61 protein-coding genes and 3 tRNA genes (2 of these 64 cut by a window edge) are annotated in these 53,526 nt (G+C 64.7%); 30 read left to right on the plus strand and 34 right to left on the minus strand.

Features of this window, described 5'->3' with window-relative positions; translation table 11 throughout:
* Nucleotides 1-588, plus strand: the 3' portion of a protein-coding gene (gene argE, locus IE101_RS09215; protein WP_189633533.1) for an acetylornithine deacetylase. The gene continues 561 nt to the left of window position 1, outside the view; the window shows 588 of its 1,149 coding nt (coding positions 562-1,149); the start codon falls outside the window, past its left edge; the stop codon is at nucleotides 586-588.
* 42 nt (nucleotides 589-630) lie between these two features.
* The gene (gene mnmH, locus IE101_RS09220; protein ID WP_189633534.1) at nucleotides 631-1,671 is read left to right on the plus strand and encodes a tRNA 2-selenouridine(34) synthase MnmH; all 1,041 of its coding nucleotides are present in this window, start codon (nucleotides 631-633) and stop codon (nucleotides 1,669-1,671) included.
* On the opposite strand, the gene IE101_RS09225 is transcribed toward mnmH, so the two are convergent.
* Nucleotides 1,668-3,866 carry a selenide, water dikinase SelD gene (locus IE101_RS09225; RefSeq protein ID WP_308429867.1) on the minus strand — a complete coding sequence of 733 codons (2,199 nt, stop codon included), beginning with the start codon at nucleotides 3,864-3,866 and terminating at the stop codon, nucleotides 1,668-1,670. The two genes, mnmH and IE101_RS09225, sit on opposite strands and share 4 nt — an antisense overlap.
* A gap of 146 nt (nucleotides 3,867-4,012) precedes the next feature.
* Here IE101_RS09225 and IE101_RS09230 point away from each other — a divergent pair, with 146 nt between their 5' ends.
* From IE101_RS09230 to IE101_RS09240, 3 genes are all read left to right on the plus strand, one after another.
* On the plus strand, nucleotides 4,013-6,016 hold the full coding sequence (locus tag IE101_RS09230) for a hydantoinase/oxoprolinase N-terminal domain-containing protein (RefSeq protein WP_189633536.1): 2,004 nt from the start codon (nucleotides 4,013-4,015) through the stop codon (nucleotides 6,014-6,016).
* Between the two features lie 61 nt (nucleotides 6,017-6,077).
* A tRNA-Met gene (locus tag IE101_RS09235) sits at nucleotides 6,078-6,154 on the plus strand.
* A 173-nt stretch (nucleotides 6,155-6,327) separates the two neighbouring features.
* A complete protein-coding gene (locus tag IE101_RS09240; RefSeq protein WP_189633537.1) occupies nucleotides 6,328-7,233 on the plus strand; it encodes a LysR family transcriptional regulator in 906 nt (301 codons plus the stop codon).
* Nucleotides 7,234-7,248: 15 nt separating this feature from the next.
* Here the strand turns inward: IE101_RS09240 and IE101_RS09245 are convergent, their stop codons facing one another.
* From IE101_RS09245 to IE101_RS09255, 3 genes are read right to left on the minus strand one after another with little or no spacing between them, the layout of a single operon-like run.
* Nucleotides 7,249-8,172: an OmpA family protein gene (locus IE101_RS09245; protein WP_189633538.1), complete on the minus strand. Its 924-nt coding sequence runs from the start codon at nucleotides 8,170-8,172 to the stop codon at nucleotides 7,249-7,251.
* 3 nt (nucleotides 8,173-8,175) lie between these two features.
* Nucleotides 8,176-8,886 (minus strand): GNAT family N-acetyltransferase, encoded by a 711-nt coding sequence (locus IE101_RS09250; RefSeq protein ID WP_189633539.1) that lies wholly within the window; start codon nucleotides 8,884-8,886, stop codon nucleotides 8,176-8,178.
* Nucleotides 8,883-9,602, minus strand: a complete 720-nt coding sequence (locus IE101_RS09255) for a competence/damage-inducible protein A (RefSeq protein ID WP_189633540.1) — start codon at nucleotides 9,600-9,602, stop codon at nucleotides 8,883-8,885. Before IE101_RS09255 ends, IE101_RS09250 begins: the two co-directional genes overlap by 4 nt.
* A 133-nt stretch (nucleotides 9,603-9,735) precedes the next feature.
* Between IE101_RS09255 and map the strand changes: the two genes are divergently transcribed.
* Nucleotides 9,736-10,545 (plus strand): type I methionyl aminopeptidase, encoded by an 810-nt coding sequence (gene map / locus IE101_RS09260; RefSeq protein ID WP_189633541.1) that lies wholly within the window; start codon nucleotides 9,736-9,738, stop codon nucleotides 10,543-10,545.
* 41 nt (nucleotides 10,546-10,586) lie between these two features.
* Here map and msrB read toward each other — a convergent pair whose 3' ends face one another.
* The 4 genes from msrB to IE101_RS09280 form a co-directional block, all read right to left on the minus strand.
* Entirely contained in the window at nucleotides 10,587-11,027 is a 441-nt protein-coding gene (gene msrB / locus IE101_RS09265) for a peptide-methionine (R)-S-oxide reductase MsrB (protein WP_189633542.1), read from the minus strand.
* A 71-nt stretch (nucleotides 11,028-11,098) separates the two neighbouring features.
* Entirely contained in the window at nucleotides 11,099-11,476 is a 378-nt protein-coding gene (locus IE101_RS09270) for a hypothetical protein (protein ID WP_189633543.1), read from the minus strand.
* Nucleotides 11,477-11,483: 7 nt separating this feature from the next.
* On the minus strand, nucleotides 11,484-12,257 hold the full coding sequence (locus IE101_RS09275) for a DUF6478 family protein (protein ID WP_189633544.1): 774 nt from the start codon (nucleotides 12,255-12,257) through the stop codon (nucleotides 11,484-11,486).
* Nucleotides 12,258-12,388: 131 nt separating this feature from the next.
* A complete protein-coding gene (locus IE101_RS09280) occupies nucleotides 12,389-12,979 on the minus strand; it encodes a cation transport ATPase (RefSeq protein WP_189633545.1) in 591 nt (196 codons plus the stop codon).
* 131 nt (nucleotides 12,980-13,110) lie between these two features.
* On the opposite strand from IE101_RS09280, the gene IE101_RS09285 reads away from it, so the two are divergent.
* From IE101_RS09285 to IE101_RS09295, 3 genes are all read left to right on the plus strand, one after another.
* Nucleotides 13,111-13,560 (plus strand): heme-degrading domain-containing protein, encoded by a 450-nt coding sequence (locus IE101_RS09285; RefSeq protein ID WP_189633546.1) that lies wholly within the window; start codon nucleotides 13,111-13,113, stop codon nucleotides 13,558-13,560.
* A 102-nt stretch (nucleotides 13,561-13,662) separates the two neighbouring features.
* Nucleotides 13,663-14,562, plus strand: coding sequence for an acetyl-CoA carboxylase, carboxyltransferase subunit beta (accD, locus tag IE101_RS09290; protein ID WP_189633547.1), 900 nt, complete (start codon nucleotides 13,663-13,665; stop codon nucleotides 14,560-14,562).
* A gap of 90 nt (nucleotides 14,563-14,652) precedes the next feature.
* A complete protein-coding gene (locus tag IE101_RS09295; protein ID WP_189633548.1) occupies nucleotides 14,653-15,930 on the plus strand; it encodes a bifunctional folylpolyglutamate synthase/dihydrofolate synthase in 1,278 nt (425 codons plus the stop codon).
* A gap of 200 nt (nucleotides 15,931-16,130) precedes the next feature.
* Here IE101_RS09295 and IE101_RS09300 read toward each other — a convergent pair whose 3' ends face one another.
* From IE101_RS09300 to rsfS, 6 genes are all read right to left on the minus strand, one after another.
* On the minus strand, nucleotides 16,131-16,613 hold the full coding sequence (locus IE101_RS09300; RefSeq protein WP_189633549.1) for an RNA pyrophosphohydrolase: 483 nt from the start codon (nucleotides 16,611-16,613) through the stop codon (nucleotides 16,131-16,133).
* Between the two features lie 40 nt (nucleotides 16,614-16,653).
* On the minus strand, nucleotides 16,654-18,006 hold the full coding sequence (locus tag IE101_RS09305; protein WP_189633550.1) for a S41 family peptidase: 1,353 nt from the start codon (nucleotides 18,004-18,006) through the stop codon (nucleotides 16,654-16,656).
* Between the two features lie 19 nt (nucleotides 18,007-18,025).
* Nucleotides 18,026-19,225: a murein hydrolase activator EnvC family protein gene (locus IE101_RS09310; protein WP_189633551.1), complete on the minus strand. Its 1,200-nt coding sequence runs from the start codon at nucleotides 19,223-19,225 to the stop codon at nucleotides 18,026-18,028.
* An 8-nt stretch (nucleotides 19,226-19,233) separates the two neighbouring features.
* Nucleotides 19,234-20,760: a 2,3-bisphosphoglycerate-independent phosphoglycerate mutase gene (gene gpmI, locus IE101_RS09315; protein ID WP_189633552.1), complete on the minus strand. Its 1,527-nt coding sequence runs from the start codon at nucleotides 20,758-20,760 to the stop codon at nucleotides 19,234-19,236.
* An 84-nt stretch (nucleotides 20,761-20,844) separates the two neighbouring features.
* On the minus strand, nucleotides 20,845-21,315 hold the full coding sequence (gene rlmH, locus IE101_RS09320) for a 23S rRNA (pseudouridine(1915)-N(3))-methyltransferase RlmH (RefSeq protein WP_189633553.1): 471 nt from the start codon (nucleotides 21,313-21,315) through the stop codon (nucleotides 20,845-20,847).
* A gap of 6 nt (nucleotides 21,316-21,321) precedes the next feature.
* The gene (gene rsfS / locus IE101_RS09325) at nucleotides 21,322-21,792 is read right to left on the minus strand and encodes a ribosome silencing factor (protein WP_189633554.1); all 471 of its coding nucleotides are present in this window, start codon (nucleotides 21,790-21,792) and stop codon (nucleotides 21,322-21,324) included.
* 374 nt (nucleotides 21,793-22,166) lie between these two features.
* Between rsfS and leuC the strand changes: the two genes are divergently transcribed.
* The 7 genes from leuC to IE101_RS09360 all read left to right on the plus strand — a co-directional run bounded on the left by leuC (nucleotide 22,167) and on the right by IE101_RS09360 (nucleotide 28,935).
* Entirely contained in the window at nucleotides 22,167-23,585 is a 1,419-nt protein-coding gene (gene leuC, locus IE101_RS09330) for a 3-isopropylmalate dehydratase large subunit (protein WP_189633555.1), read from the plus strand.
* A gap of 135 nt (nucleotides 23,586-23,720) precedes the next feature.
* On the plus strand, nucleotides 23,721-24,326 hold the full coding sequence (gene leuD / locus IE101_RS09335) for a 3-isopropylmalate dehydratase small subunit (protein ID WP_189633556.1): 606 nt from the start codon (nucleotides 23,721-23,723) through the stop codon (nucleotides 24,324-24,326).
* Nucleotides 24,327-24,649: 323 nt separating this feature from the next.
* Complete coding sequence (locus tag IE101_RS09340; protein WP_373296102.1) at nucleotides 24,650-25,441, plus strand: hypothetical protein; 792 nt, start codon at nucleotides 24,650-24,652, stop codon at nucleotides 25,439-25,441.
* A 32-nt stretch (nucleotides 25,442-25,473) separates the two neighbouring features.
* A complete protein-coding gene (locus IE101_RS09345) occupies nucleotides 25,474-26,472 on the plus strand; it encodes an endonuclease/exonuclease/phosphatase family protein (RefSeq protein WP_229804074.1) in 999 nt (332 codons plus the stop codon).
* Nucleotides 26,473-26,557: 85 nt separating this feature from the next.
* A complete protein-coding gene (leuB, locus tag IE101_RS09350; RefSeq protein WP_189633558.1) occupies nucleotides 26,558-27,664 on the plus strand; it encodes a 3-isopropylmalate dehydrogenase in 1,107 nt (368 codons plus the stop codon).
* A gap of 148 nt (nucleotides 27,665-27,812) precedes the next feature.
* Entirely contained in the window at nucleotides 27,813-28,778 is a 966-nt protein-coding gene (locus tag IE101_RS09355) for a DMT family transporter (protein WP_189633559.1), read from the plus strand.
* A gap of 80 nt (nucleotides 28,779-28,858) precedes the next feature.
* Nucleotides 28,859-28,935 (plus strand) — tRNA-Pro (locus IE101_RS09360).
* A gap of 270 nt (nucleotides 28,936-29,205) precedes the next feature.
* Here IE101_RS09360 and IE101_RS09365 read toward each other — a convergent pair.
* From IE101_RS09365 to IE101_RS09395, 7 genes are read right to left on the minus strand one after another with little or no spacing between them, the layout of a single operon-like run.
* Nucleotides 29,206-29,682 (minus strand): hypothetical protein, encoded by a 477-nt coding sequence (locus IE101_RS09365; protein ID WP_189633560.1) that lies wholly within the window; start codon nucleotides 29,680-29,682, stop codon nucleotides 29,206-29,208.
* Entirely contained in the window at nucleotides 29,679-29,927 is a 249-nt protein-coding gene (locus IE101_RS09370) for a hypothetical protein (protein WP_189633561.1), read from the minus strand. Before IE101_RS09370 ends, IE101_RS09365 begins: the two co-directional genes overlap by 4 nt.
* On the minus strand, nucleotides 29,927-30,112 hold the full coding sequence (locus IE101_RS09375) for a hypothetical protein (RefSeq protein ID WP_229804075.1): 186 nt from the start codon (nucleotides 30,110-30,112) through the stop codon (nucleotides 29,927-29,929). Before IE101_RS09375 ends, IE101_RS09370 begins: the two co-directional genes overlap by 1 nt.
* On the minus strand, nucleotides 30,105-30,425 hold the full coding sequence (locus IE101_RS09380) for a hypothetical protein (protein WP_189633563.1): 321 nt from the start codon (nucleotides 30,423-30,425) through the stop codon (nucleotides 30,105-30,107). The genes IE101_RS09375 and IE101_RS09380 overlap by 8 nt, the downstream gene beginning before the upstream one ends.
* The gene (locus IE101_RS09385) at nucleotides 30,422-30,811 is read right to left on the minus strand and encodes a hypothetical protein (RefSeq protein ID WP_189633564.1); all 390 of its coding nucleotides are present in this window, start codon (nucleotides 30,809-30,811) and stop codon (nucleotides 30,422-30,424) included. The genes IE101_RS09380 and IE101_RS09385 overlap by 4 nt, the downstream gene beginning before the upstream one ends.
* On the minus strand, nucleotides 30,808-31,269 hold the full coding sequence (locus tag IE101_RS09390) for a DUF5681 domain-containing protein (RefSeq protein ID WP_189633565.1): 462 nt from the start codon (nucleotides 31,267-31,269) through the stop codon (nucleotides 30,808-30,810). Before IE101_RS09390 ends, IE101_RS09385 begins: the two co-directional genes overlap by 4 nt.
* Nucleotides 31,270-31,304: 35 nt before the next feature.
* Nucleotides 31,305-32,054, minus strand: a complete 750-nt coding sequence (locus IE101_RS09395; protein ID WP_189633566.1) for a hypothetical protein — start codon at nucleotides 32,052-32,054, stop codon at nucleotides 31,305-31,307.
* A gap of 361 nt (nucleotides 32,055-32,415) precedes the next feature.
* On the opposite strand from IE101_RS09395, the gene IE101_RS09400 reads away from it, so the two are divergent.
* Nucleotides 32,416-32,628 carry a hypothetical protein gene (locus IE101_RS09400; protein ID WP_189633567.1) on the plus strand — a complete coding sequence of 71 codons (213 nt, stop codon included), beginning with the start codon at nucleotides 32,416-32,418 and terminating at the stop codon, nucleotides 32,626-32,628.
* 236 nt (nucleotides 32,629-32,864) lie between these two features.
* Nucleotides 32,865-33,788, plus strand: a complete 924-nt coding sequence (locus IE101_RS09405) for a hypothetical protein (protein WP_189633568.1) — start codon at nucleotides 32,865-32,867, stop codon at nucleotides 33,786-33,788.
* A gap of 322 nt (nucleotides 33,789-34,110) precedes the next feature.
* Here the strand turns inward: IE101_RS09405 and IE101_RS09410 are convergent, their stop codons facing one another.
* The 5 genes from IE101_RS09410 to IE101_RS09430 form a co-directional block, all read right to left on the minus strand.
* Complete coding sequence (locus IE101_RS09410; protein ID WP_189633569.1) at nucleotides 34,111-35,520, minus strand: hypothetical protein; 1,410 nt, start codon at nucleotides 35,518-35,520, stop codon at nucleotides 34,111-34,113.
* Nucleotides 35,521-35,586: 66 nt separating this feature from the next.
* Entirely contained in the window at nucleotides 35,587-36,672 is a 1,086-nt protein-coding gene (locus IE101_RS09415) for a tyrosine-type recombinase/integrase (RefSeq protein WP_189633570.1), read from the minus strand.
* Between the two features lie 465 nt (nucleotides 36,673-37,137).
* Nucleotides 37,138-37,944, minus strand: coding sequence for a hypothetical protein (locus IE101_RS09420; protein WP_189633571.1), 807 nt, complete (start codon nucleotides 37,942-37,944; stop codon nucleotides 37,138-37,140).
* Nucleotides 37,907-38,170: a hypothetical protein gene (locus IE101_RS09425; protein WP_189633572.1), complete on the minus strand. Its 264-nt coding sequence runs from the start codon at nucleotides 38,168-38,170 to the stop codon at nucleotides 37,907-37,909. The genes IE101_RS09420 and IE101_RS09425 overlap by 38 nt, the downstream gene beginning before the upstream one ends.
* Before the next feature lie 92 nt (nucleotides 38,171-38,262).
* Nucleotides 38,263-38,337: transfer RNA gene (locus tag IE101_RS09430), tRNA-Thr, on the minus strand.
* Between the two features lie 119 nt (nucleotides 38,338-38,456).
* On the opposite strand from IE101_RS09430, the gene IE101_RS09435 reads away from it, so the two are divergent.
* The 6 genes from IE101_RS09435 (at nucleotide 38,457) to IE101_RS09460 (ending at nucleotide 42,824) form a co-directional block, all read left to right on the plus strand.
* On the plus strand, nucleotides 38,457-38,672 hold the full coding sequence (locus tag IE101_RS09435; RefSeq protein WP_189633628.1) for a hypothetical protein: 216 nt from the start codon (nucleotides 38,457-38,459) through the stop codon (nucleotides 38,670-38,672).
* A gap of 9 nt (nucleotides 38,673-38,681) precedes the next feature.
* Nucleotides 38,682-39,950, plus strand: coding sequence for a UDP-N-acetylglucosamine 1-carboxyvinyltransferase (gene murA, locus IE101_RS09440; RefSeq protein WP_189633573.1), 1,269 nt, complete (start codon nucleotides 38,682-38,684; stop codon nucleotides 39,948-39,950).
* A complete protein-coding gene (locus IE101_RS09445; RefSeq protein WP_189633574.1) occupies nucleotides 39,950-40,423 on the plus strand; it encodes a DUF2948 family protein in 474 nt (157 codons plus the stop codon). The genes murA and IE101_RS09445 overlap by 1 nt, the downstream gene beginning before the upstream one ends.
* A gap of 126 nt (nucleotides 40,424-40,549) precedes the next feature.
* Nucleotides 40,550-41,863, plus strand: coding sequence for a histidinol dehydrogenase (hisD, locus tag IE101_RS09450; RefSeq protein ID WP_189633575.1), 1,314 nt, complete (start codon nucleotides 40,550-40,552; stop codon nucleotides 41,861-41,863).
* Nucleotides 41,856-42,335: a UPF0262 family protein gene (locus tag IE101_RS09455; RefSeq protein WP_189633576.1), complete on the plus strand. Its 480-nt coding sequence runs from the start codon at nucleotides 41,856-41,858 to the stop codon at nucleotides 42,333-42,335. Before hisD ends, IE101_RS09455 begins: the two co-directional genes overlap by 8 nt.
* A gap of 3 nt (nucleotides 42,336-42,338) precedes the next feature.
* On the plus strand, nucleotides 42,339-42,824 hold the full coding sequence (locus IE101_RS09460) for an arsenate-mycothiol transferase ArsC (protein WP_268247278.1): 486 nt from the start codon (nucleotides 42,339-42,341) through the stop codon (nucleotides 42,822-42,824).
* Here the strand turns inward: IE101_RS09460 and IE101_RS09465 are convergent.
* The gene (locus IE101_RS09465) at nucleotides 42,800-43,213 is read right to left on the minus strand and encodes a winged helix-turn-helix transcriptional regulator (protein WP_189633578.1); all 414 of its coding nucleotides are present in this window, start codon (nucleotides 43,211-43,213) and stop codon (nucleotides 42,800-42,802) included. The genes IE101_RS09460 and IE101_RS09465 overlap by 25 nt on opposite strands.
* 104 nt (nucleotides 43,214-43,317) lie before the next feature.
* Between IE101_RS09465 and IE101_RS09470 the strand changes: the two genes are divergently transcribed.
* From IE101_RS09470 to IE101_RS09480, 3 genes are all read left to right on the plus strand, one after another.
* On the plus strand, nucleotides 43,318-44,163 hold the full coding sequence (locus IE101_RS09470; protein WP_189633579.1) for an SDR family oxidoreductase: 846 nt from the start codon (nucleotides 43,318-43,320) through the stop codon (nucleotides 44,161-44,163).
* Between the two features lie 97 nt (nucleotides 44,164-44,260).
* Complete coding sequence (locus IE101_RS09475) at nucleotides 44,261-44,659, plus strand: ketosteroid isomerase-related protein (protein ID WP_189633580.1); 399 nt, start codon at nucleotides 44,261-44,263, stop codon at nucleotides 44,657-44,659.
* The gene (locus tag IE101_RS09480) at nucleotides 44,656-45,240 is read left to right on the plus strand and encodes a GNAT family N-acetyltransferase (protein ID WP_189633581.1); all 585 of its coding nucleotides are present in this window, start codon (nucleotides 44,656-44,658) and stop codon (nucleotides 45,238-45,240) included. Before IE101_RS09475 ends, IE101_RS09480 begins: the two co-directional genes overlap by 4 nt.
* Here the strand turns inward: IE101_RS09480 and IE101_RS09485 are convergent.
* The 4 genes from IE101_RS09485 to IE101_RS09500 form a co-directional block, all read right to left on the minus strand.
* On the minus strand, nucleotides 45,237-46,394 hold the full coding sequence (locus IE101_RS09485; protein ID WP_189633582.1) for a BaiN/RdsA family NAD(P)/FAD-dependent oxidoreductase: 1,158 nt from the start codon (nucleotides 46,392-46,394) through the stop codon (nucleotides 45,237-45,239). The genes IE101_RS09480 and IE101_RS09485 overlap by 4 nt on opposite strands.
* Nucleotides 46,391-47,713, minus strand: a complete 1,323-nt coding sequence (locus tag IE101_RS09490) for a mechanosensitive ion channel family protein (RefSeq protein WP_189633583.1) — start codon at nucleotides 47,711-47,713, stop codon at nucleotides 46,391-46,393. Before IE101_RS09490 ends, IE101_RS09485 begins: the two co-directional genes overlap by 4 nt.
* 61 nt (nucleotides 47,714-47,774) lie before the next feature.
* Nucleotides 47,775-48,479 (minus strand): hypothetical protein, encoded by a 705-nt coding sequence (locus IE101_RS09495; protein WP_189633584.1) that lies wholly within the window; start codon nucleotides 48,477-48,479, stop codon nucleotides 47,775-47,777.
* Nucleotides 48,451-48,723, minus strand: coding sequence for a hypothetical protein (locus tag IE101_RS09500; protein WP_189633585.1), 273 nt, complete (start codon nucleotides 48,721-48,723; stop codon nucleotides 48,451-48,453). Before IE101_RS09500 ends, IE101_RS09495 begins: the two co-directional genes overlap by 29 nt.
* 186 nt (nucleotides 48,724-48,909) lie before the next feature.
* Between IE101_RS09500 and IE101_RS09505 the strand changes: the two genes are divergently transcribed.
* From IE101_RS09505 to IE101_RS09515, 3 genes are all read left to right on the plus strand, one after another.
* The gene (locus IE101_RS09505; protein WP_189633586.1) at nucleotides 48,910-49,083 is read left to right on the plus strand and encodes a hypothetical protein; all 174 of its coding nucleotides are present in this window, start codon (nucleotides 48,910-48,912) and stop codon (nucleotides 49,081-49,083) included.
* Between the two features lie 112 nt (nucleotides 49,084-49,195).
* A complete protein-coding gene (rnhB, locus tag IE101_RS09510) occupies nucleotides 49,196-49,834 on the plus strand; it encodes a ribonuclease HII (RefSeq protein WP_373296101.1) in 639 nt (212 codons plus the stop codon).
* Between the two features lie 87 nt (nucleotides 49,835-49,921).
* Entirely contained in the window at nucleotides 49,922-51,046 is a 1,125-nt protein-coding gene (locus IE101_RS09515) for a site-specific DNA-methyltransferase (protein ID WP_189633587.1), read from the plus strand.
* 128 nt (nucleotides 51,047-51,174) lie between these two features.
* Here IE101_RS09515 and IE101_RS09520 read toward each other — a convergent pair whose 3' ends face one another.
* The 3 genes in view from IE101_RS09520 to IE101_RS09530 are tightly spaced (at most 58 nt apart) and all read right to left on the minus strand, a layout consistent with a single transcriptional unit that may run on beyond the window.
* Nucleotides 51,175-52,275 (minus strand): alkane 1-monooxygenase, encoded by a 1,101-nt coding sequence (locus IE101_RS09520; RefSeq protein ID WP_189633588.1) that lies wholly within the window; start codon nucleotides 52,273-52,275, stop codon nucleotides 51,175-51,177.
* Between the two features lie 58 nt (nucleotides 52,276-52,333).
* Nucleotides 52,334-53,398, minus strand: a complete 1,065-nt coding sequence (gene mutY, locus IE101_RS09525) for an A/G-specific adenine glycosylase (RefSeq protein ID WP_189633589.1) — start codon at nucleotides 53,396-53,398, stop codon at nucleotides 52,334-52,336.
* A 10-nt stretch (nucleotides 53,399-53,408) separates the two neighbouring features.
* A protein-coding gene (locus tag IE101_RS09530; protein WP_189633590.1) for a GNAT family N-acetyltransferase crosses the window boundary here: on the minus strand, nucleotides 53,409-53,526 show its 3' portion. Its footprint extends 311 nt past the window's final position; the window shows 118 of its 429 coding nt (coding positions 312-429); its start codon lies beyond the right edge, outside the window — the gene reads right to left on this strand; the stop codon is at nucleotides 53,409-53,411.

A 53,526-nucleotide genomic window follows, 5' to 3' on the forward strand; every position in this document is an offset into this window, starting at 1 on the left:
CTGGCGCCGCTTGCGCTCAATGCCCTGCATCTGGCGGCGGATTTCGTGCAGGCGGTCCGCGATCTGCAGGCCCGCGTGGCTGCCGAAGGCCCCTTCGATGGCGATTACGATGTGGCCTATAGCACGATCCATGTGGGCAAGATGCAGGGCGGGGTGCAGGTGAACATCGTGCCCAATACCGCCGTGCTGGATTTCGAAATCCGCAGTCTGGCCGAACAGGACACCGACAGTCTGATTGCCGATCTGCGCGCCCGGGCCGAGGCGATCTGTGCCCCCCTGCGGGCCGAATTCCCCGAGGCCGAGATCCGCATCGACCGCCTGTGGGATTACCCCGGTCTTGGCACGCCTTCGGACGCGGGGGTGGTGAATTTCGTCAAAGGGCTGACCGGGGCCAATGGCACGATCAAGGTGGCCTACGGCACGGAAGGCGGGCTTTTTTCGCGGGTGGCCGGCATCCCCACGGTGATTTGCGGGCCGGGCAGCATGGCGCAGGGCCACAAGCCCGACGAATTCGTCACCGTCGAACAGATGGAACGCGGGGCCGCCATGCTCGATGCGCTGATCGCGCGCTGCGAGGCGGGGTTCTGATCGGGGTTTGAGTGTCGGGGACTTCGCGGCTAATCTCGCCTCATGGCCATTACACTCAGCTCCCTCACCCAGATCGCGGACCTCGGGTTCGACACCATCATCGACGTGCGATCCCCTGCCGAATGGGCGGAAGATCACGTCCCCGGCGCCATCAGCCTGCCGGTGCTGGACAATGACGAACGCGCGCTTGTCGGCACGATCTACAAGCAGGAAAGCCCCTTCAAGGCCCGCAAGGTCGGGGGCGCACTGGTCGCCAAGAATGCCGCGGCCCATCTGCAAGGCCCGCTGGCCGACAAAGAGGGCGGATGGAGGCCGCTGGTCTATTGCTGGCGCGGGGGGATGCGGTCGGGGTCTTTTGCCACCATCCTGAAAAGTGTGGGCTGGCGCGCGGATGTGATCGAAGGCGGTTACAAGACCTGGCGGCGGCTGGTGGTGGATCAGGTCTATCACTGCCCCATTGCCGCGCCCGTGGTGGTGCTGGATGGCAATACCGGGTCGGCCAAGACGGCGCTGCTGGCGGAACTCGCGCTTCAGGGGGTGCAAGTCATCGATCTTGAGGGGCTGGCCCGGCATCGCGGGTCGCTTTTCGGGGCCATGTCAGGCGGGCAGCCGTCGCAGAAGGCGTTTGAAGGCGGGCTGGCCATGGCACTGGCCGCGCTTGACCCCGCCCGACCTGTGGTGATCGAGGCCGAAAGCTCCAAGGTCGGGAATTGCCGCCTGCCGCCGCCGCTGTGGCAGGCGATGGTGGCCGCGCCACGGATCGAGGTTTCGGCCCCGCGTGAGGCCCGTGCCGCCTATCTGACCCGCGCCTATGGTGATCTTTGTGCAGACCCGGAGCGGCTGGTGCAGGTGGTGGGCCTGCTGCGCCCGTTGCATGCGGCCGAGGTGATCGAAGGCTGGCAGGCGCTGGCCCAAGCGGGTGATTTTGCCGCGCTGGCCGAGGATCTGATGGCCCGCCATTACGACCCCCGCTATGCCAAGCACCGCGCCCGCATGGCCCACGCGGCCACGGTGGTCGAGGCCGAGAGCCTGTGCCCCGAGGCGCTGCCCGCCATCGCCGCCCGAATCAAGGCCGCGCTTTAGGCACCATCCCTGACGGTCAGGAAGGGCGAACCCGTGGTGACCTGCCCCACGATGGCTGCCGCGTAGCCCGCCTGGTGCAGATCGGCCAGAACGTTCTGCGCCTGTTCGCCCGGCACCGCGGCCAGAAAGCCGCCCGCCGTCTGCGGATCGAACAGAAGCGCCGCCCGCGCGGTCTGAGGGGCCGAGATCCGCCCCACCACGGCCCCCCGGTTCGCGGGGGCGAGGGTCGATGCCACGCCCATCGCCGCCCAATCCTCGGCCCCCGGCAGAAGGGGCAGGGCCGCCAGATCCAGCTCAGCCGCCACGCCGGACGCCGCGCAGAGTTCCAGCAGATGCCCGGCAAGGCCAAAGCCTGTCACGTCCGTCAGGGCATGGGAAACCGGCGTCAGGATCCGCGCGGCAGGGGCAGGGTTCTGCAGCATCGAGGCATAGGTGGCCGCCACCGCCTCACCCGCCATCAGGGCGCCGTGCAGAAGGGTGCGGGCCATTTCAGCCGCAAGGACCGTGCCGGTGCCAAGCGCCTTGGTCAGGATCAGCGCATCGCCGGGCTGGGCGCCCCCTTTGGTCAGCACGTGGTCGGCGCGGCCGGTCAGGGTGAAGCCGATGGTGAATTCCTCGCCCACGCTCGTGTGGCCGCCGATGATCTCGGCCCCGGCCTCGGCCAGCGTTTCGGCGGCGATCTGCATCACCTCGGCCAAGGTCCGGGCCTGCAATTCGGCCGAAAGGCGCGGCAGCGTCACCTGCGCCAGCGCAAATTCGGGGCGCGCGCCCATGGCCCAGATATCCCCTAGCGCATGAAGAACGGCGATGCGGGTCATCACGCCGGGGTCGGGGGTGAAGGCGCGCAGGTGATCGGTGGTCAGGACCTGATAGCTGTCCCCCTGCCGGATCACGGCGGCATCATCGCCCGGCCCGGTCAGCACCGCCGGGTTCTGCGGTGCTGGCAGATCCGCCAGCGCGCGGGCCAGATCGGCCGCCCCCACCTTGGCGCCGCAGCCACCGCACATCGGCTTTGGCCCCACCGCCTCGGCCAGACCGGCCGCGGCCGGGTGGGGCAGCGCGGGCGCGGGCATCGCGGGCAGGTCATGGAACATCGCCATGAAGCGGCGGTCGATCCGGTCCTTCCAGCGCCAAAGGGCGGGGTGCGACAGGCGCAGGCCGAATTTGTCCGCCACCGCGTTCTGCCGCCCGGTGGACACGAGCTTCAGGTAATCGCGCTGCGGGTAGTAGGGGCGCAGATTGCCCGTGCCTTGCAACAACTGGCGTAGGTTATGGGCCAGAATCGGCGCCTCGCGCACGGCAAAGACCCCGGCCTTGGGGCGGGGGGCATGGGTCAGATGCGCGCAATCGCCCACGGCAAAGACGGCCGGGTCCGACGATTGAAGCGTAGGCCCCACGGCGACAAACCCGTCATGGAGCTGCAACCCGGTGTCCCGCAGCCAGCCCTGCGGACGCGACCCCGCAACCGACAGCGTGAAATCCGACGGCAGCACCCGGCCATCCTGCAGCAGCACCTGTCCCGCCAGGATCTGGGCCGGCTGCGCGCCGGTAAGCAGGGTGATTCCGGCCGCGGCCAGTTCCGCCAGCAGCGCCCGCCGCGCGCCCGCACCGATATGCGGCAACGCCATCTCCGACTGGTCAAGCAGCGTGACCTGCGGCTTTGCCCCGCCCGCGCGCAGCCGATGGGCCGAGGCCAGCGCCAGTTCGACCCCGCCCACACCGGCCCCGATCACCACAACCTGCGGCGCGGGCAGCGCCCGGTCAACGAACCGTGCCCAAGCCGCCGCATAATCGCCCAGTGGCTTGGCCGAAACACCATGGTCCGCGTAACCGGGGATCTGCGGCAGGTCCGACGAAATCCCGATGTCGAGGCTGGCCAAATCATAGGCAACGGGCGGGCGGCTCTGCAGCATCACGTGCCTGTTCACCGGATCAAGCCCCACCGCCCGATCAAGAATCAGCCGCGCCCCGGCAAAGCGCGCAAGCTGCACCAGATCCAGCATCATCTCGGACCGCGCGTAATGCCCGGCGATATGGCCGGGCAGCATCCCGGTATAGGGGGCGACCGGTCCGGGGTTGATGATCGTCAACCGCACCCCCGGCAGCGGGTCCATGCCCCACATCCGCGCCAGCAGCGCATGGGCATGGCCCCCGCCCACCAGCACCAGATCCGCAACCTGAGGCAATTCCCGCATTTTCATCCTGCTCCTAAGCTTTGGCCAGCTTAACCGCCCCGGCCCGCCGGGGCGAGTGGCGCGGCTGCGACAGAACGCGTCGCGCGCGGGGCTGACCTTGCCCCGGCTTCGGCCTATGTCAGGGGGACGCGAACAGGGACAGAACCATGGCATATTTCCTCGGGGTCGATACGGGCGGCACCTATACCGATGCGGTCATTGTGGATGAGGGCGCGACCCGCGTCATCGGATCGGCGAAATCGCTGACCACGCGCGGGGATCTGAGCCTGGGCGTTGGCCGGGCCGTTGATGCCGCACTGTCCGAGGCGGGGGTGGAGCCCGCCGAGGTATCGCTTGTGTCGCTGTCAACGACGCTGGCCACCAATGCGCTGGTGGAGGGCCAAGGCGGGCGCGTGGCGCTGATCTTCATCGGCTTTGATGCGGGCGATCTGGAGCGCGGCGGTCTGTCCGAGGCCTTGGGCGGCGATCCGGTGGTGCTGCTTGCGGGCGGGCATGAACATTCCGGGGCCGAGACAGCGCCGCTTGATATCGCCGCGCTGGAGGCTGAGGTCGCGCGCCTTGCGCCCGAGGTCATGGGCTTTGCCGTGGCCGCGCGCTTTGCCACCCGCAACCCCAGCCACGAAGTCACCGCGCGCGAGGTGATTCGCCGCGTCTCGGGGCGTCCGGTCACCTGCTCGCATGAGCTTTCGGCCGGGCTGAACGGGCCGAAACGCGCGCTGACGGCGGTGCTGAACGCCCGGCTGATCGGCATGATCGACCGTCTGGTCCGCGCGTGCGAGGCGCATCTGGAAACCCGCGGCATCACCGCGCCGCTGATGGTGGTGCGCGGCGACGGGGCGCTGATTTCGGCCGCGATGGTGCGCGAACGCCCGATTGAAACGATTCTGTCGGGGCCTGCGGCCTCGATCGTGGGTGCGCGCTGGCTGACGGGGGAAAGCGATGCGCTGGTGTCCGATATTGGCGGCACCACCACCGATGTGGCGCTTTTGAAAGACGGTCTGCCCGAGATCGACCCCGAGGGCGCTCGCGTCGGTGGTTTCCGTACCATGGTAGAGGCCGTCGCCATGCGCACAACTGGCCTTGGCGGCGATTCCGAGGTGCATCTGCAGCAAAGCGGGCTGGAGGGCGGTCTGCGTCTTGGCCCGCGGCGGCTGATTCCCGTTTCGCTTCTGGCAGTGGATCATGCCGAAATGGTCCATGCCGCGCTGGACCGAGCCCTTTCGACCGAGGTGGCGGGTGAATTCGACGGGCGCTTTGTGGTGCCCATGGCCGGGCAGACCGGCGGCCTGAACGCACGCGAGGCGGCATTGCTCGCGCGGATCACCGAAGCCATGCCGTTTTCGCGGCCGATCACCTCGCGGCTTGAGGTTGCGGCGATGGAGCGGCTGGTCGCGCGCGGTCTGGTGATGGTCTCTGGCGTCACGCCGTCGGACGCCAGCCATGTGCTGGGCCGGCTGGAGGCTTGGGACCGCACCGCCGCCGAAAAGGCGCTGCGGCTGCTGGGGCGCCGCCGCACCGGGCGCGGTGAACGATTCTCGAACGATCCGGCGCAGCTTGCCCAGATGATCGTGGATCAGCTGACGCAGCAGACGGTCGATTGTCTGCTGGAAGCGGCTTTTGCCGAAGATCCCGCCTTTGCCGGGGAAAGCGCCGAGGGGCTGGCCCGCCACCTGCTGACGCAGCGGGGCGTCGCGGGGCATCGGGGCGTGGTGCAGGCGACGCTGCGGCTGGGCGTGCCGGTGATCGGGCTGGGTGCTTCGGCCCCATCCTATTACGGCGCGGTCGGCGACCGGCTGGAGGCACGGATGATTCTGCCCAAGCACGCCGGGGTGGCCAATGCCATCGGCGCCGTGGTGGGGCAGGTGCGCCAGCGCGTGACCGGCCTTGTCAGCAGCCCGGGCGAGGGCCGATTCGTCGCCCATCTGCCCAGCGGCAACACCATGTTCGCCCATCGGGACGAGGCCCTTGCCGCACTGGAGGCCGCGCTGTCAGATGAGGTGCGCGACCGTGCCGAACGCGCGGGGGCCGCAGATGTGCAACTGACTGCGACCCGCGACATCCGCGAAGCCGAGATTGAAGGCCGCATGATGTTCATCGAAGCCACGGTCACCGTCACCGCTGCGGGGCGCCCGCGCGTCGCGCATGGCTGAACAAAAATCTCGCGTTTTCCGCTTGACCCTGCCGCGCCCATCCCATAGGAACCGCGCCAGTGGCTAGGTAGCTCAGTTGGTTAGAGCACGCGACTCATAATCGCGGGGTCGGGGGTTCGAGTCCCCCCCTCGCCACCACTCTCCCCTCGTTTGAAGTCTGGAAAACGGCAGAATTCTGTCGATCCCGGTCGTTTCCGCGCCATCAACGATCCGCGGGAATTCCCCGAACTCGTCGCGCCCTTGCCCCTATCTCGCCCGAATTGGCGATCAATACTGCCCTATCGCAGCGCATCGGCCGCATGGGGAAGACAATGGATCGACTGACCGAAATGGAAGCCTTCGCCACCGTGGTGGACCAAGGTGGCTTCACGGATGCGGCCAAGAAGATGGGCATCTCGAAATCGGCGGTGTCGAAGCATGTCTCGGCGTTGGAGGCGCGCCTCGGCGCGCGGCTTCTGAACCGCACCACCCGCCGCGTCAGCCCCACGGAAATCGGCCTTGCCTATTACGACCGCGCACGCCGCGTGCTGAACGATGCCGGTGAGGCGGATGCACTGGTCACCAGCATGCAATCCGCACCTTCGGGTCTGCTGCGGATCAGCGTGGCCACCGACTTCGGGGTCAATCTGCTCTCGCCCATTCTGGGGGATTTCCTGCTGGAATATCCCGATATCACCGTGAACATGGTGCTGAACAACCGCTATGTCGAACTGATCTCGGAAGGGTTCGACATGGCGATCCGTGTCGGCGATCTGGAGGATAGCAGCCTGCGCGCCCGCAAGCTGACCGAAACCTCCAAGCGGATGATCGGGTCGCCCAGCTATTTCCAGAAATACGGTCGCCCGATGAAGATCGACGATCTGAACGACCACAAGCTGCTGCATTATTCGAACCAGGCCAATGGCAATGTCTGGAAGGTGACGGCGCCTTCGGGCGAAAAGCGGCAGGTGCGCTCGAACGGCTGGCTGACGGTGAATGACGGCCAGTCGCTGCTGAATGCGGCGATTGCGGGTCTGGGCATCGCCTACCTCCCCTCGTTCCTCTATGCCGAGGCGATGCGGAACGGCCAGGTTGAAGAGGCCATTCCCGGCCTGCCGGTGGAAACGCTGGGCATCTATGCGGTCTATCCGCCGGGGCGATTCACCCAGCCCAAGGTGCGCGCCTTCATCGACTTCCTGGCGCGACAGTTCATGGAGAAGGGGCCGGACAACTGGTGATCCGGCCTGACAGAGTTAAGGTGCGGCGACCAACTGGGTCGAGGTCAGCATGACCTCGACCCTTCTGTTTTGGGTGCGGCCTTCCGGGGTCAGGTTGGTGCTGCGCGGGGCAAGATAGCCCACGCCCTCGGCCTCGATCCGGTCGCCGGAAATGCCAAGCGCCGTCAGCGCTTTGCGAACCGATTGCGCCCGCGCGCGCGACAGGGCGATATTCGCCGCAAGGCCGCCCGAGGCATCGGTATGCCCGACCAGCGCAACCCGTGCTTCGGGACGTTGGTCCATGTAATCGGCCAGCGCCCGCAGCGTGGGATAATCACCGGGGGCAAGCGTCCCGGCCCCCGAGGCAAAGACCAGATCGGCCAGCACAAGGCTGCCCGCGGTTTCAATCTGGCGGGCGAAATCGCCGGTGGGGGTGGCGGCAGGCACCGGGGTCGGGGCGGCAATGTCGCGGCGGGGCGTGGCGCTTTCGGGGCGCACGCGGATCAGCTGCACGAAGGCCGCCGCCCGGGCGCGGCTGACGACAAGGGCCAGCGCCTCATCCTGCTGGTCGAGCAGCAGATACCGGAAATCGCCCAGATCGACATGCATGTCGGGTTCGGTGATCAGCGGCAGGGCATAGCGGAAATCAAAGCCGCCGCAGGTCGCCGTTTCGCAGGCGAAGGCGGGGTGCCAGCCCTCGGCCTCAAGCTGCGCCTGCAGATGGGTCAGGATTTGCAGGGTGGTTTGGCGGGTGTCGATGCGCCAGGCGGTTTGCTCGACCAGCCCGTCCAGCGCACGGGCCGGGGTCGCCCCGGCTGTCCAGGCGCCATCAGGCAGTCGGATCGAGGTGCCGCCTTCGCTGCTGGTGGTGGTCTGCGCGGCAGGGTCGCCGAAATCGAGCGTCAGCGCCCCCACGGGTGTGGCGAGCAACAGCAGAAGGCAGGGCAGCAGGTGCCGCATGTTTCAGATCACCCGATAATGATAGCGGTCCACGGCTATCATGCCCGTGCGTTCATACAAGGTGCGGGCGGCGGTATTGGCTTCGGTCGCCACCAGAGAAAAGGTGGTTGCCCCCTGATCTTGCGCCCAGTTTGCGGCCGCCGTCAGCATCTTGTGGGCGGAACCTTGCCGACGCAGCGCAGGCCGCACCTCAAGCGCGTGCAGCATGGCCGTCCGGCCCGCCAGCGCCACGAAGGCCGCGCCGGAGGGCGTGTCATCGGTCCGGCCCAGAATGGCGGTCTTGGGGGTGGTCACGCGGTCCATCACGGCGCAGCGGTCGGGGCCGATGCCACCTTCGGCCCAGATGTCGCGGGTGATCGCGAGCGGCGGCCAATGGGCAAAGGCAGCCATGGGGCTGACCGCGCCTGCCAGCCGGTCGATGGGCGCGACATAGGCGATGACCGGGTCTTTCACCCGGTAGCCCCGCGCGGCAAGGGCGGCGTCCAGCGCGGCATCCTGCGGCCCCAGCACCCAGATCCGGGGCTGGTGCAGGCGGTCCATCGCAGCCTCGGCCTCCGCGATATCGCCGGGCTGCCAAGCGTCTTCGACGCTGGTTGCCTGCACGCGCTGCCCACCGCCCGCACTGACGCGCAGGCGCCACGGCCCCAGCCGTTCGCTGCGTTCCGGCGGCCAGGTGGCCGCCAAGACCGCAGCAAGGGGCGGATCAAGGATCATCCGAACAGCGCGCAAAGCCGCGACATCGCCGCATCCAGCCGCGCGGCATCGGTGCCGCGGATCACCAGATTGGTGCCATGCGCCCCCGACTGGATGAAGGGATAGGACCCCATCGACAGATCGGGATATTCGGCAGCCAGCGCCGCGAAGGGGCCGGCGATCTCGCCCTCGCCCCGGTTCACGCGGAGCGACTGGCTCAGCAGCGGGGCGCCCCCGGTGATGGTGGGCAGGACGCCTGCGACCATGGCCTGAAAGATGTTCGGCACCCCCGCCATCACATGCACATTCCCCAGCGTGAAGCCCGGGGCGGTGCTGATGGGGTTGTCGATCAGCGTGGCGCCATCGGGAATGCGGGCCATGCGGCGGCGGGCCTCGTTGAATTCCAACCCGGCGCGGTCGTAATGCGCCTGCAGCAGGGCCATGGCATCGGCGCGATGGGTGATCGCGACACCGAAGGCCGCGGCAATGGCATCAGCGGTAATGTCGTCATGCGTCGGCCCGATCCCGCCCGAGGTGAAGACATGGTCCCATTTCGCGCGCAGCGCATTCACGGCGGCGATGATCTCGGCATGGTCATCGGCCACCACGCGGGCTTCCATCAGGCGGATGCCACGGTTGGTCAGTTCGGTCGCAAGATGGTGGGTATTGCTGTCGCGGGTGCGGCCCGACAGGATTTCGTCCCCGATCACCAGCATGGCGGCGGTTGGGTTGGTCATGATGCTCTCCTGCTCATTCGTGCAAAGGTATAGCGCGTCGGACCGGCTTTCAAAGCCCCCGCTGCCCGGCCTCTGGCCAAATCCCGCTTCAGCCTTTATCTACGGGTCAGTTTTGCAGGAAAGGACAAGCCCCGTGAACGATCTGCGCGGCCGCATCACCAAAGACGGCATCCGTATCTATGAGGACGCCGATTTCGCGGGCATGCGCGCGGCGGGTCAGGTGGCGGCGGAAATTCTGGATGCCGTGATCCCGCTGGTCAAACCCGGCGTCACCACGGCCGAGCTGGATGCCTTCATCACCGAAGAGGTGCATCGCCGCGGCGTGATTTCCGCGACCATCGGTTACAAGGGCTACAAGCACGCCTCCTGCATCAGCGTGAACCACGTCGTCTGCCATGGCATCCCCGGCACCAAGGTGCTGGCCGATGGCGACATTCTGAACATCGATGTGACGGTGATCGTCGATGGCTGGTATGGCGATACGAGCCGGATGTATGTCGCCGGTCAGCTGGGCCGCAAGGCCGAACGCCTGATCGAGGTCACGCATGAAGGCCTGATGCGCGGGATTGCGGCGGTGAAGCCGGGCAATACCTTTGGCGACATCGGCAATGCGATCCAGAGCTATGTCGAATCGAACCGCATGTCGGTGGTGCGCGATTTCTGCGGCCACGGGCTTGGCCTTGTGTTCCACGCGCCGCCGAATGTGCTGCATTACGGCCGCGCAGGCAGCGGCCCGGTGCTGGAAGAGGGCATGTTCTTCACCATCGAACCCATGGTGAACCTGGGCCGCCCCGAAACCAAGGTGCTGGCCGATGACTGGACGGCGGTCACGCGGGACAAGTCGCTCTCGGCGCAATACGAACATTCCATCGGGGTCACGGCGACGGGATGCGAGATCTTCACCGCCTCGCCCGCGGACAAATTCTTCCGCACCTGGGCCTGAGGGCCGGAACAGAAGGCCCGCCGCGGTGGCGGGCCTTTTCTTTACAGCCGGTCGAGCCAGTCGCCATAGCCCTCGGCCTCCATCCGGTCGCGCGGGATGAAGCGCAGGCTGGCCGAGTTGATGCAGTAGCGCATCCCCCCCAGATCGCGCGGGCCGTCGTTGAAGACATGGCCCAGATGGCTGTCGCCATGGGCTGACCGCACCTCGGTGCGGATCATGCCATGGGTGCTGTCATGCAGTTCGACGATATGGTCATCGGTGATCGGGCGGGCAAAGGCGGGCCAGCCGCAGCCGCTGTTGTATTTGTCGGCCGAGGAAAACAGCGGCTCGCCCGAGACGATATCCACATAGATCCCCGGTTCGAAATGATGGTCATATTCGCCGGTGAAGGGGCGTTCGGTGCCGTTCTGCTGCGTCACGCGGTATTGTTCGGGGGTCAGCCGGGCAATGGCCTCGGCGCTTTTGGCATAGGGTCTGGTCATCGGGATTCCTTTCGCCGGTCGGGTCGCCGCTCTGGCCTCATAGATGGGGCAGGGGGGCAGCTTGTCCAGACTCAGGCGCTGGTTTCCAGGCAATGACGGCGGAAGGCGCGCTTGAGCATGTCCAGCTCGGCCCGCAGCAGATCGACCTCGGCGCGCAGGTCATCTTCCATTGCGACGCCGGTGATGATGGTGAAATGGCCCAGCCGGTCCCCGGTTTCGGCATCGCGGAACAGGAAGGTTTGCACCCCTTCCGACAGCAGGCTGGCCGGGATTGGCAGGCGCACGGCATAGCGGCCCGGCTGATCAGGCAGTTCCGACACGGTCAGACCGGGCATCTTCTGTTCCAGGTGCAGCACCTCAAGCTGCGGTTTGGTGGAACCGGGCGTGGACAGGACCCCTTCCCAGACACCGGCCCGCACGCGGGTTTTCGTCAGCGTCACTTCGGCCATGGTTCCCTCACAAATCGGCGCGCGGGCGGCGCGACAGCGTCACATCCCGCAGGATGATCTGGTTCATTTCCGGGCCTTCGAAGATCAGATCGACCCAGAGCCTCTCGACCCGCTTTTCGTTCATTTTGGTATAGGCGAGGTCGAATTCCACCATCACCTCTTCCTCGGCCAGCGGCAGTTCGCGCACGATCTGTTCGACGTTCGGGCCGTGCTTGATGTTCAGCCGCGCAAAGATTTCCAGCGGCTTTTCCATCTCGACGATCACATCCAGCCGAACCAGGTGCCGCAGCTTGAGGCCCTGCACTGATTCGGGCGGCAGATCCACGACCAGCGACAGGAACGATCCGTCAAAGCGGAACACGTCCATCCGCAGGCCGAAGGGGGCCAGATCGGCCTCGCGCGTGTTGCGGATCTGGCGCACGGTCAGTTCCGACCGCCGGCAATCGTGATAAACCACCGATCCGTCGCAGATCGGCTGTTTCGACGGCACCGAGGAAAAGCCCGGCACAGGGATTTCACCGCGCCACAGCGGCGGGCGCCAGACCCAGTCCGACCCCATCGGGCGGCGCAGCGCGTTCGACCCGATGACCGGCAGGGCCAGACGGTGTTCCGCGATATGGATCACCTTGTCCAGCTGGCGGCGGGCTTCGCGTGCGCGCCCGCGCATCTCGCGCAGCCGGTCGAGCGTCAGCGTCTCCGCCATGGCGGCCCAGCGTTCCCACCGCGCCAGCGAACGGCGGTGGAGGACACGGTCCAGGAATGTGTCGATCTTGGTCCCCATAACCCTACTGACGGGCGCTTGCCCGCAACCTTTACCCCTCCGGCCGGATGTTTCTTTGCCGGAAACGATTCGTTTATTTATCCCTTTGGTTAATAACGTGATCCAATTTGTCAGGGCACCAGAAAAATTCGTCACCGATTGGCCAGACGCACCGCATCGACATATTCGCCAATCAACGCGCGGCCGGCTTCGGCGGTCAACGGGCCGGATTGCAGGCCGGTTACAGTCAAGGTCACCAGCCGGTCGCCCACCGGCATCAGTGCGCGCCATCCATCGACCTGCAGGGGGGCCTTGCCACGGGTGGGGCCGCGGTCGCTGAAGCGCAGCAACAGCGCGCCCTTGATGCCCGAGATCTGATGCACGGTCACATCGGCGGCACGGCCCCGGCGGCTCAGCGCCATGCGTCCTCGGTCTGATCGGAAGAAAGCCGCGATTTCGGCCCCGCCGCCTTCCACGTCAATTCCCTGCGCCGATCCGGTCTGGCCCACCGTTGCCGTCAGAACGGCAGGGCTGCGGGCCGTTTCGCCCGCGCAGCGCCCGATCAGAAGTAACGCGCTGTCATCCTTTTCCAGCCGTGACCGGCTTTCGATGCAATAGCCTTGCGGCGCAGCCAGGGTGACAGCCCCGGCCAGAACCGGCTGCCGTGTGGCGAGTGTGGCGGGCGTCGTCGGGGCGACGCAGCCTGCCAAGACTGTCGAAAGTACCAGGAACCGCAACCGCATGACTCGTTCTCCCCTATCCTTCGCCTCGGGATAGCGCTGCCCGGACCATCCGGCAACTGGCGCAAAGTGCAAAGGGCTTGGGTGGCGGGCCGAAGCGCGCTATCACCGTCGGGCGCATGAAAGGAATATCCATGTCCGAGATCGAAGCCCTTGAGGCCGAGGCCGCCGCCCTTGTCCTGCCCGCCTTTTCCGAAGAAACAGCCCTGCGTCTTGGGCTGGATCTGGTCGAACTTGCGCGTGCCGACGGCCTGCCGGTGGTGATCAATGTCCGCACCGCCGACCGCACGCTCTTTCACGCGGCCCTGCCGGGGTCGAGCCCGGAAAACGACGCCTGGGCCCGGCGCAAGTCCAATGTGGCGCTGCATTTTCACGCGCCTTCGCTGCTTGTTGGCGCCCGGCTGCGCGCCAAGGAACGGACATTGGCCGATCAGGGCCTGCCTGCTACCGATTACGCAGCCCACGGCGGCGCGGTGCCGATCCGGGTGCAAGGCACCGGGGTCGTGGCGGTCGTGACCGTTTCGGGCCTGCCCCAGGTCGAGGATCACCGACTGGTGGTTCAGGCGCTGCGCCGCCTGCTCTGACCCGTTTGCCGGGGTCCGACAGGCCCCGGCCCCTGTTCAGATTGCATTTCGCCCTTTTGCGTCTTATTTCGAGGGCCGACATCGCACAAAGGGCCATCCGGCATGAACTGGATCTCGAACTACGTCCGTCCCAAGATCAACTCGCTCTTCTCGCGCCGGGAAGTGCCCGAGAACCTGTGGACGAAATGCCCCGAATGCGGGACGATGCTGTTTCACCGCGAACTGGCGGACAATCTGAATGTCTGCACGCATTGCGACCATCACATGGCGATCACGCCGCGTGACCGGTTCAAGGCGATGTTCGATGGCGGCGTGTTCCTTGAGGTCAAGGTGCCCGAGCCGCTGGCCGACCCGCTGCATTTCCGCGACCAGAAGAAATACCCTGACCGCATGAAGGCTGCGCAAAAGTCGACCGGCGAAAAGGATGCCATGCTGGTGGCCGAGGGCGAGGTGATGCGTACCCCCATCGTCGCCATCGCGCAGGACTTTGCCTTCATGGGCGGGTCGATGGGCATGTATGTCGGCAATGCCATCATCGCGGCGGCGGAACGGGCGGTCAAACTGAAACGCCCGCTGGTGCTGTTCTCGGCCGCGGGCGGGGCGCGGATGCAGGAAGGCATCCTCAGCCTGATGCAGATGCCGCGGTCCACCGTGGCGGTGCAGATGCTCAAGGAAGCGGGTCTGCCCTATATCGTCGTGCTGACCCATCCGACGACCGGGGGGGTGACCGCCTCCTACGCGATGCTGGGCGATGTGCAGATCGCCGAACCCAATGCCCTGATCTGCTTTGCCGGCCCGCGCGTGATCGAACAGACCATCCGCGAAAAGCTGCCCGAAGGGTTCCAGCGCGCGGAATACCTGCTGGATCACGGGATGCTGGACCGCGTCACCCACCGCAAGAACCTGCGGGAAGAGCTGGTGACCATCATCCGCATGCTGACCCGGCAATCGCCCGCAGTGCATGGCGACCTGCCTGCCACGGCCGAAGCGCCCAAGGCCTGACGCCCGTTTTCGCGCGGCGGTCGCTTCCGGGCGACCGCCTTACCGCCCCTTGGGGCTATCCTCGCCCCAATCTGCCCGCTGCGAGGCCCCATGACCGATACGACCCGTTCCGACGCCATCCTTGCCCGGATGATGGAATTCCACCCCAAGATCATCGACCTGACGCTGGACCGCGTGCATCGCATGCTGGCAGCACTGGATCACCCTGAACGGAACGTGCCGCCGGTGATCCACATCGCCGGAACCAATGGCAAGGGCAGCACCCAGGCAATGATCCGCGCGGGCCTTGAGGCGATGGGGAAACGTGTCCACGCCTATACATCGCCGCATCTGGCTTGGTTCCATGAACGCATCCGGCTGGCAGGTGAACTGATCACCGAAGACGCACTTGCAACGCTGCTTGATGAATGCGTGACTGCGAATGGCGGCGAAGAGATCACCTTCTTTGAAATCACCACCTGCGCGGCCTTTCTGGCCTTTGCGCGCACGCCTGCCGATTACACCCTGCTTGAGGTGGGTCTGGGCGGGCGGCTGGATGCCACCAATGTGATTGATCATCCGGTGCTGACGGTGATTACCCCTGTCTCGATCGACCACCAGCAATATCTGGGCGAAACCCTGCCCGAAATCGCCGGCGAAAAGGCCGGGATCATCAAGCGCCACGTGCCCTGCGTGGTCGGCCCGCAGATGGAGGATGGCCTCGCCGTGATCGAGGCCCGCGCCGAACGCCTGGGCGCCCCGGTTCTCGCCTATGGCCAGCATTGGCATGTCACGACTGAACGCGGCCGGTTGATCTATCAGGATGAACGCGGCCTCTTGGACCTGCCGCTGCCCAATCTCCCCGGCCCCCACCAGATCCAGAACGCAGGCGCCGCCCTGGCTGTCCTGCGCCATCTCGGCGCTGATGAGGCCGCTTGCGAAGCGGCCGTGACCCGTGCCTTCTGGCCCGCCCGGATGCAGCGCCTGAAGACCGGTCCGCTGGTCGAGGCCGCGCCGGGGGTGGAGCTATGGCTCGACGGTGGCCACAACCCCGCCGGGGGTGAGGCGATTGCCGCCACGCTGGCCGCGATGCCCCAACGCCCGACACACGCGATCTGCGGGATGCTGAACACCAAGGACATCGGCGGCTATCTCCGCCCTCTGACGTCCTGCCTGAACAGCCTTCACGCCGTCTCGATCCCAGGGGAAAAGAACACCCTTCCCGCCGAAGTGACGGCCGAGGCTGCCACCGCCGCTGGTATCCCCGCCCATATTGCCGAGAACGTGGCTTCGGCCCTGCAGGCCATCGCCGCCCAAGACCCGCAGGCGCGGGTGCTGATCTGCGGCTCGCTCTATCTCGCCGGGACGATCCTGCGCGAAAACGGCTGAACAAAAGGAAAGTGAGGGGGCGTTGCCCCCTCGCGCCTTCGGCGCTCACCCCCAGGATATTTTTTCCAAGATGAAAAGGGTCCGGGTTTCATCTTGGTCCAAATATCCCCGCCGGAGGCAACGGAGACCAGCGGCCAGAGGCCGCGCAGGCGACCCAAATGCAATGCGCGGCCAAGGGCCGCGCGCCGCCGGGTTCGGGATCAGGCCAGATGGGGCCGGAAGGCCGCAACGACCTGTTCGTAGACTGCGCGTTTGAAGGGCACGATCGAGGCGACCATGTCATCTGCGCGGGTCCATTGCCAGCGGTCGAATTCCGGGTGGTCGGTTTCGATGTTGATCTGGTCATCCCGGCCCAGATAGCGGAACAGGAACCATTTCTGCTTTTGCCCGCGGTATTTGCCGTCCCAGACCCGGCCCAGCAGTTCTGGTGGCAGGTCGTAGGTCACCCAGTCTTCGGTCTTTGCGACGAATTCTACGAGATCCTCGGTCACGCCGGTTTCTTCCCACAGCTCGCGCAGCGCGGCGACACGCGGCTTTTCGCCCGCGTCGATCCCGCCCTGGGGCATTTGCCAAGCGGGCGTGCTGCTGTCCTTGCGGTTGCCGCAGAAGATCAGCCCCTGCGGATTGATGAGCGTGACGCCCACGCAGGGGCGATAGGGCAGGTCGGTTGCGGTCTGGGTCATCTGATATCGGGGCCGGTCACCCGGCCCCCCTTCCTTGCGATCAGTTTTCAGCCTTGACGGTAATGGCGGCGGCCCCTTTCAGGATGTCGACGGCATAGGCGAGCTGATAGTCCTCGTCGCGCAGTTTGGCGGCTTCGGCGGCCTTGGCCTGCTCTTCCTGATACTGGCGCTTTTCGTCCTCCGTCATGCTGTCATTGGACAGCACGCCGCGCAGATCTGCCTCGCCCTTGGCCTTGGCCGCGGCTTCGGCGGCGGCGGCCTCGGTTCCGGTTTCGCCTTCTTTGGCGATCGGCTGGTTCACCACCACATCCGGCGAGATGCCGAGCGACTGGATCGACCGGCCCGAGGGCGTGTAGTAGCGCGCCGTGGTCAGGCGCATCGCGCCATCGCCACGCAGCGGGATGACCGACTGGACAGAGCCTTTGCCGAAGCTCTTGGTGCCGACCACGATGGCCCGGCGGTGATCCTGCAGCGCGCCCGAGACGATTTCCGAGGCCGAGGCCGACCCGCTGTTGATCAGCACCACCATCGGCTTGCCATCGATCAGGTCGCCTTTGTTGGCGTTGAAGCGTTCGCCATCCTGCGGGTTGCGGCCGCGCGTCGAGACGATCTCGCCCTTGTCGAGAAAGGCGTCTGACACCTCGATCGCCTGGGTCAGCAGTCCGCCGGGGTTGTTGCGGAGGTCGAGGACCAAGCCGTTCACATTCTCCATCCCGCCGAGGCTTTCGACCGCCTTTTTCAGCTCTTCCTGCAGGCCCGGGAAGGTCTGGTCGTTGAAGGTGGTCAGGCGGATCACCACGGTATTGCCGACGACGCGGCCTTTGGCGGCGGTCAGCTTGATCGTGTCGCGGATGATCGAGACATCGAACGGGTCTTCCGTCCCTTCGCGCACCACGGTCACGACGATTTCGGACCCGACCTCGCCGCGCATCTTGTCGACGGCTTCGTCCAGCGTCAGGCCCAGCACGCTTTCGCCATCGACATGGGTGATGAAGTCGCCGGCCTGGATCCCGGCCTTGGCGGCAGGGGTGTCATCCATCGGGGTCACGACTTTGACAAAGCCGTTTTCCTGCGTCACCTCGATGCCCAGCCCGCCGAATTCGCCGCGGGTTTGCACCTGCATGTCGCTGAAGTCATCGGCGGCCATATAGCTCGAATGTGGGTCAAGCGAGGTCAGCATGCCGTTGATGGCCGCTTCCATCAGCTTCTTGCTATCCACCTCTTCGACATACTGGGCGCGGATGCGTTCGAAGATGTCGCCGAACAGATCGAGCTGTTCATAGACCGAACCCCCTTTGTCGGCCTCTTGTGCGATGAGAGGGCCAGCAAGCTGCGTCGTCAGCAGCACCCCCGCCACCGTCCCGCCAAGCGCGGCCATCATGTATTTCTTCATCGCCTGCCCATCCTCTTCCTCAAGGCACCTGCTGCGCGCCGGCCAGGGGCGCAGTTGCCGCAAACCATGGCATGGGATCAACCGGTTCGCCCCCTTGCCGCAGCTCTACATACAGTGTTTCGGTGTCGCGTGCGCCACCGCCGTCTTGCGCCGAGACGAGGAATTCCTCCATGCCCGGTTCACCGCCTCCCATCAGGCCCAGCGGTGCGCCTTCGGCCACCACTTCGCCCACCTCGCCATAGACCGTTTCCATCCCGGCGAGAATGAGAAGGTAGCCCGCCCCCGGTTCGAGGATGATCACGTTTCCGAAATCCAGCAAGGGGCCGCGATAGCGGATGGTGCCCGACCAGGGCGACGTCACGAGCGATTTCTTGCGCGCCGCCAGCACCATGCCGGGGCGCCGCACGCCCGCGCCGTCGGCCTCATCAGGGCGGCGCAGGATGGTGCCCAGGACGGGCAGGGGCAGCTGACCATGGGCAAAGCCGAAATCCTTGATATCGGCGCTTTCGATTTCGTTCAGTGCAAGGCCCGCGGCAAAGGCATCCAGCGTGTCTGCGCTTTCCAGCAGGCCCTTCAATACCTCGGGGTCTTCGGTAAAGCGTTTGGGCAGGTCGGTGCGGTCGGAAATGGCCTTGGACAGGGCCGTCCGCGCCTCTTGTGCCACGCGCAGGCCCTGGGCCAGCGTCTTGCCCGCCGCAGTCTGCAGGGCGCGCAGGTCGCGCACCTCTTGCAGCTGTTTGCGAAGCAGTTCAGCCTCGGCCTGCAGGGCGGGGGTGACATCGGCGATCATCATCCCCGACCGCGCCGTGCCCAGCGGCCCCGAGGGGTGGAGCAGCAGAAGGGGGGCAGGGTCCGCCTCCATCCGGCTCAGCACGCCGACCAGCTGGGCCACGCGGTCGCGCTTGGCCTCGAACTGCAAAAGCAGCGTCGCCTCGCGGATCGAAGCCTGACGCAGGCTTTCGCGCAGGGCGGTCAGGCCTTCTTCATAGGCGGTGATGGTCTGGGTCAGGGCCTGAACGCGGTCGCGCGCCTCGCGCGCCTTGTCCAGCGCCTCGACCGCGGTTTGCAGATTGCCGGCGGCGCGCTGCGCTTGGGCGGCCACGGTCTGGGCGCCCTCTGCGACCGGGGCGGGGGCGGTGTCCTGCGCATGCAGCACCGCGCCGGAGGCGCCCAGTGCGACCAGCAAAGACAGCAGGGCGGGAAGGCCGTTCAGCCGCATCATCCGGCTCAGGCTTTGACGATCAGGCTCTGGCCCGTCATCTCGGCCGGTTGTGGCAGCCCCATCAGCTCCAGCACCGTGGGCGCAAGATCGGCCAGACGCCCACCCGCGCGCAGCTGCGCCCCGGCGGGGCCACCCACCAGAATGACCGGGACGAGATTGGTGGTATGCGCAGTATGAGGCCCGCCGGTGACGGGATCGACCATCAGCTCGCAATTGCCGTGGTCGGCGGTCACGATCATGGCGCCGCCCGCCTTTTCCAGCGCGGCAAGCGCCTGGCCCAGGCCGTCATCCACGGCCTCGCAGGCCTTCATCGCGGCTTCCAGGCTGCCGGTATGGCCGACCATATCGGGGTTGGCGAAATTCACCACGATCAGGTCATAGCCCTTTTCGATGGCACCCACCAATTGCGCGGCCACTTCGGGTTCGCTCATTTCCGGCTGCAGGTCATAGGTCGCAACCTTGGGCGATTTTGGCATGAAGCGGTCTTCTCCGGTCGAGGGGCTTTCTTTCCCGCCGTTCAGGAAGAAGGTGACATGGGGATATTTCTCGGTCTCGGCCAGACGGAACTGGCTGCGGCCGTGCTGTGCCACCCATTCGCCCAGCGTATTGCGGATGTCCTGCTTGGGATAGGCGGTGGTCATGAAGGCGTTATGGCGGGTCGAATAATCCACCATGCCCAGAAGCGTCGCCCAGTGCGGCCGGGCCGAGGCATCGAAGCCGTCAAATTCGGCATCCCCCAGCGCCAGAAGGATTTCGCGCGCGCGGTCGGCGCGGAAGTTCAGGCAGAAAAAGCCGTCGCCGTCGCGGGTGCCCGCGTAATCGCCAATCACGGTGGGGGCGATGAATTCGTCGGTTTCGCCGCGCTGATAGGCCATGTCCACGGCGCGGGCCGGGTCAGTCGCGGTTTCGCCTTCAGCCTTGACCATGGCATCAAAGGCGCGGCCCACGCGTTCCCAGCGGTTGTCGCGGTCCATCGCCCAGTAGCGCCCGATCACCGTGCCGACGCGCACACCCGCGGGGAGCTGCTCCATCAGTTCACGCACGAAGGTGGTGGCGGACGACGGTGCCACATCACGCCCGTCGGTAATGGCATGCAGCACGACAGGCACGCCCGCCTCGGCCACGGCGCGGCAGGCGGCCAGAACATGGGTGATATGGCCATGCACGCCGCCATCCGACACCACGCCCATAAGGTGCGCGGTGCCGCCGGTTTCCTGCAGCTTTGCGATGAAGGCGCGCAGGGCGGCGTTCTGGAAGAACGACCCGTCCTCGATTGCCAGATCGATCTGGCCCAGATCCATCGCCACCACGCGCCCCGCGCCGATATTGGTATGCCCGACCTCGGAATTCCCCATCTGGCCGCTGGGCAGGCCCACATCGGGGCCATGGGTGATCAGCAGGTTATGCGGGCAGCCCGTCCAGATCCGGTCGAAATTGGGGGTGGTAGCCAGGGCCGGGGCATTGGCCGCGCGCTCTTCCCGATAGCCCCAACCATCCAGAATGCAGAGAACGACGGGCTTCGGGGGGGTCATGCGCGGTCCTTTCCTTGATTGCTGGGGTTTTACGCCGCGCGGCCCAAGGGTGCAACGGGCTTCACCCGCGCCATCGCGCGCCCGTCAGGCCCGGTGATAGGGCGCGCCCGCCAAGATCGAGGCCGCGCGATAGAGCTGTTCCGTCAACATGACGCGGACGAGCATATGCGGCCAGACCATACGCCCGAAGCTGATCGAGAAATCGGCACGCGCGCGCAGGGACGGCGCGATCCCGTCCGCGCCCCCGATGATGAAGGCCAGATCCTGCCGCCCGCCATCGCGCCAGCGGGCCAGATGTTCGGCAAATTCCGGGCTGGACAGCACCTTGCCACGTTCATCCAGCGTGCAGATCATCGCGCCCGACGGCAGGGCGCGCGACAGAAGATCGGCCTCGGCTTCCATGCCGCCGCCCTTCTTGTCTTCAACTTCATGTTCGGAAAAGGGCCCAAGCGCGAGCGCGCGGCCAGTGCGGTCGAACCGCGTGACGTAATCGTCCATCAGGTCGCGCTCGGGGCCGGCACGCAACCGGCCCACCGCACAAAGATGCACGCGCATCGCGGGTCAGACCCGCGATGACGGAAGCTGTTGGTCAGCCGGAAGCCACATTTTTTCGAGCTGATAGAATTCGCGCACTTCCGGGCGGAAAACATGGACGATCACATCGGCCGTATCGATCAGCACCCAGTCGCCGGTTTCCTTGCCTTCCATTTTGCACTGGCGGCCGAATTCCTGTTTCAGCCGGTCAGCCAGCTTTTCGGAAATCGCGGCCACCTGACGGGACGAACGGCCCGAACAGATGACCATGTAATCCGCCATGTCCGAACGCCCGCGCAGGTCGATCTGCACGATGTCTTCGGCCTTGTCGTCCTCAAGCGAGGCGATCACGCGGGCCAGCAGCACTTCGCTGGACGGGTCGGTGTCGGTCGGACGGGCAGCGCGCGGGCCGACCGGCAGGCCGGTCGCAGGATCAGAATGAGACAGGACTTCGTCCTCCAGATGGCGCGCCGCATCCGCCCCGGCGCTCGGGCTCATGTCATCAAGGGTAGCATCTTGGGGGGGGCGACTCAATCATCCAGCCCCCGGACCGCAGCCCTTTTGCGAAGGCAGGGCCATACACGCTTGCGTGCGCTGGGGCAATAGACACAGGGAAAACTGCCGCAGCCCCCCGGATGGCGAACTTGCGCCGAAACAGATTCGGGCGTATTTAACGGCCCATGCACGGGTTCATCTACTTCAACATCACCGATCATGCGCGGCTTCCGGCCCGTTTCTTCGGCATGACCCGCACCGTCCTCGCGCGGCTTTGACGCGGGCAGGCGACGGCTTTCCATGGGAAAGACGTGCCCCCACCCCCTGACTGTTTCGCAAGACCCCTACCAGCTATCCCACAGACATAGGTGAGAGCCATGACCGCTCCGCGGACCCTTTATGACAAGATCTGGGACGATCACGTCGTCCATCAGGCCGAAGACGGCACCTGCCTGCTCTATATCGACCGCCACCTGGTGCATGAAGTCACCAGCCCGCAGGCCTTTGAAGGGCTGCGCATGACGGGCCGCAAGGTCCGCGCCCCGGAAAAGACCATTGCCGTTCCGGATCACAACGTGCCCACCACGCTGGACCGCGCCAAGGGCATCGAGAATGAGGAAAGCCGCATTCAGGTCGAGGCGCTGGACAAGAACGCCAAGGATTTCGGCGTGAACTACTATCCGGTCTCGGACGTGCGTCAGGGCATCGTGCATATCGTCGGCCCCGAACAGGGCTGGACCCTGCCGGGCATGACCGTGGTCTGCGGTGACAGCCACACCGCCACCCACGGCGCTTTCGGTGCGCTGGCCCATGGCATCGGCACGTCGGAAGTGGAACACGTTCTGGCCACCCAGACGCTGATCCAGAAGAAATCGAAGAACATGAAGGTGGAAGTCACCGGCAAGCTGCGTCCGGGCGTCACCGCCAAGGACATCACGCTGGCGGTGATCGGCAAGACCGGCACCGCCGGCGGCACCGGCTATGTCATCGAATATTGCGGCGAAGCGATCCGCGATCTGTCGATGGAAGGCCGCATGACCGTCTGCAACATGGCGATCGAAGGTGGCGCCCGCGCCGGTCTGATCGCGCCCGACGAAAAGACCTTTGCTTATTGCATGGGCCGCCCGCACGCGCCGAAGGGCGCGGCCTGGGAGGCTGCGGTGTCCTATTGGAAAACGCTCTTCACCGATGAAGGCGCGCATTTCGACAAGGTCATCACCCTGAAGGGCGAAGAGATCGAGCCGGTCGTGACCTGGGGCACCTCGCCCGAGGACGTGCTGCCGATTTCCGGTGTCGTGCCGAGCCCCGAGGACTTCACCGGCGGCAAGGTCGAAGCGGCCCGCCGTTCGCTGGAATACATGGGCCTGACCCCCGGCCAGAAGCTGACGGACATCAAGATCGACACGGTCTTCATCGGGTCCTGCACCAATGGCCGGATCGAGGATCTGCGCGCCGCCGCCGCCATCCTGAAGGGCAAGAAGGTTGCCCCGGGGATGCGCGCGATGGTCGTGCCGGGGTCGGGTCTGGTCCGTGCCCAGGCCGAGGAAGAGGGTCTGGCGCAGATCTTCATCGATGCGGGCTTTGAATGGCGTCTGGCCGGCTGCTCGATGTGCCTTGCGATGAACCCCGACCAGCTGTCGCCGGGGGAACGCTGCGCCTCGACCTCGAACCGCAATTTCGAGGGCCGTCAGGGCCGCAACGGCCGCACCCATCTGGTCAGCCCCGGCATGGCGGCCGCAGCCGCGATCACCGGTTATCTGACCGATGTGCGCGAGCTGATGGCGGAAACCGTCTGATCCCGGTTGGGGTCGGGGTTCGGGTGCAGGCCCGGCCCCGGCGCCAAGCCTTTTCTGCCGCGAACCTGCGCGGCCCCTCCGGCCCGTTTGGGCCGGTTGCGGCCCCAGGGCGCGGCCAGCCAATGGACCATTGAAATGGACAAGTTCACCAAACTCACCGGGATTGCGGCGCCCATGCCGCTGGTCAATATCGACACCGACATGATCATCCCCAAGCAGTTCCTCAAGACGATCCAGCGTTCGGGCCTCGGCAAGAACCTGTTCGACGAGATGCGCTACACGCAAGATGGGGCCGAGATCGCGGATTTCGTGCTGAACAAGGAACCCTACCGCAAGGCCGAGATCATCATCGCGGGTGACAACTTCGGCTGCGGGTCGTCGCGCGAACACGCCCCCTGGGCGCTGCTCGATTTCGGCATCCGCTGCGTCATCTCGACCAGCTTCGCCGACATCTTCTACAACAACTGCTTCAAGAACGGCATCCTGCCGATCGTGATGCCGCAAGAGGTTGTGGACGTGCTGATGGAAGACGCCCGCAAGGGGGGCAATGCCCGCATGGTCGTGGACCTTGAGGCGCAGACGGTGTCGACCTCGGACGGGCAATCCTTCGCGTTCAGCGTCGATCCCTTCCGCAAGCATTGCCTGCTGAACGGTCTGGATGACATCGGTCTGACGCTGGAAAAGGCCACGGCCATCGATTCCTTCGAGGCCAAGGCCAAGACCCTGCGTCCCTGGATCTGACTTGGTGGCCCCAGCGGCCGCCACCACAAGATATTGAGCCGCCTCGGAATTGCCGTTCCGGGGCGGCCTTTTTCTAACCGCATTTGATGCAATCTGGCGACAGTTTTTCCAAGGATTTGCCGCATTGACGGGGTCTAGTGCAGCCAACCGTTGCAGCACAGACTGAAAGAAGGCAAAACTTGGGCAGGATTGAGGCAGCCCGTCATAATGTGCGGGACATCTTTGGGAAAAGGGCACGGCAAAGCATCGTGTCCACCAAGAGTGGGAAGGGCAAGGCAGTGGTCGCACGGCTGGCAGGCGCCGCGTTGCGTGCAGTTCTGGTAATGCTGCTTGTTGCAACGCCTTCGGTGCTGCTGCCCGGCACGGATTCGGACGGCAAGCAGATGATCGCGCTGGTCGCGCTGTTTGCCGGGGCGCTGACCTTCACCGAATACAAGACCAGCTATCCCAGCCTGATCGAATTCCGCGATGCGCCGCCCTTCAACCGGGTGCGGTTCCTGATTCTGTTCTTTACCGTCTTCACCCTGACCGTCATCGAAAAGACCAGCGTGGAACCGACCACGCTCAGCACGCTGGTCAGCGCGCTGGGGATCGTGGTCAGCGGGGCGCTGGATTTCCCCTATTCGCCGGTGCGTCTGGCGACGCTGATGATGGCCGATGGCGCGTCCGAGGCGCAGGTTCTGGCGGTGCGGACGGCGGCGGGAACGGCCTATCTGATCTCATTGCTGGGGCTGGCGGTCTTTGTGCTGTTGCTCAAGCTTAAAGGTTGGCCGAACCGCGATGGCGGCTTCAATGTCTGGGTCAATCTGCCGACGTTCGACCCTACGTCGAACGGTGATGTGGTGGTGCGGCTGGAACGGGATTCGCGCATCAATATCGCGTTGGGCTTCCTGTTGCCTTTCCTGATTCCGGCCGTGGTCAAGATCGGCTCGACCGGGTTTGAACCGCTGACCCTGACCACCCCGCAAACCCTGATCTGGACGATGACCGCATGGGCCTTTCTTCCCTGCAGCCTGTTCATGCGCGGAATCGCGATGGGCAAGATTGCCGACATGATCCGCGACAAGCGCCGCATTTCCGGGGTCGAGGAAGGCTCGGACTATCTGCCGGCCTGATCCTGCTGCTTGCGGCCCCGGCCGGGGCCGAGGTGCTGCGCCTTGCCACCTGGAACGCCGATCTGGGCCGTGACGGTCCGGGCCTGCTGGTGGAAGACATCGCCGAAGGAGCGCCCCAGATTGCGGCGGTGGTGCAGGGGGTCGTGGCGCTGGATGCCGATGTGCTGCTCCTGACCGGGATCAACCATGATGCGCGGCTGGTCGCCATGAGCCTGTTGGCGGATCGACTGGCCGAGGCGGGGGCGCCATACCCCTACCGCTTTGCCCTGCCGGGCAATTCCGGCCTGCCCTCCGGCTTCGATCTGAACCACGATGGCCGCATGGGAGGCCCGCGGGATGCCATCGGCTATGGCCGCTTTCTGGGGGAAGAGGGGGTGGCCCTGCTGTCGCGCCTGCCGATCCGGTCCGACGCCGCGCAGGATTATGCCGCGTTCCTTTGGGCCGATCTGCCCGGCGCGCTGCTGCCCCCCGACCTGACCGGGGCCGAGGCTGCGGTTCAGCGCCTTCATTCCTCCAGCGCCTGGCAGGTGGCGGTGGAGCTGCCCGGAGGCGGCGACCTCGCCCTGATGGCCTATTCGGCGACGCCCCCGGTCTTTGACGGGCCGGAAGATCGCAATGGCCGCCGCAACCATGATGAAAGCGCCTTCTGGCTGCGCATGTTGGATGGCAGCCTGCCCTTTGCCCCGCCCAAGGCCCCCTTTGTCCTGCTGGGCGAGGCGGGGTTGGACCCCGCGGATGGTGAGGGCCGCCCGGCGGCCCTTCGCGCACTGCTGGCCGATCCGCGCCTGCAAGACCCGCGGCCGCAGAATGACTCGGGCCACCATGATCCCGGCCATAGGGGCGATCCGCGTCTGGATACCGTGCTTTACCCCGACGGCCCGGGCGGGATGCGGGTGGATTACATCCTGCCCTCGGCCGATCTGAAGGTGGCGGGGGCAGGGGTGCTTTGGCCTGCCCAAGGGCCGCTGGCCGACACACTGGCTCGGGCTGCGCGCCATCGCCCCGTCTGGGTCGATCTCGACCTGCCTTGAGGCGCCCAAAGGCCCAAGTCTGCTTGACCCGATTGCCCCAAGGGGCTAGGCCACGCACAACATTCTTGCAGCGCAGGAGCCTTCCGTGGCCAATCCTTCCATTCTCATCCTCGCCGGCGACGGCATCGGTCCCGAAGTCATGGCCGAGGTGAAAAAGATCATCGGCTGGTATGACGCGAAACGCGGCATCACCTTTGATGTGAGCGAAGATCTTGTCGGCGGCTGCGCCTATGACAAGCATGGCACGCCCCTGCATGATGACACCATGGCCAAGGCGCAGGACGTGGACTGCGTTCTGCTGGGCGCCGTGGGCGGCCCGAAATACGACTCGCTGGATTTCAGCGTGAAGCCGGAACGCGGCCTGCTGCGTCTGCGCAAGGAAATGGATCTCTACTCCAACCTGCGCCCGGCCCAGTGCTTTGATGCGCTGGCCGATTTCTCCTCGCTGAAGAAAGAGGTCGTCGCCGGTCTGGATATCGTGATCGTGCGCGAGCTGACCTCGGGCGTCTATTTCGGCGAACCGCGCGGCATCTTCACCGAAGGCAATGAGCGCGTGGGCATCAACACCCAGCGTTACACCGAATCGGAAATCGCCCGCGTGGCGCGTTCGGCCTTTGAACTGGCCCGCCGCCGCAACAACAAGGTCTGCTCGATGGAGAAGGCCAATGTCATGGAATCGGGCATCCTGTGGCGTCAGGTCGTGCAAGAGATCCACGACAAGGAATACCCGGATGTGGAGCTGTCGCATATGTACGCCGACGCGGGCGCCATGCAGCTTTGCCGCTGGCCCAAGCAGTTCGACGTGATCGTCACCGACAACCTGTTCGGCGACCTGCTGTCGGATGCAGCCGCCATGCTGACCGGCAGCCTTGGCATGCTGCCCTCGGCCAGCCTCGGCGCGCCGATGGCCAATGGCCGCCCGAAAGCGCTGTATGAGCCGGTGCACGGCTCGGCCCCCGATATCGCGGGGCAGGGCAAGGCCAACCCGATCGCCTGCATCCTGAGCTTTGCCATGGCGCTGCGCTATTCCTTCGATCTGGGGGAAGAGGCCACGCGTCTGGAACAGGCTGTCGAGAAAGTGCTGGCCGACGGCGTCCGCACCGCCGATCTGATGGGCCCCGAAGGTGGCGTTCCGGTTTCGACCTCGGCCATGGGCGATGCGATCATCGCCGCGCTGGACGCGAGCCTCTGATCCGCTCACGCGATCTGTCACAAGTTTTCAGAAGGCCCGCCCCCTCGGCGGGCCTTTGCCGTTGTGAAAGATTGAGGAACCGGGCCGTATCTGCGATGGTTGATAGCGCAAACGCCGGGCGTTCCGCCCCTTTCAGGTCCGCATATCCATGAGCTCCAACGTCCAGGGCGCCCTGTTCGCCCTTCTCGCCTTTGGCATTTATGCCACCCATGATGTGGTGGTGAAATTTCTGGGTGTCGATTTTCACGCGATCCAGATCATCTTTTTTGCGGGTCTGCTGTCCTTCCCCCTTGTGACGGTCATGCTGATGAATGACCGCACCGACGGCCACCTGCGCCCGGTGCATCCGTGGTGGACGGCGCTGCGGACGATTTCGACCGTGATCACCGGGGTTTCGGCCTTCTATGCCTTCTCGGTGCTGCCGCTGGCGCAGACCTATGCAATTCTGTTCGCAGCCCCCCTGCTGATCACGCTGATCGCCATTCCGGTGTTGGGGGAAAAGGTGGGCCTGCGCCGGGGCCTTGCGGTGCTGGTGGGCCTTCTGGGCGTGCTGATCGTGCTGCGGCCGGGGTCGGCGCCGCTCAGCCTTGGGCATATGGCGGCACTGGCGGCGGCGGTGTTCTCCTCGCTCGCCTCGGTCGTCGTGCGCAAGATCGGGTCCGATGAACGGTCGGTCGTGCTGCTGCTCTATCCGATGGTGGCGAACTTCGTGGTGCTGGGCCTGGCGCTGCCCTTCGTCTATCGCCCGATGGAGATCCACCAGATCGGGATGCTGGGGATCATTTCGCTTTTCGGGTTCATCGCGACCCTGCTGATCATCATGGCCTATCGCCGGGCCGAGGCGGTGATCGTGGCGCCCATGCAATATTCCCAGATGATCTGGGCGGCCTTCTACGGCTATCTGATTTTCGACGAGGTGCCCGATGAATGGACGCTGGTCGGTGCCGGGGTCATCATCGCATCCGGCATCTATATCGTGATGCGCGAAGGCAAGACGGCCGTGTCCGAGAATCGTCCGGTGCTGGGCACGCGGTCGCGTCCAGAAACCGGGGTCATGCCGCGGATTTCGCTGCTGCTGCGCCGCCGCGCGAACCGGGATCTGAGCGAGGGCTGAAGATTGCGGGGGGTCGGTGAAGAAAGTTCCCCGGCCCCCTTGCAAACCCCGCCGAGACGGTTTAACCCCCACTCCACGGTCGGAGCGTAGCGCAGCCTGGTAGCGCACCTGCTTCGGGAGCAGGGGGTCGGAGGTTCGAATCCTCTCGCTCCGACCAATTTCCCGCACAATTTCAAGCACATAGTAAAACCCCTCGGGGGATCGCCCAGCGCTTGGACCTATCCCGTAAGCAACTGATAAGCAGCGCAGACCCTTCGGGCGACTCGCTCAGCAAAACACCTCGGGAGCCATCCCCCGAGGTGCTACAGCGTCGAGACCTGAAAGGAGGCAAGCCCCCGCTGCTGCGTCCGTTGGATTTACCGAGGAACTTGACGCTATGCCTCGTCGGGGGTGGCATCCCCCGCGCCGTGGAAGCCCAGAGTCTCCTTCACCACGGCGGTTGTTCTGGACGGCATCCATCGCACATGCGCTGGCGGATCACGTCCTGAGAGAAGTAGGCCTTGCCGCACTTCATGCAGCACCGCCACCCGACTTGCCTGACCACACGGGGCGGCCGGAAATTGTGGTCAAGCACCTGCTCGCGCCGCTTGCCCCCGTCCCACGGCCAAGCCTCGGGTTCCTCAAGGTCGTGCCCGAGGCCTTGCGGTTCGTGGAGCCTAGCTTTGGCACCGGCTGGCTTGACCTTCTCGACCTTCGGGGCCTGCGCTCGTTGTGCTGGCGCTGTGCGCGGCTTGGGGGTGGCCTCGCGCTTGGGGGTGCTGGCAGCACGGGCCGCACGCTGTGCCGCGCGTGCTTCGCGCTGCGCGGCCTGCTCTGCCGCACGCTTTGCGCCTGCCTCAACCCGTTCGCGGTTGTCGGCTTGCCATGCGGCGAGCCAAGCGGGTGTGTCGGCCAGTGTGGTCATCGCCGCCAGACCCCGTTGCCTGTGGCGCGGCGCACGTCCCAAGACCCCTCGGTGTCCCACCGCCGCAGGCAGTCGAGCAGCACGGGCATGTCGGTGCCGCACAGCTTGCCCGCTTCCACCTCGGCCATGCACTCGGCAGCGAAGGCTTCCGTGCTACCGTAGAGCGCTGCAATCGGTGACGGGCGCGGTTGCTGCGCCGCCTTGAGCTGCTTCACCTGCGACAGGAGGGCGCGAGGGCTTGCCATCAGAAGTTCAGCTTTCGCGGGGTCAGTGTCGTCAGGGCAGTTGCCAGCACCTTGGCACGCTGCACAGCAGCGGGGCGCTCCAACCGCTCGGTGACGATACGGTCAACACGGCGTGCGATGAGGATGGCCTCAATCTGCCGCACCGTCTTGCCTTCGAACTGAGCCGGGGTCTTGCGCTCAGGCACGGCCATCGTCTTTCAGCTTCTGCATGGCTGCGGCGATGGACGGTGCAGCGCCGAGGCATTGCGCGAACGCCATCTCGCCGCGCACCTCCGAGGTGAGCGCCCCTTCGGCCCGCCGCTGGTGGATTGCGTCCAGGTCAGCATTCGTCACCCCGTGGCGGTTGCTGTCACCCTTGCCGTCAACCGTGCCATCGGCCTTGAGCGCACCAGCGGGCTTGGCCTCGCGCTGCTTGGCGCGGTTCTCAGCGCCCTTCGCGGCAGCCGCGTCTTGCATCGCTGCCCAGCGGGCCACGTCGTTCATCGGTTCGTCGTTCATGTCATGGCTCCAAGATGCTTGAGCATGTCCAGCGCATCGGCGCGGGGCTTCGCTTGGTTGCTGTTGCGGACGATGTCCCAGAGGGTGCGAATTACGAACTGCCGACGGTCCGCGTCCCCTTCGAGGGTCTCGTCCTTACCCAAGTCGGCAGGGATCAGGCCGAACCGTTGCGCCTCGGTCAGTGTCAGGCACAGGACCTTCACCGAAACTGGCACGGGGGACATGCGGTTGGCAGCGGCTTCGGCCAGCTTGAGGGCGTGCCCGAACTGTTCCACGGTGTGCAGCGACACCTTGCGGCCTGCAACTGTGGTGACCACAAACAGGTCGTCCGGGCCGGGTGAAAGGGCGACGACGCGACCGCCGCCGGGTGTGTGAATGTTCGTCATGGCGTGATGTCCCTTGCCTTGAGCGCTGCCACTTCGGCAGCAAGTTCTTCGGTGACACGGGCTTGGCTCAGCGTGCCGATGGCCCGGATGATCTGTTCGCCTGTGTCGGGCGGCACCTCCCCGGCAGCGACAGCGGCCAGCACCTGCTGAATCTGCACTGTGATGGAGGCTTCAGGGTCGAACTGAAACTCGACGGTCTGCGACTGCGCACGGAGGGCGGGCAGCACCCTCCCGAGAACAAGCGCAGCGCTTGCGGCATCGCCCTCCTTGGCGCGTGCCAGCACCGCGTCAACCACCTCGCCAGCCTCGGTCAGCAGAGTGTTGAGCAGCTTGGCCCGCTTGTCCCTGACGCCCTTCGGCTTGCCGGCAGGGTTCCCGCTCTGACCCTTCTTGAACTTCGTGTCAGGTCCGGGAACGAACCCCTGCATCCAGCTGGGCTGTTGAACCACTTCGTTCATCAGGTTTCCTGCTAATCTGGTTTCCATTCAGGTGCTCACCCGCCCAGTTGGGCGAAGGCTTTGGCGGAGGACTGCTTGAGCTTGCGCAGCTCGTTCGGGTGGAACTTGCGCTTGGTCTTGGGGTCTTCGTAGACACCCACGGCCTTTTCGATGCTCTGGAAGATCAGCCCGCCGTTGCGGTCCAGCAGGTCAGCCGCCGCCTGCATCGCACGCTGGCGCTTCACAAGGGCCGGGTTGTTCTTCTCGTGGAACATGCGGAGCAGCACCGCCTGCGCATTCGGGTCAAGCCCGCTCAGGTATGCGGGCCCACCGAGCGCGCTCATCGCGGTGTCAGTGTCACCCGACACGATGGCGTTGCGCACGAAATCCATGGGCGACTTGCCCTCGGCTTTCAGCCCACGGATGTAGGCCCGCACCTCCGCCGCGATGGTATGAGCGGCACGCGACTGGACAGGTGTGGTCAGTTCCTTCTCGATGTTCGCAATCCCGCTGCGCATGTTGGCGGCGGCCTTGTCGAACGCCTTGGTGGCCCGTTCCATCACCTTGTCAGCCACGTCCGCGACACGCAGAACGCGGTCAGCGGGCGTCAAGGTCAGGTCGTTCTCCACCGCTTCGCGGGCATCGAGAACCTTCCCGACCGTCTCATAGGCGTGCGTGAAGGCTTCGACGACCTGTTGCAGTTCGCCCTCGGTGTCGCTGTCAAAGTCCTCAAGGCTCGCCACAATCTGCGGATGCAGAGATGGCGTCACCCGTCCGTCAACCCCAAGCTCCAAATCCCGTGCCATTTCAACCCTCGCTTTCAGGCGTGATACTTGCCATTGGCTTACAGGGTAGGACGGTTTCGCAGGCGGCGCGACAAAAAACGTATATAAATCAATATGATGCAAGAACCCCTGTTCGGTCGGCTTTCCTATGGCAAAGCAGGGGGTCGGCTTTATCCGAAGCGATTACCACAATTTCAACACAATTCGCTGGACCTGCCGGGGTGACACGCTGGCTGTGCCGAGGCTGTAGCACAGGGGGCGGGGCAACTCGCCCCCTGTGCACTGGCGGCAGCGGCAAGCGGTGCTGTGCTCGAGCACAGCGCTTGACAAGCCCAAATGCCGAATGCCTTCTGATTGTGGAATAGCAACCCGGAGTGGCAGAATGAAGGTCAGCATCAAGAAATTCGATGTCGAAATGGAAGTTAAGAATAAGGGCATCGAGTTCGATGTGTATTCCCCGAATGGCGCGGACCATCTTGGCGATTGCATCGTGACCAAGACTGGCCTGATCTGGTGCGAGGGTAGAGAGCGGCGCGCGAACGGGGTGTCCGTTACTTGGGCGCAGTTCATCGCTTGGATGAATGCTCAACGATAGGGTCGAAGTAACGCAGGCCACCATAGGGATGGCCTGCTAATGCTCAGAGGCCCCGTGCGTGGCGTGGACGACCCGGCAGCTTCTTTGGCTTCACTCGATAGCAGTTCCCCATGCTGTCAGCCATGCGGTTATCGCTACCAGCTCGCCTATCATGTGCGTTATTTCTGTGCACTGAGCCGTGCCATCAATTCAGCGCCTTTGGCGATTGCCGATCGTTCCGCGATATCAGAGGGGTTGTGCTTGGCAGCTTCGGCTTCCATAGCTGCGGCAATCTGGAAGGCCCGCTGTGCAAGGAACTCGTCGCTGATGCTGCTTCCACGCGCGAGGATGATCATTGCCTGCATCGCCTCCACGGCGAAATGTTCAAGTCGGGTAAGCATGATGTTGATACTCCAAGGGTTGTGACCACAGGCGCACGCTGCGACTGGCGTTCGGTTCGTCACAACGGCAAAATGCACCTCGATTGGGATGGAGTGAATCAGATGACTGTGAGGGTGCTGACAGTGGGCGAACTGAACAGCCTGCACATGGAGTATTCGCACAGGTTCAAGGTCGAGTTTCAGCAGTTATTGGAGCAGATGACCTTCGCTCGAGTTGTGTTCAGGAACAACGAATTGCTGTTCAAGGACGAGGAGACGCCATTTTACCATACCCTGCATCACTGCTTCGGATGTTCATTCGAGGGCATGGCTTTGGGGCTGTCCCGGGTATGGGATAAAGACTGCAAAGTCCGAAAAGACCAAAGCCACTTGAACTTAATCTCCATTCCGATGCTCGCCACCCATTTCGCGGACCAGAACTTTCTGGGGTGTCATGGGTTGAAGTCCAGTCATCAGGACCGTGTATTGTTCGACACGCTTTACGCCGATCCCTTGCGCACTCGGCTTCGCGTCGTTCGCACCGAGGCGTTGGCCCACAGCGTCATGGTTGGCAAAAGCAAAGACCGTTACAAGAGCGACATAAATGGGAAGCACGATTTTGGCGTCGTGAACGGCGATGCCCTTGATTACTGCCAGAAGACCCTTGACCTGCTGTTTTCATTGAACGATCAGCTCACCATTTCGAAGTGGCGAGCCAAAAGGACGATGGCTGACATGACGGGCGAGTGGAACGAGCGTCATGTTGCGTTCCTGAGACACTTCGTCCCCGAGGTGCAGTGACAAGGCGGGCAAATGCTTGCCCCCGGCTTGTCGGTCGAAATGACCACAGGGCAAAGCCGATGCAGTCCAGCCGCTTGCCCCGTGGCGACCGCCTGCTGAGGGGTAAGGCGTTCGACCTGTAAACGGGGGCTTTGTCCCCTTTTTCCCCATACCCCCTCGCCCCGGCTGATCTGTGCAGCGCGTATTAAGGGGCTAAGGTGCTAACAGTGTAGAAGTCAGTATGAAGAAAAAGGGGATTAAGGGTAAAAAGCTGTATTTCAATGACTTAGCGTAGGGGGCTAGGCGGGGACTATGCCCCTTTTCCCCCTCGCCCGGCCCCACCTCATTCATCCGAAGCATCATAAAGGTCGATCAGCGTGTAGTAGTTGGCCGGGCGGCCCGCTGTGGTCATCGTTTCAGTGTGGATGCGCGGGGGCGACTCGCGTTGCAGCGCCTCCATGGCCCGCTTCACATCAACCGCCGTCAAATCCCGTCGCTGATACTTGTTCGTCGCCTTCATGGCGAGGGCGCTGTGGCTCACCTTCACCCCGCCCAGTTCGTCGATCATCTTCACCAGACGGTCTTGCAGCGCCTTGTCCTTGATCGCCTTTTCGTTCGACTCGGCGGTCGAGAACACGAACAGAACGGTCTGCTCCCAGTATTCCATCCATGCGTCCGCAGCCAACAGGTGATCCGCGTTGATCTTCGACTTGCGGTCGAACAGCGCGATCAGCGCAGCGAAGATCATGGTGTGGAGGCTTCGGCGGCCAAGCAAGCTGCCGATCAGTTCGGGATAGGTCTGATCCTCAATCCGGGCGTAGAGCGTCGTTTCCCAGAGGCTCTGCGCGTCGTCGTCCATTTCAACCAAGCCAATGCTTGCCGCCTCCCAAAGGGCTGACGAAACATGCTGCGCGAACTGCGCCATCAGCATGGGGTCGGTTGGCTTGGGCGACGGCACGATCTTGGTGCGGGCCGAATAGAACATGGGGAAGCGATTGGCGAAACCGTTCGTCTTCTCAATGTCGTTCAGACTTTTGACGATCTCTGTTTCGGGCACCGAGCCAACGACGCAGACATGGGTGTCAGATGCACGCCGGAAGGCAGTGGCGGAAGGTGTGGTCAACATCACCCCGTCAAAGGCGTCTCGCAGCACTGTGCTGAGGGTCGCCCCCTCGCGCCGCCCCTGCGCCAACACGCCCGCGAACTCGCTGATGTCGCAGAGGAGGCGCTTGTCCAAGACGCCGGGGTCGTTGTGTTCCTTGTCACCAGTCGTCCACGAATAGGGGTCACGGACCTTCTGGATCAGCCCTTCGCCCGTTGACAGCGCCGTCAGCTTTTCGAGGGGAAGCAGGCCGTAGGGGCAGAGGTTGCGCTCGACTGCCTCGAACAGCCTGTTCGGCATTTCGGAACTGGTGCCTTTGCGACCCTTCGCTGTGGGACCAACGATCAGCGCGAACATGCGCAAGTGACGCCTGTGGTCACCAATTTCAATGTAGGCCTTGCGCCCGAGGGTTGCGGCGAAGCGGGCAAGAATGTGGATAGCCACGCTGGCCGGGACCGCTTCCGAATTGGAACAGGCTGCCTCGGCCATGCGCCCGAGCATTCCATGCAGGGCGGATTCGTGCAGCACCGGGCGCGGAAGAACGTATTCGCTGAACTCCCCATCCTCTGCGGTGGCCGCCTTCTTCCGACCGCCCTGATGGGCCGCCGCGCCTTGCCCGTATAACGAAATGAAGTCTGTGAGGTCAGCCATGCTGCACCCCGCCGTTGCTGGTGCCCAGCGCAAGCTGGCCCGGTTGCGGACCGAATCCGCCGTCTGTTACCTTGTGCATGTCACTGCTCTTATCTGAATGCCAACTGGCCGGGTGTCCTTGATGTGGCCTGCGGCGCTGCGCGACGGGAACACGAACTTGCTCTTGGTCCCCGTCTTTTCTTCGGCCAGTTGGCGGGCCTTGAGGACGGCGACCGCTTGCGACGAGAGAGGCAACCAGACGGGGTTCTTGTTCTTCGGGTCGGGCAGGTGGAACCAGTTGTTGGCGGGGTCGGCGTCGTCAAGGTTGACGCGGTCCCATGTCAGCATGGCCCCCTCGTTGCGGCGCGTGCCCGTCAGGAGAAGAAACATCACAAGGTCGATGCCGCAGCGTGTGTCGGCGCTGAACGCGGGATTTTGCCGCGCTGTGGTCAAGTGATGCCAGAACTTTCCCACGTCGCGGCGGTCAATGTGCCGGGTGCGGACCTTGCTCTCATGCGCGGCCAGTTCCTTCTTGATGATGGCCACAGGGTTTCGGGCAATGAGAGGTGCGCCGTCCTGCGTCTGATATTCCTCCATCGCAAAGTTGATGAGAGTGCGAAGGATTTTGAAGGCTGAGGCCGCGCTGCCGGGGGCAGGTGCGGGCGTCTTGCGCAGTCCCTTCGTGGCGATTTCCTCATACCGCTTGCGGCAGTCATTCGGCGTGATGCTTGCGATAGCGCGGGGAAGCCACTTGGCGAAGGCGGTAGTCAGGTGGCGGTCCATCTCGTCGCGGGTGTTCTCCTTGAGCATTCCGGGCCGCGCAAAGAACGCGTCGGCCACCTGCCGCAAGGTGACGGCCTTAGCCTCGTCCTCGCGCTTCACCTCGCGCGGGTCGATCCCCATGCGCATGGACCGGAGGTGTTCGCGGGCAACGTCGCGGGCTTGGTCCACGGTGAAGACGCCGTAGGCTCCGATGGTGATGCGGGCCGGGGGTTTGCGCGGGTCAATGCGACCCTGCACGATGAAGTTCATTCTGCCGCTAGGATTGACCCGCAGGCCGAAGCCCTTGGTTTCAGCGTCCCAGTGATACTCGTCATTCTGACCGGGCTTCACGCGGTCAACATACCCCTTCGTGAGCTTCACGGGCGGGTGCTTGGGGGTCGGGTCAGGCATGGGTTTGGCTCCTCGTAAGCAGATCATAAGCAGTTGCGGCGAAGCAGCGCCAAGCGCCACTTTACACCGCTCAACCCCGCCTACGGCTTATCGTCCGAGCCAAGCAACTGAAATCGCTAGATAATAAAGGAGAATACAAGGACTTCTTTAGTGAATCGCCAGTGTTCTAAAGCGCGGTAAAGTGGGCAGGCCATAGCTTCGGGAGCAGGGGGTCGGAGGTTCGAATCCTCTCGCTCCGACCAAATATACCCCCTGCATAATGATGATGGTATCGTGGTCCTGCCAGCCTGGCGGCGGCGTGGGACGAATTCCAAGAAGCCCCTTTCGATACAGGCCAGCGGGACAGGGATTGTCCGCAGCGAATGGGCGTTGTTTACCTTTTGGTCTTCGCCTTCGTCAGTGATCCGAAGGGCGGGGATATTGCCACTAGTCATGACGTCTTCCACGCGCAGTTGCCCCAGCTCTTCACGGCGCGCGCCGGAATAGGCGGACAGCATAGGAAGCCAGTGGTCTGCGGTGTCCGCGTGAGCGGTCGCGGCGACGTGGGCAAGAATGGCTTTCACTTCGGCGGGCGTAAAGCCCGCGACTTTCTGGGCTTTCCGGTCCGCGACCTTTTCCTTCGGCTTGTCGATCCGGTAGCCCGCCCAAGGGGCCATGGCCAGCGCGCCCTTGTCCAAGGCGAAGGCGGAGAGGGGCCTTTAGGTGAGTGATTAGGCGTTCCCGGACTTTATAGCTGACGCGGTCAAGATTGCCCTTCTTGGCGGCGGCAACGGCGGCGCGCATGGGCTTCTTGAGCCGTTCCCGCGCGACTGGAAGGTCGCGGGCGGCGTCCTCAAATTCTGCCAAATGCGCGCGGGTCAGTTTGGCAAGGGGCTGGTCGCCATGGAATTCGGTCCAGCGGCGGACAGTGTACCGCAGCGAGTCCGCGTTCTGGACGGTGTAGCTCTTGGCGCGGATGAAGGACTCCGCCAATTCCGCAAGCCCGGTCACATCGCCGCCCGGCACGTCAACCTTCTTGCCCAAGGCGCGCAGCGTTCTGGCTTCGCGCCGGGCGATCCCCTCAAGCGCGGCTGACGCCGCCCGGTGCTCTGCGGCTGCCATTTCACCTTCCAGTGGGTCAGGCGGCAATTCGTCGGTGTCCGCCATGGTGGACGGGTCACCCGCCGCAAGGAAGGCCTGCGCCTTCTGGGTCCGCTGGAAGGCTTCTAGCAGGCCTTCCAGCCCGCCCGCGCGGTCATACAGCGCCCGTTGATCCGGGGGGCAGTTCTGCAAGGCGCGCGTTCACGTCTGCACTGCGCGCCGTCTCTTCCACTTGCTGGATTGGCTGCGCGCGGGCGAAGGTTACGCCCCTCGCCGCGACCTTGGGGTCAGCCGTCTTGGGCGTGCCAGTCAGCAACGCCCGGACTTGGTGTAGGTGGTGGATTTCCGGCGGAATCGCGATGTTAAGATGATAGACGCCACCGCGTATCTTGGTGCCCGAAACCTTTGCCAGTGCCATCGTTTACACCTGTGTACCAATGTCACGCTGGTACAGCGCAATAGGCATAAGTGCAAGAAAATGCTAAGATTTTTATTTAAAATGAAATAAGATGGTGCTGCAAGAGAGGATTGAACTCTCGACCTCTCCCTTACCAAGGGAGTGCTCTACCACTGAGCTACTGCAGCGCCGTTTTCATCTTCGCTTCGGCATCTTCTTGCCGGGCGTGGCGGGGAGATAGACGTATTCCGCGGCGGGTGCAAGGGCAATCTGGACCCTTTTTTTGTCCTGCGGTAACAGAATGCTCATGAACGAGCCCCGCGAACTTCCCCAACCGTCCGATGGCCCCGGAGAAACGCCTGTCCCGCAAGGGCAGGCGAAGGCATATGCCAAGGCAAACGGAGGTGAACCGTCGCGCGAAGACCGGCTGAAAGCCGCGCTGAAGGCCAATATGGCCCGGCGCAAGGCACAGGCCAAGGCGCGCGGTGCGAAGGCTCTCGGAAATGAAAACGAGAAAGAGTGAGGCGGGACGATGGATTCGATTCTGGTGCGCGGCGGCGGTGAACTGAACGGGGTGATTCCCATCGCGGGGGCAAAGAATGCCTGCCTCACCCTGATGCCGGCCACCCTTCTGACGGAAGAGCCGCTGACCCTGACCAATGCGCCACGCCTGTCGGACATCGCCACGATGACGCAGCTGCTGCAATCGCTGGGGGCCGAGGTGGCGGGACTGCAGGGCGGCAAGGTGCTGGCCATGTCCTCTTACACGATCGGCAACCACACCGCCGATTACGATATCGTGCGCAAGATGCGCGCCTCGATTCTGGTGCTGGGGCCGATGCTGGCCCGTGACGGTCATGCGATCGTGTCGCTGCCCGGTGGCTGCGCCATTGGCGCGCGCCCGGTGGACCTGCATCTCAAGGCGCTGGAGGCGATGGGGGCCGAGCTGGACCTGCGCGATGGCTATGTCCATGCCAAGGCGCCGGGCGGACGGCTCAAGGGGGCTGTCGTCGAATTCCCCTTCGTCTCGGTCGGGGCCACGGAAAACGCGCTCCTGGCCGCGACGCTCGCCAAAGGGACCACGGTGCTGAAAAACGCCGCGCGCGAACCCGAAATCGTGGACCTGGCTCAGTGCCTGCGCCGCATGGGGGCGCAGATCGAGGGCGAGGGCACCAGCACCATCACCATCCAGGGTGTTGACCGCCTCGGCGGGGCGACCCACCCGGTCGTGACCGACCGGATCGAACTTGGCACCTATATGCTGGCCCCCGCGATCTGCGGCGGCGAGGTGGAATGCCTCGGCGGCCGTATGGATCTGGTCGCAAGCTTTGCCGAGAAGCTGGATGAGGCCGGCGTCTCCGTCACCGAAACCGCCACTGGCCTCAAGGTCAGCCGCAAGAACGGCCGCGTGAAGGCGGTGAATGTCACGACCGAGCCCTTCCCCGGCTTCCCGACCGACCTGCAGGCCCAGATGATGGCGCTGCTCTGCACCGCCCAGGGCACCAGCGTGCTGGAAGAAAAGATTTTCGAGAATCGCTTCATGCACGCCCCCGAACTGATCCGCATGGGCGCGCGCATCGATGTGCATGGCGGCCATGCCACGGTGACGGGGGTTGAACGGCTCAAGGGCGCGCCGGTGATGGCCACCGACCTGCGCGCCTCGGTCTCGCTCATCCTCGCAGGGTTGGCCGCCGAAGGCGAAACCGTGGTCAGCCGGGTCTATCACCTCGACCGCGGCTATGAACATGTCGAGGAAAAACTGGGCGCCTGCGGGGCACAGATCGAAAGGATCAAGGGCTGATGGGGGACGCAGGGTTCGAAGACGCGGGCAATGCGCCCCTTTGGCTGGGTGCCGCCGATGCCGATGATCTGCGCGTGCTGGCCACACTCACCCAGGATGCGGTCTTCCGCCTTTCGGATGTGACCTACGCCCGCCCGCGCCGCGAATTCGCCCTGCTCCTTAACCGATTCCGCTGGGAAGACCGCGCCGCCGCCGAACGCGCGGGGCGCGGCTTTGAACGGGTCCGCGCCATGCTCCTCGTGCGGGATGTGATGGCAGTCCGGACCCAGGGCATCGACCGCGCCGCGGGCGATCGGGTGCTGTCCCTCCTCGACATCCAGTTCGAACCGGGCGCCGAATGCGGCGGCCGGGTCATCTTTACGCTGGCCGAAGGCGCCGCCATCGCGCTTGAGGTCGAGGCCCTCGACCTTACCCTCCGCGATGTGACGCGCCCCTATCTCGCTCCCTCGGGGCGGGCGCCGAAGCACGACTGACCGATCCCCCTTCATCTTGGCAAAAATATCCCGGGGTCCGGGGCAGAGCCCCAGTCCACCCCCCGCCACGCTTGAGGCGCGGGGCCAAGGCGGCTATGCAGGGCGCAAACCAGACCGGAGACCCCGATGCCGCAGTTTCTCAACACCCAGGACGCCGGTTTTGAGCCCGCCTTCGTTGCGCTGCTGGGCATGAAACGCGAAGACAGCCCCGATGTGGATGCCGCCGTGGCCGCCATCATCGCCGATGTGCGCGACCGGGGCGATCAGGCCATCATCGACCTGACCGCAAAATTCGACCGGCTGACCCTGACGCCCGAAACGCTGGCCTTCACGCCCGCGCAGATTGCGGCGGAAATCGCCAAGGTTTCGGCCGAGGATCGCGCGGCGCTTGAACTCGCCGCAGCGCGGGTGCGCGCCTATCACGAACGTCAGCTGCCCGAAGATGCCATGTGGCAGGATGAAACCGGCGCGATGCTGGGCTGGCGCTGGACGCCGGTTTCGGCTGCGGGCCTTTACGTGCCGGGCGGGCTGGCCTCTTACCCCTCCTCGGTGCTGATGAACGCGATTCCGGCCAAGGTGGCGGGGGTTGAACGGCTGGTGGTGGTATGCCCCACGCCGGATGGGGTGGTGAACCCGCTCGTCCTGCTGGCGGCGCAGATCGCGGGCGTGGATACCGTCTATCGCATCGGCGGCGCGCAGGCCGTGGCGGCGCTGGCCTATGGCACCAAGACCATCTGCCCGGTGGACAAGATCACCGGCCCCGGCAATGCCTTTGTCGCCGCCGCCAAGCGCCGCGTCTTTGGCAAGGTCGGCATCGACATGATTGCCGGGCCGTCCGAAATTCTCGTCATCGCTGATGGCGACAATGACCCGGACTGGATCGCGCTCGACCTGCTGTCGCAGGCTGAACATGACGAATCGGCCCAGTCGATCCTGATCACCCCAGATGCAGCCTTTGCCAAAGCCGTGGTCGCCGCGGTGGAAAAGCGCCTTGAGACATTGGAGCGGCGCGCCATCGCCGGGGCAAGCTGGCGCGACTTTGGCGCCGTCATCGTGACCCGCGATCTGGATGAGGCGGCGGCGCTGTCGAATCGCGTGGCGCCCGAACACCTGGAGCTCTGCGTGGCCGACCCGGATGCGCTTTCGGCCAAGATCACCCATGCCGGGGCAATCTTCCTTGGCGGCTGGACACCCGAAGCGATCGGGGATTACGTTGGGGGGCCAAACCACGTGCTGCCCACCGCACGCTCGGCCCGGTTCTCTTCGGGGTTGTCGGTGATGGACTTCCTCAAACGCACGACGCTTGCCAAGATGACGCCCGAGGCGCTGGCCACCATCGGCCCCGCGGCGGAACGTCTGGCGCAATCTGAAAGCCTCGAGGCGCATGGCCTGTCGGTGCGGGCCCGTCTCAACCGCCTGAACGGGGGGAAGTATGAGTAACCGGATCTGTCACATCGAAATCGACGAACGCGGCCTGAAGGCGGCGACCCCCGCGATTGAACAGGAACGCCGCGTGGCGGTGTTCGACCTGCTGGAAGACAACAGCTTTGCCCTGCCCACCCGTGATGGGCGCGACGTGCCGCCCGGCCCCTATCGTCTGGCGCTGGCCATCCGCGAAGGGCGGCTTGTCTTCGACATTGCCACCGAAAACGGCGACAAGATCGGTGAGTTTCACCTCAGCCTTGGCCCCTTCCGGCAGGTGGTGAAGGATTACTTCCAGATCTGTGAAAGCTATTTCGACGCGGTCAAACGCCTGCCCCCCAGCCAGATCGAGGCGATCGACATGGCGCGCCGGGGCATCCACAACGAAGGCGCCCGCGTGCTGCAGGAACGCCTTGAGGGCAAGGCCGAAGTCGATACCCCCACGGCGCGCCGCCTGTTCACCCTGATCTGCGTGTTGCATTGGGGCTGACATTTGAGCCGTTTCCCCTCATCCGTGCTGTTTTGTTGTGACCATAACGCCGTGCGGTCGCCAATGGCCGAGGGCTTGATGAAAAAGTTTTACGGCCAGCGCGCCTATGTGCAGTCGGCCGGGGTGCATAATGACATGGAGATTGACGGCTTCACCGTGGCCGTCAGTCAGGAGATGGGGATCGAGCTTTCGCGCCACCGCTCACGCTCGTTCGAGGAAATGCAGGAATGGGGTGATGATCTGGGGCAGTTCGACCTGATCATCGCCCTGTCCCCCGCCAGTCAGCGCATGGCGCTGGAGCTGACGCGCTATTACCACCTCGATGTCGAATACTGGCCCATCCTCGACCCCACCGGCATCGGGGAAACGCGCGAGGCCAAGCTGGCCGCCTATCGCCAGGCACGCGACATGATCCGCGATCGCATGATCGCCCGCTTCGGCCCGCCGACCGAGCCGGACGGGGCTCAGGCCAGTTCCCCGGCGGGCTGATCAGCGTTTTCGCCCGTCTGGGCGGCCTGAATGCGCGGCAGGGCATCCTCGATCCAGCCGGTCAGCGCCGCCAGATGCGTCGCTGCTTCCTGTCCTAGATCCGTCAGCCGGTAATCCACATGCGGCGGCAACACATCATGCACGTGTCGGCGCACGAAGCCGTCGGATTCGAGCTGTTGCAGCGTTTGCGCCAGCATCCTTTCGCTGACCCCGCCAATCCTGCGGCGCAGTTCCGAAAAGCGATGCGTCCCTGAAATCAGCACCAGCATGACCAGCGTGCCCCAGCGGCTGGTCAGATGCTGCAGCACCAAGCGCGAGGGGCACTCCGCCGCCAGCACATCGGGCTGAAGCCGGGAAAGCGTCTTCTGTGCATTGTCCTTGGCTGTCATGTGCGCCCCTGCGGTATACTTACAAAAATGTAGGCACTTCCTTTTCGTAAGTAAAGGGCGCAAGTTCCGGTCATCAACGAAACCTCTCCGTGAAGGATGATCCCATGACCATTGCCATTACCGGCGCCACCGGCCAGCTCGGCCGCCTTGCCATTGCCGCCATCAAGGCCCGCGCCCCCGGCGCCGATCTGATCGCGCTGGCCCGCGACCCGGCCAAGGCCGCCGATCTGGGCGTGCCCGTCCGGGCCTTTGATTATCTTCAGGAGGAAGGTCAGGCGGCCGCGCTGGCAGGTGTTTCGGTGCTGGTGCTGATTTCGTCGAATGATTTCAACGACCGCGCCGGGCAGCATGCCCGTGTGATCGAGGCCGCCAAGGCCGCGGGCGTGGGGCGGATCATCTATACGTCGCTTCTGAAGGGCGATGCCTCGCCCATGATCCTGGCCGAGGACCATATCGCGACCGAGGCCGCGCTGGCCACCTCTGGCCTTGCCACCACGATCCTGCGGAACGGCTGGTACACCGAGAACTACACCGGCGCTCTGGGGGCCGCGCTGGCGCATGGCGCCATTCTGGGGGCCGCGGGTGAGGGGCGCCTGTCCACCGCCGCCCGCGCCGATTTCGCCGAGGCCATCGCCGTCACCGCGCTGGAAGAAGGCCATTCCGGCAAGATTTATGAACTTGCGGGCGATGACAGCTACACGCTGGCCGATCTGGCGTCCGAGGTGCAGGCGCAATCGGGCAAGCCGGTGGCCTTTGTGAACCTGCCGCAGGCGGATTACGCCAAGGCGCTGGAAGGGTTCGGTCTGCCCGCGGGATTTGCCGCCGTGCTGGCTGACAGCGATGCCCGCGCGGGCGAAGGCGCGCTGTTTGATGACAGCCACACCCTGTCGCGCCTGATCGGCCGTCCGACCACGCCTTTTGCCGCCACGGTGCGCGCCGCGCTGACGTGACGTCGCAATCGCGCCGCCGGATGTCCGAAGGGGCATTGGCGGCGCGGCTTTTCCGGTGCAGGTTGCGGCGCGAAGCGATTTGCGAAGGAGCCTGCCCATGACTCGCGCCACCCTCGAAGCCTATTACGCCGCCTTCAACGCCGGAAACCCCGAGGGGATGCTGGCCTGTGTCACCGATGACGTGGAGCATCGCGTCAACGAAGGCGCCATCCGCTTTGGCAAGGACAAGTTCGCCGAATTCTGCAGCCATATGGGCGTCAGCTACCGCGAAGAGCTGAAGGACATGGTCATCTTCGTGAACGAGGATGCGAGCCGCGGCGCCGCCGAATTCGTGGTGCATGGCGAATATCTGCAGACCGATCCGGGCCTGCCCGAGGCCAAGGGCCAGAAATACATCCTGCCCGCTGGGGCGTTCTTCGATCTGAAAGATGGCAAGATCGCCCGCGTGACCACCTTCTACAACCTCAGCGACTGGGTCGCGCAGGTTTCCAAATGATCGATGTCCGCGTCCTGACGGGGGCGGCGCTGGATGCCGCGCTGGATGACGTGGCGGGGTTGCGGATCACCGTGTTCCGCGACTGGCCCTATCTCTATGACGGGTCGGTCGAATATGAACGCGAATATCTGCAGACCTACCGCGACAGCCCCGGCGCGATTCTGGTGGGGGCCTTTGACGGGCGGCGTCTGGTCGGGGCTGCGACCGGCACACCGATGGAAGATCACGCCGACGAATTCGCCGAGCCGTTCAAATCGGTGGGCCTGCCGCTGGACCGGATCTTCTACTGCGCCGAATCGGTGCTGCTGCCGGAATATCGGGGGCAGGGCATCGGGCACCGGTTCTTTGACGCGCGCGAGGCCCATGCCCGCGCGCTGAACCGCAGCCATGTGGCCTTCTGCGGCGTGCAGCGCCCCGAGGATCACCCCCTGCGCCCCTCGATCTACCGCAGCAATGACGCCTTCTGGCGCAAGCGCGGCTATGAACAGCTGCCCGGCATCGTGGCGGAGTTTTCGTGGAAGGATGTAGGGGAAGAGGCAGAGAGCCGCAAACCCCTGCAATTCTGGATGCGGGCGCTTTAACCCAGTCGCCGGGCAGCGGCCTGCCCGGCGTGCAACCCCGTGGCCCAGCTTGCGGTCAGCAGATAGCCGCCCGTTGGCGCCTCCCAATCCAGCATTTCACCGGCAGCGAAGACTCCGGGCAGGGCGCGCAGCTCCAGATCCTCGGTCAGGCTGTCGCGGGTGATCCCCCCCGCGGAAGAGATCGCCTCTTCCATCGGGCGGGGGCCGGCGTGGCGGATGGGCAGGCGTTTCAGCAGCGGCGCCGGATCGGAGGGCAGGGGGCGCGCCATCTCCATCACCAGCGCGACGGCGGCGGGCGACAGGCCCAGTTTCCGCAGTCGGTTCGCGGCACTGTCGCCCGGTTTCTGCCGCGCCAGCCGGTCCCGCAGCGCATCAAGTGTCAGGTCTGGGAAGAGGTCTAGCGCCAGCGGCGCGCCAAGCCGGAGATCATGGCTGACGGTGTAAATGCCCCCACCCTCAAGCCCGCGTTCCGACAGCACGAATTCGCCGCGTTCCTGCCGGTCCCCCGCCAGAAGGCAGGCGCCCTTGATCGGCTGGCCCAGATGCTTGGCCATATGCGCAGACCAATCCATGCGGAAGCCCATATTCGCCGGGGCGAAATCCGCGATCCCGACGCCCTTGTCGCGCAGCCACGGCACCCAGGCCGCATCCGACCCCAGCCGCGGCCAACTGGCCCCGCCAAGCGCGAGAACCGCGACAGCGGGCGTCAGCACCTTTGCCCCCTCGGGCGTGTCAAAGGCCAGCGCATCCCCGTCAAACCCGGTCCAGCGCCAACGTGTTTTCAGAGTCACCCCTTTGCCCGCCAGCCGCGCCAGCCAGGCCCGCAGCAGCGGCGATCCCTTCATCGCCACCGGGAACACCCGCCCCGATGAGCCGGTAAAGACCGGCTGGCCCAGCCCTTCGCAAAAGGCGCGCACCTCGGCGGGGCCGAACCGCTCCAGCATGGGCTGCAGCCAGGTGGCCTCGTAATAGCGCGCGGCGAAATCGGCGGGGGCCTCGTCCTTGGTGACGTTCAGCCCCGATTTTCCCGCCATCAAGAGCTTGCGTGCCGGGCTGGGTTTCGCCTCTGCCACCAGCACCGCATGGCCTGCATCAGCCAGCGCCTCTGCCGCCATCAGGCCCGCCGGACCCGCGCCGATGACCAGCGCCGTCATGCGCCTGCCTTGGCGGCTGCGCGCTTCACCTCGATCACGCGATGGGGGTAGGGCATCTCGATTCCATGTTCTTTCAAGGCGTTCCAGATCGCAAACAGCACCGGGCTGCCATATTTGTTCTTCCCGTCATCAATCCCGTTCACCCAGTATTCCACCGCGAAATCCACCGCGCTTTCGCCAAAGCCCTTCAATTCGCAATCCGGCCCATCGGGGTGGCGCAGCACAAAAGGCAGTTTGCCCACCGCCTCTTCGATGATGGCGGGCACAAGGTTGATATCGGTGTCATAGCTGACGGAGAAGGCCGCCTCATAGCGATTGGCGCTGCCTTGGTCCGAATAATTCACCACCCGGCTGGTGATGAAATGTTCATTCGGCACCACGATCCATTTGCCGTCAAAGGTTTCCAGCACGCAGGCCCGCGCCGTCATCTTCACGATGGTGCCCTTTTCGCCGCCGTCGAGTTCGACATAATCGCCGACGGTGGTCTGCCCCTCCAGCAGCAGGATGATCCCGGACACGAAATTGGCCGCGATCTGTTGCAGCCCCAGCCCGATCCCTACACCCAGCGCACCGCCCAGAACTGCGACGGCGGTCAGGTCGATCCCCATGATGGACATGAGCAGCAGGAAGGCCGCGCCGAAGATCAGCACCTCGGTCGCCTTGACCGCCAGTTCGCGCGTGGCGGGGCGCAGCTCTTCCTGTTTCTTGATGTAGTCGGTGCTTTGCCGGTTGGACCAGGTACCCAGCCAGAACAGCAACGACCCCGCAATCAACCCGCGGATCAGCGCCATGACCGAAAAGCGGATATTCCCCAGCGCGATGACGGTTTCTTCCAGCCGGGCCGAGATGTCATCCAGCAGCCCCAGCGCATACAGTGCTGCGACCGGCAGCAGGACATAGCGGCCCAGCAGCCGCAAGAAGCTGTCGGTCAGCACCTCGCGCACGAAGATGCGGGCGGCAAGGAACAGGAACGCGCGCTTGCCAAAGGCGATCACCGCGCCGGACCCGAAGATGGAGCGGGTAATTTCCTCGCCCACCGCCGTCAGGGCATAGGCCAGCACCGGCAAGAGCAGCGGCAGGAAGCGGCGGGCAAAGAGACGGGCGGTCACCAGCAGGCCCGCTTTGCCCTCGGGCGGGGTGATCAGCCGGTCCAGCGTGGGTTGCAGGCGCTGCGCGATATGCCGGGCCGCGTAGAACGCCAGAATCAGCAGCGCAAACTGTGACCAGGCGCCCGGCGACAGCAGCCACCCTTGTGCGAGCGTCCAGCCAGGTTCAACCCAGCCCCAGAGCTTGATGATGATATCCGGTTGATTACCCATGCACCCCTCCCTCACATGGCCTGAGGCTTGGCAGAGCCGCAGGCGCCATGCAAGAGGGGCGTCAGATCACGCGGATCGTGTCCTTGTTCACGGCCAGCACATAGCCGCGCCGCGCGATGGTCTTGACCAGAAGCTCGGACACCAGCTGATTGCCCAGGGCATCGCGCAGGCGTTTGACACGGGTAGCGCCCGCGGCCTCTTCGCAGTCGGATTCGCTGCGCCCGGAAATCACCGCCTCGATCTGCGCGCCGGTCAGCACGTCATCATCCATCCGCGCCTCGGCCAGCACGGAAAGCGTCTCGATCGCGGCCTCGGTCAGCTTGAATTCCAGATCGTTGATATAGACCGCCCGGCTTTCACGGCTGATCAGCAGGGATGAAACCTGAATCCCCGACCGCTGGATGGCCGAAATCCTGCGGTTCAGCGTGACGATGGTCACCAGAAAGACCAGACAAGCCACCAGCAGCGCGGTCGAAAACACCAGCAGCACGAAGATGACCATGCGATAGCTGGCCAGAACCTCCTGAAAGGTGGTGCCCGATTGCGCGATGATTTCCAGCAGCTTGATTTCAGCCAATGTCCGCAGATCATCATTGGCCACGAAAAGCTGTTCGACGCGGGCGTTGAAGGCATTGGCATCGGGCAGATTCAGGAACAGAAAGACCGCTGCCGCCCCAAGGATGAGAACGATGGCGCCAATCCCCAGCGCGACGGTGCGGCTGCCTGCCCGAAGGCTGTCAGAAACGGAGGAAGTAGTCTCCGGCACTTGATTTCCTCTCGTTCAGGCCCTCGGGGCCGAAGGTAGAGATCACGTTCAACAGCTTCCAGCCCGCCTGTGCAAGACGGGGTTTCAGCTCGGCCTTGGCCGAACCCTTGTCACAGGCGGAAACCTGCGCGACCCCGTAATGAAGCCGCAGCGGATCGTCCTGTTTGGCTTTGTAATCGGCATAGCATTCGGCCTGCGCGGCGCTGGCAAGGCAGAGCAGGGCGGCGGCGAGGAAGAGGCGCATTTTGGGTGTCCGTGGCTGCTCGGGTCTTTGGGGGATGATGGGCTTTGGCGCGGGGCAATTCAATATCATCCATAGGTTTGTGGCTTTGTTATGGGATGACACGGTGCTGATATTGCGTGTCGGTGCGGTGTCGACCCACCCTTTTGCCTAAGATCCGAGACACAAACGGAAACAAGGCAGGCAATCATGACGCAGGAGAAGATCTGGCAAAAGCATCAGGGATTGGGCTTTGCCGTGCTGATGGTGGGCGGGCTTATCCTTACGGTGGGGGTGCTTTTGGCCGCAGGATCTGGCCAGTCCGAGGCGCACGCCTGCCATATGGATCTTTCGGACCCCGCGGTCAGGTCTTGCGCCACCTGATCCCCCGACCGCCGCGGCCCTGCCCCCCGGGGCTGCAGCGTGCGGGCGGGGGTAAACGGCACCCCCGCCCGCAGGGCTTTTCTTTCCGGCCCGGATGCGGTTCTGTCCGTCCATGACCAAGATGAGTGCCGATTTCAGCTTTGAACTGGCCGCGCGGGCGCGCGGCTTCCTGCGGATTGCCGGTGTGGACGAGGTGGGGCGTGGCCCGCTGTGCGGCCCTGTCACCGCGGCTGCGGTGATCCTTGATCCGGCGCATATACCGGAAGGTATAGGCGACAGCAAAGCCCTGTCATCCGCGAAGCGTGAACGGCTGGCCGCCGAAATCCGCGCTGTCGCACAGGTTGCGGTCGCCCATGCCAGCGTGGAAGAGATCGACCGCCTGAACATCCTTCAGGCCAGCCATCTGGCGATGGAACGCGCCATCGCGCAGCTTGCCCCACCCCCCGATCATGCGCTGATCGACGGCAACCGCCTGCCGCGCGGGCTGGCCCTTTCGGCCGAGGCGGTGGTGAAGGGCGATGCCCGGTCCCTGTCCATCGCGGCGGCCTCGATCATCGCCAAGGTCGAGCGGGATCGCATCATGGTGGATTTGGCGCAACAGCATCCCGGATATGGCTGGGAACGCAACGCGGGTTACCCGACCAAGGATCACCTGACGGCGCTTCTAAATCTTGGGGTGACCCCTCACCATAGGCGTTCGTTCAAGCCCGTCCACAATATCTTGTATCAAGACCTTTCAGTAACCTCTTGATTCAAAAAAGAATTTGACGGCGAATCCCCTCTGACTCATCTTAAGAGCCAATAAATCGGCACAAAGAGGCCGAGAGCAGAGGCAGTAATGACGACACGCAAAACCGCAGCAGAGGCACCCGCCCTGCCGCTCAATCAGATATTGGCCGGCGATTGCATCGAACAGATGAACGCGCTTCCGGCCAACTCGGTGGATCTGATTTTCGCGGATCCGCCCTACAACCTTCAACTGAAGGGCGAACTGCATCGGCCTGACAACAGCAAGGTGGATGCGGTGGACGATCACTGGGATCAGTTCTCCAGCTTTGCCGCCTATGACAAATTTACCCGTGACTGGCTGGCTGCCGCGCGCCGCTTGCTCAAGCCCAATGGGGCGATCTGGGTGATCGGCAGCTATCACAACGTCTTCCGCGTGGGGGCCGCGCTGCAGGATCTGGGCTTCTGGATGCTGAACGACGTGGTCTGGCGCAAGTCGAACCCGATGCCCAATTTCCGCGGCAAGCGCCTGACCAACGCGCATGAGACGCTGATCTGGGCCTCGCGCGATGAGGCGGCGAAATACACCTTCAACTATGAGGCGCTGAAGGCGCTGAATGACGGCGTGCAGATGCGGTCGGACTGGGTACTGCCCATCTGCACCGGCAATGAGCGCCTGAAGGATGACAACGGCGACAAGGCCCATCCGACGCAAAAGCCCGAGGCGCTGCTCCATCGCGTGCTGGTGGCCACCACGAACCCCGGCGATGTCGTGCTGGACCCGTTCTTCGGCACCGGCACGACCGGAGCAGTGGCCAAGATGCTGGGCCGTGATTTCATCGGGATCGAGCGGGAAGAGAGCTATCGCAAGGTCGCGGCCGAGCGCATCGCCCGCACCCGCCGCTTTGACGCCACGGGGCTTGAGGTCACGGGGTCGAAGCGCGCCGAACCGCGTGTGCCGTTCGGTCAGGTGGTTGAACGCGGCATGCTGCGCCCGGGCGAAGAGCTGTATTCCATCGGCAACCGCTTCAAGGTGAAGGTGCGTGCCGATGGCACCCTGATCGGCAATGACGTGAAGGGCTCGATCCATCAGGTCGGCGCGACGCTTGAGGGTGCGCCCTCGTGCAACGGCTGGACATATTGGCATTTCAAGCGCGACGGGAAGATGATTCCCATCGATCTGCTGCGTCAGCAGATCCGCGCCGAAATGGAGGCTGACGAACGTCAGCGTCACTGAAACGCGGCGGGGGTGAACCCCGCCCGACACCCGAAATCATAAGATTGACGGTTACGCCTGTGTCCCGGTTCCGCCGGGGACACACCTCCCCGCCATGCTTGCATGGCGGGGTTTTTTCATGGGCGCGGTCAGGCGGCCTCGGACCAGTTGGTAATGTCCGGGTAATGCCGCTTGCGCCAGGCGCGGACGCGCGGGTTCATCCGGCGGCGCCAGAGCGGCGGGATCAGCGCCAGCACCCCCATCGCCGGATAGCCCATCGGCAGGATCGGCGCCTCGGTTGCGTCATAGGTCTGCAGCAGCGGAAAGCGGCGGTCGGGCCGGGTGTGATGGTCCGAATGGCGCTGCAGGTTGATCAGCAACCAGTTCGACGCGCGCTGCGGCGCGTTCCAGGAATGATGCGGGCGGACGGGCTCATAACGGCCATCGGGCAGGCGGCGGCGGACAAGGCCGTAATGTTCGATGTAATTCGTCAGCTCCAGTTGCCAGACCGCGAAAAAGGCCTGTAGCGCGAACATCAGAACCCCGAAGGCCCCGCCCACCCCATAGGCCGCCAGCACCGCCAGCACCTGCAGCACAGCATAGCGCCAAAAGGGGTTGCTGCGGTGCCAGACCGGGCGGCCGACGCGGCCCAGCTTTTCCGCCTCGGCCCGCCAGGCGGACATAAGACATTCCGGCAGCACCCGCGCGAAAAAGCGGTAAAAGCCTTCGTTGTAGCGCGCGCTGACCGCATCGCGCGGCGTGCCGACATGGCGGTGATGCACCAGCAGATGCTCGGTGCGGAAATGGCTGTAAAGTACGGTCGCGAGCAGCAGGTCGCCCAGCCAGCGTTCCAGCCGGTTGCGCTGATGCAGAAGTTCATGGGCATAGACGATGCCCACCGTCCCCGAGGCGACGCCGATCCCGAACATCAGCCCCAAGATCTCGGCCCAGCCCAGCGTGGGGGATCGGGTGATCCACCAGATCGCACCATAGATGGTGGCGGCCTGAAGGGGCAGCCAGATCAGCGTAATGGCCCGATACCAGACCAGATCGCCCTCATCCGTCTGGGGATCGGGGTTGTCCTCATTCTTGCCAAGAAGCAGGTCCAGCACCGTGATCAGCGCCCAGGCGTAAAGCGGCGGCAAAAGCACGGTCCAGCCGCCCTGCGTCACGCCCACAGCCACCAGTGGCGGCAGCGCCAGCGACAGCCAGAAGGGCAGGGCATTTCTGAAAGCGGCAGTATCGGTCATTGGCTCCTCCGTCCCGCGCAGTCTAGGCGGGGCGGAAGGGGCGCTCAACTCTTGCTGGTCAGGGCTTGGCGGAACTGACGGGGCGTAATGTCGCGGCGGCCTGCGACCACGCCTTCCGCATGACCGTGGGCAATGCCCCCGGCGCGAAATCGGCGGCGGGAATGTAACGGCCACGGTCGGGCGGGGCATCGCTTTCTGCCCAAAGCACGGTCAGTTGCAACTGGAAATGGGTGAAGGTGTGCTGCACCTCGCCAAGTGATTCCCAGTCGGCGGGCAGGGGTGCGGGCAGGGCGCTCCCGTCCCAGCCACTGGTCGGAAAGCCCAGCATCCCACCCAGAAGGCCGCTGGCGGGACGGTCTTCCAGCAAGATTGCGCCATCGCTGCGTCGGACGATCCAGACAGTGCCCTGCCGCACGGGTTTGGCCTGTTTGGGCGCCTTGCGCGGAAAGCTGGTGGCATCGCCGGCCGCGCGGGCGGCGCAATCCTCGGACCAGGGGCAAAGCGCGCAGGCCGGGTTGCGCGGGGTGCAGATCGTGGCGCCCAGATCCATGATCGCCTGCGCGTAATCGCCGGGCCGGTCGGCGGGTGTCAGTTCGGCCGCACGGCGGCCGATCTCGGGCTTGGCGGCGGGCAGGGGCGTTTCGATCCGCCGCAGCCGGGTGATGACCCGTTCCACATTTCCGTCAACCACGGTCGCAGGCCGGTCAAAGGCAATCGCCGCCACGGCCGCGGCCGTATAGGGGCCAACGCCGGGCAGGGCGCGCAACCCCTCTTCGCTGTCGGGAAAACGGCCGTCATGCGCCTCGGCCACGACGCGGGCGCATTTCAGCAGGTTCCGCGCCCGGGCGTAATAGCCAAGCCCCGCCCATTCCGCCATGACATCGGCATCTTCAGCCGCGGCCAGATCGGTGACGCGCGGCCATCTGTCGGTGAAGCGGCGAAAGTAATCGCGCACCGCCGCCACGGTCGTCTGCTGCAGCATGACCTCGGACATCCAGACGCGATAGGGATCGGGGCGTTCCCCCAAGGCCCGGTCCGGGGGCGCCACGCGCCATGGCATCGACCGATGGTGACGGTCATACCAGGCCAGAAGCCGGGCGGAGAGATCGCTCAGTTCGCTCATCGCCCCCGTCTCAGCGTGCCAGCGGCAAGGTCATGTCCCGGTGCGGGATGCCCGCATCGTCATATTCCGGACCGTGGGCCACAAACCCCAGCCGTTCGTAGAACCCCAGAACCGGCACCTGCGCGCTC

The sequence above is a fragment of the Gemmobacter lanyuensis genome (assembly GCF_014652355.1).
In the GTDB taxonomy this organism is placed as follows: Bacteria; Pseudomonadota; Alphaproteobacteria; order Rhodobacterales; family Rhodobacteraceae; genus Gemmobacter; species Gemmobacter lanyuensis.

What these genes read in the sequence shown, in the direction of transcription:
- mnmH (WP_189633534.1), top strand. Translation starts at nt 631, where the DNA reads ATGGCCATTACACTCAGCTCCCTCACCCAGATCGCGGACCTCGGGTTC.
- IE101_RS09225 (WP_308429867.1), bottom strand. Translation starts at nt 3,866, where the DNA reads ATGCGGGAATTGCCTCAGGTTGCGGATCTGGTGCTGGTGGGCGGGGGC.
- IE101_RS09230 (WP_189633536.1), top strand. Translation starts at nt 4,013, where the DNA reads ATGGCATATTTCCTCGGGGTCGATACGGGCGGCACCTATACCGATGCG.
- IE101_RS09240 (WP_189633537.1), top strand. Translation starts at nt 6,328, where the DNA reads ATGGATCGACTGACCGAAATGGAAGCCTTCGCCACCGTGGTGGACCAA.
- IE101_RS09245 (WP_189633538.1), bottom strand. Translation starts at nt 8,172, where the DNA reads ATGCGGCACCTGCTGCCCTGCCTTCTGCTGTTGCTCGCCACACCCGTG.
- IE101_RS09250 (WP_189633539.1), bottom strand. Translation starts at nt 8,886, where the DNA reads ATGATCCTTGATCCGCCCCTTGCTGCGGTCTTGGCGGCCACCTGGCCG.
- IE101_RS09255 (WP_189633540.1), bottom strand. Translation starts at nt 9,602, where the DNA reads ATGACCAACCCAACCGCCGCCATGCTGGTGATCGGGGACGAAATCCTG.
- msrB (WP_189633542.1), bottom strand. Translation starts at nt 11,027, where the DNA reads ATGACCAGACCCTATGCCAAAAGCGCCGAGGCCATTGCCCGGCTGACC.
- IE101_RS09270 (WP_189633543.1), bottom strand. Translation starts at nt 11,476, where the DNA reads ATGGCCGAAGTGACGCTGACGAAAACCCGCGTGCGGGCCGGTGTCTGG.
- IE101_RS09275 (WP_189633544.1), bottom strand. Translation starts at nt 12,257, where the DNA reads ATGGGGACCAAGATCGACACATTCCTGGACCGTGTCCTCCACCGCCGT.
- IE101_RS09280 (WP_189633545.1), bottom strand. Translation starts at nt 12,979, where the DNA reads ATGCGGTTGCGGTTCCTGGTACTTTCGACAGTCTTGGCAGGCTGCGTC.
- IE101_RS09285 (WP_189633546.1), top strand. Translation starts at nt 13,111, where the DNA reads ATGTCCGAGATCGAAGCCCTTGAGGCCGAGGCCGCCGCCCTTGTCCTG.
- accD (WP_189633547.1), top strand. Translation starts at nt 13,663, where the DNA reads ATGAACTGGATCTCGAACTACGTCCGTCCCAAGATCAACTCGCTCTTC.
- IE101_RS09295 (WP_189633548.1), top strand. Translation starts at nt 14,653, where the DNA reads ATGACCGATACGACCCGTTCCGACGCCATCCTTGCCCGGATGATGGAA.
- IE101_RS09300 (WP_189633549.1), bottom strand. Translation starts at nt 16,613, where the DNA reads ATGACCCAGACCGCAACCGACCTGCCCTATCGCCCCTGCGTGGGCGTC.
- IE101_RS09305 (WP_189633550.1), bottom strand. Translation starts at nt 18,006, where the DNA reads ATGAAGAAATACATGATGGCCGCGCTTGGCGGGACGGTGGCGGGGGTG.
- IE101_RS09310 (WP_189633551.1), bottom strand. Translation starts at nt 19,225, where the DNA reads ATGCGGCTGAACGGCCTTCCCGCCCTGCTGTCTTTGCTGGTCGCACTG.
- gpmI (WP_189633552.1), bottom strand. Translation starts at nt 20,760, where the DNA reads ATGACCCCCCCGAAGCCCGTCGTTCTCTGCATTCTGGATGGTTGGGGC.
- rlmH (WP_189633553.1), bottom strand. Translation starts at nt 21,315, where the DNA reads ATGCGCGTGCATCTTTGTGCGGTGGGCCGGTTGCGTGCCGGCCCCGAG.
- rsfS (WP_189633554.1), bottom strand. Translation starts at nt 21,792, where the DNA reads ATGAGCCCGAGCGCCGGGGCGGATGCGGCGCGCCATCTGGAGGACGAA.
- leuC (WP_189633555.1), top strand. Translation starts at nt 22,167, where the DNA reads ATGACCGCTCCGCGGACCCTTTATGACAAGATCTGGGACGATCACGTC.
- leuD (WP_189633556.1), top strand. Translation starts at nt 23,721, where the DNA reads ATGGACAAGTTCACCAAACTCACCGGGATTGCGGCGCCCATGCCGCTG.
- IE101_RS09340 (WP_373296102.1), top strand. Translation starts at nt 24,650, where the DNA reads ATGCTGCTTGTTGCAACGCCTTCGGTGCTGCTGCCCGGCACGGATTCG.
- IE101_RS09355 (WP_189633559.1), top strand. Translation starts at nt 27,813, where the DNA reads ATGAGCTCCAACGTCCAGGGCGCCCTGTTCGCCCTTCTCGCCTTTGGC.
- IE101_RS09365 (WP_189633560.1), bottom strand. Translation starts at nt 29,682, where the DNA reads ATGACCACACTGGCCGACACACCCGCTTGGCTCGCCGCATGGCAAGCC.
- IE101_RS09370 (WP_189633561.1), bottom strand. Translation starts at nt 29,927, where the DNA reads ATGGCAAGCCCTCGCGCCCTCCTGTCGCAGGTGAAGCAGCTCAAGGCG.
- IE101_RS09380 (WP_189633563.1), bottom strand. Translation starts at nt 30,425, where the DNA reads ATGAACGACGAACCGATGAACGACGTGGCCCGCTGGGCAGCGATGCAA.
- IE101_RS09385 (WP_189633564.1), bottom strand. Translation starts at nt 30,811, where the DNA reads ATGACGAACATTCACACACCCGGCGGCGGTCGCGTCGTCGCCCTTTCA.
- IE101_RS09390 (WP_189633565.1), bottom strand. Translation starts at nt 31,269, where the DNA reads ATGAACGAAGTGGTTCAACAGCCCAGCTGGATGCAGGGGTTCGTTCCC.
- IE101_RS09395 (WP_189633566.1), bottom strand. Translation starts at nt 32,054, where the DNA reads ATGGCACGGGATTTGGAGCTTGGGGTTGACGGACGGGTGACGCCATCT.
- IE101_RS09400 (WP_189633567.1), top strand. Translation starts at nt 32,416, where the DNA reads ATGAAGGTCAGCATCAAGAAATTCGATGTCGAAATGGAAGTTAAGAAT.
- IE101_RS09410 (WP_189633569.1), bottom strand. Translation starts at nt 35,520, where the DNA reads ATGGCTGACCTCACAGACTTCATTTCGTTATACGGGCAAGGCGCGGCG.
- IE101_RS09415 (WP_189633570.1), bottom strand. Translation starts at nt 36,672, where the DNA reads ATGCCTGACCCGACCCCCAAGCACCCGCCCGTGAAGCTCACGAAGGGG.
- IE101_RS09425 (WP_189633572.1), bottom strand. Translation starts at nt 38,170, where the DNA reads ATGGCACTGGCAAAGGTTTCGGGCACCAAGATACGCGGTGGCGTCTAT.
- IE101_RS09435 (WP_189633628.1), top strand. Translation starts at nt 38,457, where the DNA reads ATGAACGAGCCCCGCGAACTTCCCCAACCGTCCGATGGCCCCGGAGAA.
- murA (WP_189633573.1), top strand. Translation starts at nt 38,682, where the DNA reads ATGGATTCGATTCTGGTGCGCGGCGGCGGTGAACTGAACGGGGTGATT.
- IE101_RS09445 (WP_189633574.1), top strand. Translation starts at nt 39,950, where the DNA reads ATGGGGGACGCAGGGTTCGAAGACGCGGGCAATGCGCCCCTTTGGCTG.
- hisD (WP_189633575.1), top strand. Translation starts at nt 40,550, where the DNA reads ATGCCGCAGTTTCTCAACACCCAGGACGCCGGTTTTGAGCCCGCCTTC.
- IE101_RS09455 (WP_189633576.1), top strand. Translation starts at nt 41,856, where the DNA reads ATGAGTAACCGGATCTGTCACATCGAAATCGACGAACGCGGCCTGAAG.
- IE101_RS09465 (WP_189633578.1), bottom strand. Translation starts at nt 43,213, where the DNA reads ATGACAGCCAAGGACAATGCACAGAAGACGCTTTCCCGGCTTCAGCCC.
- IE101_RS09470 (WP_189633579.1), top strand. Translation starts at nt 43,318, where the DNA reads ATGACCATTGCCATTACCGGCGCCACCGGCCAGCTCGGCCGCCTTGCC.
- IE101_RS09475 (WP_189633580.1), top strand. Translation starts at nt 44,261, where the DNA reads ATGACTCGCGCCACCCTCGAAGCCTATTACGCCGCCTTCAACGCCGGA.
- IE101_RS09480 (WP_189633581.1), top strand. Translation starts at nt 44,656, where the DNA reads ATGATCGATGTCCGCGTCCTGACGGGGGCGGCGCTGGATGCCGCGCTG.
- IE101_RS09485 (WP_189633582.1), bottom strand. Translation starts at nt 46,394, where the DNA reads ATGACGGCGCTGGTCATCGGCGCGGGTCCGGCGGGCCTGATGGCGGCA.
- IE101_RS09490 (WP_189633583.1), bottom strand. Translation starts at nt 47,713, where the DNA reads ATGGGTAATCAACCGGATATCATCATCAAGCTCTGGGGCTGGGTTGAA.
- IE101_RS09500 (WP_189633585.1), bottom strand. Translation starts at nt 48,723, where the DNA reads ATGCGCCTCTTCCTCGCCGCCGCCCTGCTCTGCCTTGCCAGCGCCGCG.
- IE101_RS09505 (WP_189633586.1), top strand. Translation starts at nt 48,910, where the DNA reads ATGACGCAGGAGAAGATCTGGCAAAAGCATCAGGGATTGGGCTTTGCC.
- rnhB (WP_373296101.1), top strand. Translation starts at nt 49,196, where the DNA reads ATGACCAAGATGAGTGCCGATTTCAGCTTTGAACTGGCCGCGCGGGCG.
- IE101_RS09515 (WP_189633587.1), top strand. Translation starts at nt 49,922, where the DNA reads ATGACGACACGCAAAACCGCAGCAGAGGCACCCGCCCTGCCGCTCAAT.
- IE101_RS09520 (WP_189633588.1), bottom strand. Translation starts at nt 52,275, where the DNA reads ATGACCGATACTGCCGCTTTCAGAAATGCCCTGCCCTTCTGGCTGTCG.
- mutY (WP_189633589.1), bottom strand. Translation starts at nt 53,398, where the DNA reads ATGAGCGAACTGAGCGATCTCTCCGCCCGGCTTCTGGCCTGGTATGAC.